This window comes from Rhizobium sp. CIAT894, from assembly GCF_000172795.2.
Lineage (GTDB): Bacteria > Pseudomonadota > Alphaproteobacteria > Rhizobiales > Rhizobiaceae > Rhizobium.
Window position 1 is genome coordinate 4,380,508 of sequence record NZ_CP020947.1, and the last position, 45,652, is coordinate 4,426,159.

General features: G+C 61.0%; 34 protein-coding genes and 1 pseudogene (1 of these 35 cut by a window edge). 11 read left to right on the top strand and 24 right to left on the bottom strand.

Annotation, left to right across the window (positions count from 1 at the left end):
• Positions 1-24, top strand: partial view of a phosphatase PAP2 family protein gene (gene lpxE, locus RHEC894_RS21490; RefSeq protein WP_206427885.1) — the 3' end only. 726 nt of this gene lie to the left of the window's left edge; the window shows 24 of its 750 coding nt (coding positions 727-750); the start codon falls outside the window, past its left edge; it ends in the stop codon at positions 22-24.
• Positions 25-137: 113 nt separating this feature from the next.
• On the opposite strand, the gene RHEC894_RS21495 is transcribed toward lpxE, so the two are convergent.
• The 5 genes from RHEC894_RS21495 to RHEC894_RS21515 form a co-directional block, all read right to left on the bottom strand.
• Positions 138-2,024, bottom strand: a complete 1,887-nt coding sequence (locus RHEC894_RS21495) for an MFS transporter (RefSeq protein ID WP_085738772.1) — start codon at positions 2,022-2,024, stop codon at positions 138-140.
• Positions 2,025-2,214: 190 nt separating this feature from the next.
• Positions 2,215-3,483, bottom strand: coding sequence for an ABC transporter permease (locus tag RHEC894_RS21500; protein WP_085738773.1), 1,269 nt, complete (start codon positions 3,481-3,483; stop codon positions 2,215-2,217).
• Entirely contained in the window at positions 3,480-4,172 is a 693-nt protein-coding gene (locus RHEC894_RS21505) for an ABC transporter ATP-binding protein (protein ID WP_085738774.1), read from the bottom strand. The genes RHEC894_RS21500 and RHEC894_RS21505 overlap by 4 nt, the downstream gene beginning before the upstream one ends.
• A gap of 6 nt (positions 4,173-4,178) precedes the next feature.
• A complete protein-coding gene (locus RHEC894_RS21510; RefSeq protein ID WP_085738775.1) occupies positions 4,179-4,640 on the bottom strand; it encodes a hypothetical protein in 462 nt (153 codons plus the stop codon).
• 99 nt (positions 4,641-4,739) lie between these two features.
• Positions 4,740-6,494 (bottom strand): alkaline phosphatase, encoded by a 1,755-nt coding sequence (locus RHEC894_RS21515; protein ID WP_085738776.1) that lies wholly within the window; start codon positions 6,492-6,494, stop codon positions 4,740-4,742.
• 90 nt (positions 6,495-6,584) lie between these two features.
• Here RHEC894_RS21515 and RHEC894_RS33915 point away from each other — a divergent pair.
• From RHEC894_RS33915 to RHEC894_RS21525, 3 genes and pseudogenes are all read left to right on the top strand, one after another.
• Positions 6,585-6,794, top strand: a pseudogene (locus RHEC894_RS33915) (hypothetical protein); the annotation flags it as partial.
• Positions 6,795-6,906: 112 nt separating this feature from the next.
• Entirely contained in the window at positions 6,907-7,941 is a 1,035-nt protein-coding gene (locus tag RHEC894_RS21520; RefSeq protein WP_085738777.1) for an aspartate-semialdehyde dehydrogenase, read from the top strand.
• A gap of 168 nt (positions 7,942-8,109) precedes the next feature.
• The gene (locus RHEC894_RS21525) at positions 8,110-8,931 is read left to right on the top strand and encodes a lytic murein transglycosylase (protein WP_085738778.1); all 822 of its coding nucleotides are present in this window, start codon (positions 8,110-8,112) and stop codon (positions 8,929-8,931) included.
• Between the two features lie 51 nt (positions 8,932-8,982).
• On the opposite strand, the gene RHEC894_RS21530 is transcribed toward RHEC894_RS21525, so the two are convergent.
• The 3 genes from RHEC894_RS21530 to pdxY form a co-directional block, all read right to left on the bottom strand.
• Positions 8,983-10,596 carry a GGDEF domain-containing protein gene (locus RHEC894_RS21530; RefSeq protein ID WP_085738779.1) on the bottom strand — a complete coding sequence of 538 codons (1,614 nt, stop codon included), beginning with the start codon at positions 10,594-10,596 and terminating at the stop codon, positions 8,983-8,985.
• A 96-nt stretch (positions 10,597-10,692) separates the two neighbouring features.
• Complete coding sequence (locus RHEC894_RS21535; protein ID WP_085738780.1) at positions 10,693-11,334, bottom strand: carbonic anhydrase; 642 nt, start codon at positions 11,332-11,334, stop codon at positions 10,693-10,695.
• A gap of 72 nt (positions 11,335-11,406) precedes the next feature.
• The gene (gene pdxY / locus RHEC894_RS21540; protein ID WP_085738781.1) at positions 11,407-12,282 is read right to left on the bottom strand and encodes a pyridoxal kinase PdxY; all 876 of its coding nucleotides are present in this window, start codon (positions 12,280-12,282) and stop codon (positions 11,407-11,409) included.
• Positions 12,283-12,558: 276 nt separating this feature from the next.
• Here pdxY and RHEC894_RS21550 point away from each other — a divergent pair, with 276 nt between their 5' ends.
• Together RHEC894_RS21550 and RHEC894_RS21555 are read left to right on the top strand one after the other, a co-directional pair.
• Positions 12,559-17,334: an NAD-glutamate dehydrogenase gene (locus RHEC894_RS21550; protein WP_085738782.1), complete on the top strand. Its 4,776-nt coding sequence runs from the start codon at positions 12,559-12,561 to the stop codon at positions 17,332-17,334.
• Between the two features lie 25 nt (positions 17,335-17,359).
• Positions 17,360-18,748, top strand: coding sequence for an MFS transporter (locus RHEC894_RS21555; RefSeq protein ID WP_085738783.1), 1,389 nt, complete (start codon positions 17,360-17,362; stop codon positions 18,746-18,748).
• Between the two features lie 49 nt (positions 18,749-18,797).
• Here the strand turns inward: RHEC894_RS21555 and purH are convergent, their stop codons facing one another.
• The 4 genes from purH to htpX form a co-directional block, all read right to left on the bottom strand.
• Positions 18,798-20,414 (bottom strand): bifunctional phosphoribosylaminoimidazolecarboxamide formyltransferase/IMP cyclohydrolase, encoded by a 1,617-nt coding sequence (gene purH, locus RHEC894_RS21560; RefSeq protein ID WP_085738784.1) that lies wholly within the window; start codon positions 20,412-20,414, stop codon positions 18,798-18,800.
• 151 nt (positions 20,415-20,565) lie between these two features.
• Positions 20,566-22,239, bottom strand: coding sequence for a heparinase II/III family protein (locus tag RHEC894_RS21565; RefSeq protein WP_085738785.1), 1,674 nt, complete (start codon positions 22,237-22,239; stop codon positions 20,566-20,568).
• A gap of 217 nt (positions 22,240-22,456) precedes the next feature.
• On the bottom strand, positions 22,457-23,845 hold the full coding sequence (locus tag RHEC894_RS21570; RefSeq protein WP_085738786.1) for an RsmB/NOP family class I SAM-dependent RNA methyltransferase: 1,389 nt from the start codon (positions 23,843-23,845) through the stop codon (positions 22,457-22,459).
• Positions 23,836-24,798 carry a zinc metalloprotease HtpX gene (htpX, locus tag RHEC894_RS21575; RefSeq protein WP_085738787.1) on the bottom strand — a complete coding sequence of 321 codons (963 nt, stop codon included), beginning with the start codon at positions 24,796-24,798 and terminating at the stop codon, positions 23,836-23,838. The genes RHEC894_RS21570 and htpX overlap by 10 nt, the downstream gene beginning before the upstream one ends.
• Before the next feature lie 110 nt (positions 24,799-24,908).
• On the opposite strand from htpX, the gene RHEC894_RS21580 reads away from it, so the two are divergent.
• A complete protein-coding gene (locus RHEC894_RS21580) occupies positions 24,909-25,130 on the top strand; it encodes a DUF1674 domain-containing protein (RefSeq protein WP_010069384.1) in 222 nt (73 codons plus the stop codon).
• Between the two features lie 308 nt (positions 25,131-25,438).
• On the opposite strand, the gene acs is transcribed toward RHEC894_RS21580, so the two are convergent.
• Complete coding sequence (gene acs / locus RHEC894_RS21585) at positions 25,439-27,394, bottom strand: acetate--CoA ligase (protein ID WP_085738788.1); 1,956 nt, start codon at positions 27,392-27,394, stop codon at positions 25,439-25,441.
• Between the two features lie 229 nt (positions 27,395-27,623).
• Here acs and RHEC894_RS21590 point away from each other — a divergent pair, with 229 nt between their 5' ends.
• Positions 27,624-28,325 (top strand): DUF1013 domain-containing protein, encoded by a 702-nt coding sequence (locus tag RHEC894_RS21590; RefSeq protein WP_085738789.1) that lies wholly within the window; start codon positions 27,624-27,626, stop codon positions 28,323-28,325.
• Positions 28,326-28,394: 69 nt separating this feature from the next.
• Here the strand turns inward: RHEC894_RS21590 and RHEC894_RS21595 are convergent, their stop codons facing one another.
• From RHEC894_RS21595 to RHEC894_RS21605, 3 genes are all read right to left on the bottom strand, one after another.
• A complete protein-coding gene (locus RHEC894_RS21595; RefSeq protein WP_085738790.1) occupies positions 28,395-29,330 on the bottom strand; it encodes a flagellin in 936 nt (311 codons plus the stop codon).
• Positions 29,331-29,585: 255 nt separating this feature from the next.
• Positions 29,586-31,496: a propionyl-CoA synthetase gene (locus tag RHEC894_RS21600; RefSeq protein ID WP_085738791.1), complete on the bottom strand. Its 1,911-nt coding sequence runs from the start codon at positions 31,494-31,496 to the stop codon at positions 29,586-29,588.
• Positions 31,497-31,578: 82 nt separating this feature from the next.
• Positions 31,579-32,238, bottom strand: coding sequence for a YggS family pyridoxal phosphate-dependent enzyme (locus RHEC894_RS21605; protein ID WP_085739083.1), 660 nt, complete (start codon positions 32,236-32,238; stop codon positions 31,579-31,581).
• 203 nt (positions 32,239-32,441) lie between these two features.
• Between RHEC894_RS21605 and leuS the strand changes: the two genes are divergently transcribed.
• Genes leuS through holA form a run of 3 tightly spaced genes read left to right on the top strand, consistent with a single transcriptional unit; the run spans position 32,442 to position 36,634 of the window.
• Complete coding sequence (leuS, locus tag RHEC894_RS21610; protein ID WP_085738792.1) at positions 32,442-35,072, top strand: leucine--tRNA ligase; 2,631 nt, start codon at positions 32,442-32,444, stop codon at positions 35,070-35,072.
• Positions 35,062-35,583, top strand: coding sequence for an LPS assembly lipoprotein LptE (gene lptE / locus RHEC894_RS21615; RefSeq protein ID WP_085738793.1), 522 nt, complete (start codon positions 35,062-35,064; stop codon positions 35,581-35,583). Before leuS ends, lptE begins: the two co-directional genes overlap by 11 nt.
• A gap of 10 nt (positions 35,584-35,593) precedes the next feature.
• Positions 35,594-36,634, top strand: a complete 1,041-nt coding sequence (gene holA, locus RHEC894_RS21620; RefSeq protein WP_085738794.1) for a DNA polymerase III subunit delta — start codon at positions 35,594-35,596, stop codon at positions 36,632-36,634.
• 149 nt (positions 36,635-36,783) lie between these two features.
• Here the strand turns inward: holA and RHEC894_RS21625 are convergent, their stop codons facing one another.
• The 8 genes from RHEC894_RS21625 to hemE all read right to left on the bottom strand — a co-directional run bounded on the left by RHEC894_RS21625 (position 36,784) and on the right by hemE (position 45,652).
• Positions 36,784-37,665 (bottom strand): ParB/RepB/Spo0J family partition protein, encoded by an 882-nt coding sequence (locus RHEC894_RS21625; protein ID WP_010069407.1) that lies wholly within the window; start codon positions 37,663-37,665, stop codon positions 36,784-36,786.
• A 32-nt stretch (positions 37,666-37,697) separates the two neighbouring features.
• Positions 37,698-38,492, bottom strand: coding sequence for a ParA family protein (locus tag RHEC894_RS21630; RefSeq protein WP_010069408.1), 795 nt, complete (start codon positions 38,490-38,492; stop codon positions 37,698-37,700).
• A gap of 19 nt (positions 38,493-38,511) precedes the next feature.
• Entirely contained in the window at positions 38,512-39,129 is a 618-nt protein-coding gene (rsmG, locus tag RHEC894_RS21635; RefSeq protein WP_010069409.1) for a 16S rRNA (guanine(527)-N(7))-methyltransferase RsmG, read from the bottom strand.
• Between the two features lie 25 nt (positions 39,130-39,154).
• Positions 39,155-41,032, bottom strand: a complete 1,878-nt coding sequence (gene mnmG, locus RHEC894_RS21640; protein ID WP_085738795.1) for a tRNA uridine-5-carboxymethylaminomethyl(34) synthesis enzyme MnmG — start codon at positions 41,030-41,032, stop codon at positions 39,155-39,157.
• A gap of 61 nt (positions 41,033-41,093) precedes the next feature.
• On the bottom strand, positions 41,094-42,413 hold the full coding sequence (mnmE, locus tag RHEC894_RS21645) for a tRNA uridine-5-carboxymethylaminomethyl(34) synthesis GTPase MnmE (RefSeq protein WP_085738796.1): 1,320 nt from the start codon (positions 42,411-42,413) through the stop codon (positions 41,094-41,096).
• Between the two features lie 190 nt (positions 42,414-42,603).
• Entirely contained in the window at positions 42,604-43,869 is a 1,266-nt protein-coding gene (gene rho, locus RHEC894_RS21650) for a transcription termination factor Rho (RefSeq protein WP_089152723.1), read from the bottom strand.
• Between the two features lie 197 nt (positions 43,870-44,066).
• Entirely contained in the window at positions 44,067-44,603 is a 537-nt protein-coding gene (gene hemJ / locus RHEC894_RS21655) for a protoporphyrinogen oxidase HemJ (RefSeq protein ID WP_085738797.1), read from the bottom strand.
• 2 nt (positions 44,604-44,605) lie between these two features.
• Positions 44,606-45,652 (bottom strand): uroporphyrinogen decarboxylase, encoded by a 1,047-nt coding sequence (gene hemE, locus RHEC894_RS21660; RefSeq protein WP_085738798.1) that lies wholly within the window; start codon positions 45,650-45,652, stop codon positions 44,606-44,608.

A 45,652-nucleotide genomic window follows, 5' to 3' on the forward strand; every position in this document is an offset into this window, starting at 1 on the left:
GACACGAAAAAACCCGGCGCCTAGCGCATCGTGCGTAGATTCAAAAATGTAGAGCGTCCTTTGCGCGTCCGAAAGGACGCCCGGCGCTCTATTGAGCGCCGGGCCTTTTTTCAAGCGGAACGCGGCTTAACCACCGCTCAATCCATGACGTGGATATCCCTGTTCTTCGTTTCCGGCAGGAAGATCAGGCCGATCACCAGCGTGATCGCTGCAAAGACGATCGGATACCAGAGACCGTAATAGATATCGCCGGCGGCGGCGCTCATCGCGAAGGCAGTTGCCGGCAGCAGGCCGCCGAACCAGCCGTTGCCGATGTGATAGGGCAGCGACATGCCGGTATAGCGGATCCGGGTCGGGAAGAGCTCGACCAGAAGTGCGGCGATCGGGCCATAGACCATCGTCACATAGAGGACGAGGACGAACAGGATCGCGATCGTGCCGACCCAGTTGACGCGAGCGGGATCGGCCACCATGGCGAAGCTGCCACCATTGGCGATGTTGTAAACCGCCATATCGGTGACGCCATTGGCCTCATCCGCCGTCAGCAGCTTGCCTTCGACCAGCTTGGCGGCCGGCATGGTTTCCTTCTCGCCGGCGCGCACGGCTTCGGCATTGAGCGCCAGTTCCGGGTTGGCGGCGATGAAGGCATCGAGTTTGGCATCCGGAACCTTGGCGGCGCCGCGCTTCAGCGGATAGCCGGCATCATGGAGAGCGATGTTGACGCCCTTTTCGAAGGCGGCGGTCATGCCCTTGGCCTTGTCGCCGGCGGCGACGACGTCGAAGCTCGGGATCGTCTCGTTTCCGACCTTCACCGTTGCCGGCTGTCCGGCGGTGCCGGGCACGACGTCGTAAGGCACCGAGTTCTTGGTCAGGAAGGCGGTCGCCACGTCGCAGGAGCTGGTAAATTTCGACGTGCCCGTCGGGTTGAACTGGAATTTGCAATCCGAGGGATCCGCCGTCACCGTCGCGCGGATCGAGGCCTGAGCTTCGGCGAGCGCCGGGTTCGCCGTCCAGGTCATCGCCTTGAACAGCGGATTATAAGTCACCGCCGCGATGAGAAGGCCCGCCATGATGATCGGCTTGCGGCCGATCTTGTCGGAAAGACCACCGAAGATGACGAAGAATGGCGTGCCGAGGAAGAGCGCGATAGCGACCATGACATTGGCCGAGAAAAGATCCACCTTCAGCACGTTCTGCAGGAAGAACAGCGCATAGAACTGGCCGCCGTACCAGACGACCGCCTGGCCCATGGTGGCGCCGAGAAGCGCAATGAGCGCGATCTTGGCGTTCTTCCATTGCCCGAAGGCTTCGGTCAGCGGCGCCTTGGAGCCCTTGCCTTCCGCCTTCATGCGCTGGAACGCAGGCGATTCGTTCATCTTCAGACGGATCCAGACGGAAATACCGAGCAGGACGACCGAGACCAGGAACGGAATGCGCCAGCCCCACGCGGCGAATTGAACCGGACCCATAAGAGACTGAACCACGATGATGACGATCAACGACAGGAACAGGCCGAGCGTCGCCGTCGTCTGGATCCATGAGGTGAAATAGCCGCGGCGCCCGTTCGGCGCATGTTCGGCGACATAGGTTGCCGCACCGCCATATTCGCCGCCGAGCGCCAGGCCCTGGAGCAGGCGAAGACCGATCAGGATGATCGGCGCTGCAATGCCGATGGTGGCGGCACCCGGCAGGATACCGACCAGGAAGGTCGAGAAACCCATGATCAGGATCGTTATCAGGAAGGTGTATTTGCGGCCGACGAGATCGCCGAGACGGCCGAACACCAAGGCGCCGAAGGGGCGCACCAGGAAGCCGGCGGCAAAGGCGAGCAGCGTGAAGATGTTGCGCGTCGCCTCAGGATATTGGGTGAAATAGGTCGCGCCGATATAGGTGGCGAGCGAACCGTAAAGATAGAAATCGTACCATTCGAAAACGGTGCCGAGCGAAGAGGCGAAGATGACCTTCTTCTCTTCGCCCGTCATCGGACGGGCCTTCGCGCCGTCGATGCTTGCGACATTTGCCATTGTCTGTCCTCCACAGAGTGATGAGCAACGCGCGCGACCTACTCTCTCCTCAAAGCAAATCCCCGGCCGCGACACGCCTGACGAGAGTGTGCCAGAAAACATGGCCCGCAAAGAGAGAGGCTTTGGGATTATGACTTTAGTCTAATGGCAGCCCGCTTTGGCGGGCAGCGAAGTCGTCTGCAGGCTCGATTCACGCCCTCAGCGCCTGCGCCGGCGATTGCCGGTAGGCGAGCACCGCCGGCAGCGCGGCGAGCAGTGCGGCAAAGGCGAGCAGCACCCCTGCAAGTCCGCCATCTTCGCGAGCAAAGCCGACGGGCATGGCGATGCCGCTCGTTTGCGAGAACATGCCGGACAAGCCCAGCGCCGCGGCAAATCCAAGCCCGAATCCGAGCGCGATCCCAACTGACACGAGCGCGAAGAATTCCAACCAGACGATGCTGAAGATCGCACGTCGTGGGGCGCCGAAGGCCCTCAATGCCCCGATCTGGCGGCGGCGCTGACCGATATGGATGACCGTGACCAACACCAGCGAGGCTGCGACGAGAGCCTGCGCGCCGGAAGCGACCGCGACGAGGATCTGCTTGGCGTCGCCGAGCGTGGCGTAGAGATTGGTCAGCACCTCGCCGGGGAAGACGGCGACGGTATTGCCGCTGCGATAGTCCTGCCGCAGCTTGTAGGCATCGGCAATCGTCTTCGGCTTGACGAGGATGGCGGGAAGGCCGGGCACGTCCGCGCTCCAGGTCTCGTTGATCGCAGCACCGGGGTCGATTTCGCCGTGATGCTCGTGATGCTCATGCGCATCGTGATCGGCGCCCGCCGGTTCATGATCGTGGCCAGCCTCCTCATGCTCCTCCTCCCCAAGACCATGAATATGCCAGACGGCCTGAATCGGCACGAGAATGGCCCGGTCCCAAGCCGTCCCGGTCGGCCGCAGGCGGCCGGCGACATGATAGACCAGTTCGGTATGGGTCTCGCCGCCTTCTTCCGGCAGACCGTGCATCGGCTTGATCTCGCTGCCAAGCGGCAGCTTGACGGCCGAGCCGATCACCGCCTCTCCCTCGCGGGCGAAAACCTTGCCCTCGGCAAAGCCGCCGGACAGCTTCTCCGCCAACCTTACCGTCGTGCCGACGATCGGATAGCCGGAGAAAGAGTCGCCGAAGCCGATCGGCGCAGCCCAGTCGACGCGGGAATCGGCAGCAAGCCTGGCCAGCACCTCGCCCGGTATCAGCGGTAAAGGCGAGGGCTGCAGGAAGACGGAGGAGAGCACGAGCTGCGTCTCGCTGCCACCGGCGCCGATAACGAGATCGAACTTGTCGGCGGCGCGGGCGCTGCCGAGACGAAGCGCCCGCTCCTGCAGCACGACGGACACACCGAGCGCCGTCGCAAGCGCCACCAGCAGCACCACCACCAGCGACCCCGCCCAGAGGCGGCGAAGATCGGAAAGGATGAAGCGGATCATGCAGCTTCTCCCGCCCTTGCCACGGAATCGTCGCTGATCCGGCCCGAGCCAAAGGTGATGCGCCGATCGAGCCGGCTTGCCAGGCGCTGATCGTGTGAAACGACGATCAGCGTACTGCCTTCGGCAATGGCAAGATCGAGGATAAGATCGCCGACAGCCTCGCCGCTTTCGGCATCGAGGCTCGCCGTCGGTTCGTCGGCGATGATGACGCCGGGCTTGCGCAGCAGCGCCCGGCCGATCGCCACGCGCTGCATCTCGCCGCGCGACATGGTTTCGATCTTCTGACCGGGACGGGAAAGACCGACGGTGCTCAAAAGCGCATGCGCCCGCTCGATGACGTCAGCCGTGGCGGCCCTGGAAAGCCGCGCCGGCAGAAGCACGTTTTCCAGTGCCGATAGGCCCGGGAAGAGGTGGAACTCCTGCATGACCAGGCCGATATTGGCGGCGCGGAACCGGTCGCGCCGGCTTTCGGAAAAACTGGCGATATCATCGCCGTTCCAGCGGATGCGGCCCTGGCGTGTCCGCTCCAAGCCGGCAATGATGTTGACGAAGGTGCTCTTGCCGGAGCCGGACGCGCCGGTGATGGCGACCCTGCTGCCGGCCTCGATCGACAGGCTAGTGATTGCCAGCGCCGGCGAGGAAAGGCCCGGGAAGGTGACGGCAAGGTTTTCGATATCGAGCGCGAGCATATCGGTTCAGACGGCGGAATATTCGGCCTGGCGGATGCGCAGCAGGCTGACGAAGCCGGTTTCCGGATCCGTCCAGGAACCATATTCCAGCGTGCCGCGCACTTCGATCGTCTGGCGCGGCTGCACGAAGGTCTGCTTTTCCCCGAGATAGACGACGACGATATTATCCGGCCAATCCGCATCCGAGGAGCAGAAGGGGCAGAGCGACATCGGCACTTCTGTGAGCACGAAAAACTGCGCTTCGGCCTTCAGCGGTGGCGCCATGAAGCCCTTCATGCTGATGTCCTGGCCGGCGAGCTGCTTCACTTTGTCGGAGAATTCGAGGCCGAGCACGCCGAACTTGCCGTAGAGTTCGTCGAAGGAAAGCGATGGATCGGCGGCGCGAACGAGGGAAGCCGAGAAGGGAAGCGCGATGGCGGCGCCGATCAGCCGGCGGCGGCTGAAATGCAACGAAGAAACTGTTTCCATGGCGACCTCCAAGAAGTAGATCCCGGCCGCCGAACAGCCGGGATCATGATCGATGAAAGAGGCAAGGCCGGCAAGCGGCCCTGCAGGATCGGCTTCCGATCAGTTGGTCTGCTTGGCGCCGAGAGCGAAGGCGTCGGCGAGCACGCGGTAGACATCGCTCTGCTCGAGGTAGCCATGGAAGCCCTCAGCGCCCGGGCCGGCCGACTGCAGGACGACATCGTCGACCGCATGGACGCCGCTCTCGCTGCTCTTCGGAAGATTGCCCTGAACGAAGACGGCGCCGGGAACATCCTTATACTGCTCGTTGGCGACATATTCCTTCTTTTCGTTCTGGACGGCCGGAACGAACGGACCATCGAGCTTCGGACGGAAGGTCTCGTAGTGATCGGGGCCGTTGTTGGCGCTCAGGAACAGGCGGCGGCTGACGTCGATCTTATCGGGATAACCGTCGCCGTTTTCGTCCTTGTAGTTCGGGAAGCCGGCTTCGGCATAGGTGCCGACCTTTTCGCGCATTTCCGTGCCCGGCTTCTCGTCATCGACGGTGCCGATGATCGATACGCCATGCGTATGGTCGCCGGTGACGACGATCAGCGTATCGGGATGGGCCTTCTGGAATTCGCGGGCGACGCCGATCGCCTGGTCGAATTCGATGGTCTCGACGACGGCGCGATCCCAATCGAGCGGATGCGACATCTTGTCTATCGAGGAACCTTCGACCATCAGGAAGAAACCTTCCGGATTCTTGGAGAGGCGGTCGAGCGCAACCTTGGTCATGTCGACGAGACCCGGCTGGTTCGGGAACTTGTCAACCGTGCCCTTTTTCAGGAATTCGCGGTCGAGCGTCACGTCCATATTGCCGGTGTGAAACAGGCCGAGGAGATTGCCTTCAGCCGATGCATTGGCGGCGAGCTCGTTCTTGTCGGTCGCAAGCTTGTAGCCGGCATCCTGGAACAGCTTGATGTAATCCTGATTGTCCTTGCGCTTGGAACCGGCGACTTCCTTGCCGAGGAAATAGGCCGAGCCACCGCCGAGCAGCACTTCCGGCTTGACGTCAAGCAGCATGCCGACGACTTCGGCCTTGTCGCCGCGGTTGCGGGTATGGGCAACGACCGCAGCCGGCGTTGCGTCCTCGACTTCAGCCGTCACAACGATGCCGATCGACTTCTTGGTCGTGCGGCGAACGGCTTCCGCGAAAGTTTCGACGCGCGGATCGTCGAGCGAGGCCGGCGTGCGGTCCGCGTAAACGCCGATCGCGTTGACGGCCGTCTTGTGGCCCGTCATGTAGGCCGACATGGTGTTGGCCGAGTCCGTGGCAACGGCATTCGTTGCCGACGTGCCGATGAAAGCCATGCGGTCGAGGTCGTCCATGTTCAGACGGCCGTTCGCCTTGCCCTCGATCATGCCCTTGGACATGATGCGGGCGGCGGTGCGATGGGCGACGGAAAGACCGTCACCAAGCAGGAAGATGATGTTCTTGGCCTTCGGCTGCGCAGCGGTTTCGTAAACGTTCCAGGTGACGGACTTCGTTTCGTCGCCGGCGGCGACTTCGATCTTGTAGTCGCCCGGAGCGGAGATCTTCAGGCCGCGCAGCAGCAGAGCGGAGCCGAGAGCCTTGTCATCCTTGCCTTTTTCGAGCTCGATGAACTGCGCCTCGCCACCGAGGACGGTCTTGTAGTCCTGGCCGTTGACGGTGATCTTCACGTCTTCGGGCTTGACCTGCTTGTTGAGCTCAACCTTGAAATCGAACGGCGAACCGGCAAGAATCGTCGCGCGATCGAGCGGATAGACCGTCGTCGCCTGAGCGGCGCCCGCAAGGATGGTGGTGGCCGCAAAGGCGGCGAGAAGCGTACGCATGGAAAACCTCCGTTTTCGTTGCAGACATTGACAACCGGGCCGGGATACCTTCCTGGGATGACAGCGGCATGACAAAATGTCGCAGCATGGCGGCCGCCGCTTTCGCCTTCCGGCTCCGAGCGCAAAAACCTTGACTCCTGTGGAAAACCTTCTAAGAGCAACAGCGGAAAAGGAATATCCATGGTTCGCGACGAACACGCCATTGCTGCATGCAATGACCGGGCACAGGTTGCCGGGGTGGACATTGCCGTTCCGGTTTCTGCCAAAACCAAGGCCAAAACGACGACGAAAACCGTCTGACGTCTCTGGCCTGCCGCTCTCTCCCCGGCTCGGCTGGGGACAGGAAGACGCGATCCGTCGCGCCTTTCCCCCTCACCGGACAAGAGGAGAGAAGAGAAAGAGAGCTTGAGAAATGGGTTTCAAAGTAGCAATTGCAGGAGCCACCGGAAATGTCGGCCGGGAGATGCTCAACATCCTCTCCGAACGCGGCTTCCCCGCCGATGAGGTCGTGGCGCTCGCCTCCTCGCGTTCGCAGGGCACCGAGGTTTCCTTTGGTGACCGGACGCTGAAGGTCTCCAATCTGGAGAATTACGATTTCTCCGATACCGATATTTGCCTGATGTCGGCCGGCGGCGAGGTTTCCAAGAAGTTCTCGCCGAAGATCGGCCAGCAGGGCTGCGTCGTCATCGACAATTCCTCGGCCTGGCGTTACGACGCCGACGTGCCGCTGATCGTACCGGAAGTGAACCCGGATGCCATCAGCCAGTTCACCAAGCGCAACATCATCGCCAATCCGAATTGCTCGACCGCCCAGCTGGTGGTGGCGCTGAAGCCGCTGCACGACTTCGCCAAGATCAAGCGTGTCGTCGTTTCGACCTATCAGTCGGTCTCCGGCGCCGGCAAGGACGGCATGGACGAACTCTTCAACCAGACGCGCGCCGTTTTTGTCGCCGATCCGATCGAGAACAAGAAGTTCACCAAGCGTATCGCCTTCAACGTCATCCCGCACATCGATAGCTTCATGGAAGACGGCTACACCAAGGAAGAATGGAAGGTGCTGGCCGAGACGAAGAAGATGCTCGATCCGAAGATCAAGGTGACCTGCACGGCGGTGCGTGTGCCCGTCTTCATCGGCCATTCGGAATCGGTCAACATCGAGTTCGAAAACGAGATCACCGCCGACCAGGCTCGCGATATCCTGCGCGACGCTCCCGGCTGCCTCGTCATCGACAAGCGCGAGAATGGCGGCTACATCACGCCCTATGAATCCGCCGGCGAGGACGCGACCTATATCTCGCGCATCCGCGAGGACGCGACTGTCGAGAACGGTCTCAACATGTGGGTGGTCTCCGATAACCTGCGCAAGGGCGCGGCACTGAACGCCATCCAGATCGCCGAGCTGCTCGTCAATCGCGGCCTGGTCAAGCCGCGCAAGCAGGCCGCCTGATACCATTTGTAAACCATAAGCTGTTAAAGCCCTGCTCGGTGAGCAGGGCTTTTCAGAGTGAATACAACTGTATAAGCGCTCGCTAAAAGGTGATCGTGACAAAATCGCAAGTGGCTGGCATTCTCTTGCCCGCCTAAAAACTATGCAGATCGAGAGCGGGGTTTCTCAATGCGCATGACAAAGTTGTTTCTGGCGGCCGCTGCGGCAATGGGCGTCCTCCATGCGGTACCGGCGTTCGCGCAAGGACCGCAATGTGGCAATACCAGCGCCGGCTTCGACGCCTGGGTTGCCGATTTCAAGCAGACGGCAGCGGCCAATGGCGTCAGCCAATCGGTGCTGAGCCGCGCTTTCGCCAATGTCAACTACAATAAGCCGACGATCGCTGCCGACCGTGGCCAGAAGAGCTTCAAGCTCTCTTTCGACGCCTTCATGCAGAAGCGCGGTGGTGCCGCCGTCATTTCCCGGGGCCGTTCGATGAAGGCCGCCAACCAGGCGCTTTTTGCCTCGATCGAACGCCGGTTCGGCGTTCCGGCCGGCCCGCTGATCGCCATCTGGGGCATGGAGACCGGTTTTGGCAGCTATATGGGCAATCAGCATACGCTGTCGGCTGTTTCGACCCTTGCCTATGACTGCCGTCGTTCGGAATATTTCACCGACCAGCTCTATGCCGCCCTCCAGCTGGTCTCCGAGGGTTATCTGAGCCCGCAGGCCAAGGGTGCCGCCCATGGTGAAATCGGCCAGACGCAGTTCCTGCCGCGCAACGTGGTTCGCTTCGGCGCCGACGGCGACGGCGACGGCCGCGTCGACATGGTCGGCTCCCGCGCCGATGCGCTCGCCTCGACCGCGAATTTCCTCAAGGGCCATGGCTGGCGCGCCGGCGCCGGTTATCAGCCGGGAGAACCGAATTTCGTCGCCATCCAGGGCTGGAACGCTGCCAGTGTCTATCAGCAGGCGATCGCCTATATCGGCCAGCAGATCGACGGCAAATAGGCCTTCATCGACAGCGATACCCGAAAACGCCGCTGCGACATGCGGCGTTTTTCATATGCGGGAATCAAAACCGCTGCCGGATGCCGACTTGCGTCGCTCCTCCTGCGCCGGCACGGTCGCCCCCGAAACGACGCAGTTGCGGCCGGAGGCCTTGGCAGCGTAGAGCGCCAGATCGGCGCGTTTGACCAGATCCTCGAAGTTCCGGTTGGCGGCTTCATTGGCCCGGCCGGCACATCCGAAACTCGCCGTCACCTTGAGCACCTCGCCGCTCGGCAAGGGGATTTCCGCCGCCTCGATCGCTATTCGCACGCGCTCGGCAACGCTTGCCGCATCGTCGGGCGTCGAATCCGGCAAAAGCGCCAGAAATTCCTCGCCGCCATGGCGCACCAGGAGATCGAAGGACCGGAAATTCTCACGCGCGACGCCCGCGACCTGCCGGAGCACGGCATCGCCGGCATCATGGCCGTTGACATCGTTGATCTTCTTGAAATGATCGAGGTCGAAGAGCACGACGGAGATCCAGCGCGACCCGTGCTCGGCCTGCGTCAGAAGCGCCGATGCGGCGACCTCGAAGCCGCGCCGGTTGTAAAGGCCGGTCAGAAGATCGGTCTGGGCGGCGTTGCGCAATTCGCCGACCAGCGCCTCCCGATCTCGCGTCAGCCGGTCGATCAGACGCAGGCCCCTTGCCGCCAGCACCATCACCAGGGTGGCGAGAATAAGCAGGCCGGCGCACAGCGCCAGGATCCGCGTCAGGTGCAAATGCGAGCGTGTCGAAAAGTTTTCACCGGTCTCGTGAATATCTCGCGCGGCCTCGATCATTTTCTGCTGGAGGAAACTCATGCGCTCGCTCTGCGCGGCGGCCCAGACGTCGCGCACGGCGCGCGTCGGCCGCGATCCGGCGAGGATGGCATCGGTGATCGCATTCGCCTTCACCTGCTCGCTGCGACCGAGATAGGCGACTATGTCGCGCACGATCGGCGCCGCAGAATGGAAGACCATGTGGTCCATGCCCTCGCCGATCATGACTTTGCCCTGCACGAACAGTTCCACCGGAAACCGGGCGGAAACGCCATGGTCGAGGTAGCGGGTGCCGATGCCGGTGATCAACCTTTCACCGTAGTAGGTCAGCATGATGCCCATCAGCTGGTTGGATTTCTCCAGCAACACCGGATCGTTGATCAGCGGTGAAAGCGCATCGACGACAGCAAGCTGCTTGAGAGCCGAATACCAGTAGATCGAACCGGGATCGCTGCCGAAATAGCGGCCTTGGTCGACGGCGCTCCGCGCAGCAACGATGCGGCTATAGGCTAGGCTGAGAACCGACAATTCTTCCACGAGGCCTTCATCGAGCGTGTCGCGAGGGGGCAGGCTGGCATAGAAAGCCCGGCGTTCGCGATCGAGCGTCACCCGGCTTCGTTGCATCTCGATGGCCGTGCTGCTGTTGGGACGCGCGAGATAGTGGCGGGTGGCGCCGATTTCACTGAGGATCTCCGTCGCGGCGATCGACCCGCCGCGGGCAAGCACGTCGGCGAACTGCCGGTCTTTCTCGAGATGCCGGTATTGCAGGACCGAAGCCCGTATGACGATGAGGCCTTCAATGAGCATGAAGACGAAAGGCAGCATGATCGCGGCCAGGATAACCCTTTTGATGGTCTCGAACTTCATCGCCAATCGCCACGGTGATCAAAACGTCGGTCGTGCGCGACCAATTCACGGGCAGCTTAACAACAATTCTTAAAAAACTGATAAAGCGGTTCGTCCTTAGATTTCGGGACGAATGAAGTCACGTGTCTCAGCATCCATCACCCAGAGTTCGCCTGTGGAAATATCGAACCATGCGCCGTGGAGATGCATTTTTCCCGCTTCCTCGAGCGCCTTGATGTCGGGAAAGCTTCTGAGATTGTTGATCGAATTGCGGATCGACACACGCTCCAGCGCCGTTTGCCGCTCGGCGGCCGTCATCACGTCGTTGCTCTGGATCTGCTCAGCGGCGGGCTTGACCAGCGACATCCAGCGGCCGATGAAATCGCCTGGCGACAGCGGCTCGGCATTCGGATCGAGTGCTGCGCGGATACCGCCGCAACGGCCATGACCCATGACGACGATATCGGAGACCTTCAGGGCCTGCACCGCAAATTCGAGCGCCGCCGAGGTCGAATGGAAATGGCCGTCCGGCTCGTAGGGCGGCACCATGTTGGCGACGTTGCGGATGACGAAGAGCTCGCCCGGGCCGGCATCGAAGATCAGCTCGGGTGCCGCACGCGAGTCCGAACAGGCGATAACCAAAGTGCTCGGACTCTGACCGTTTTCGGCAAGCAACCGATACCTGTCGCGGGCGTCGGCATAACGCCCGTTCATGAAGTTGCGATAACCGTCCAGAAGTGGTGTAGGAAAACGCTGCATGCTTTCTGGATTAGCGCGCGCGGAGAATAAGATCAACTGCTGCACTGCAAAATGCGTGCATCGGCCGATGCGTTATTTTTTCCGCCGCTGTACCGGATGCACGAGCCGGCGCATCTGCACCATGGCCATCGGCGTCGAAAGGCTGGACGCATCGCTTGCCAGCATCAACTCATTGCTGCCGCGCTTGACGGCGCGCGCCAGCACCTCGAAAACGCTGGCCGTGGCAAGCTGCAGCGCCTTTTCATCCTCCAGGCCGGAAAGCAGGCGCGACAGGAAGACCGCGGCAAGCAGGTCGCCGAGACCGTTCGGCGGATTTTCAACGACCCGGTGCTCGGCAAGCAGCGCATGCCGGCCGGAAAGATAGAGATTGCCGGTACCGCCGGCCATCATCGGCACGGCCGAAGTGACGAGCATGCGCGATGGCCCGAGTGCCAGCGCCGCCTCCATGATCGCACTGTTATCGTCAAGCGCCGCCCCCGAAAGCCATGCGAGTTCGTAGCGGTTCGGCGTCGCCAGCGAAGCAAGCGGGATAAGATGATCGCGAATGGCCTCGGCTGTCGCTTCCGGCACATAGAGGCCACCGAGATCGCCCATGACGGGATCGCAGACATAAAGCAGCTCGGGATTGTTCTGCCTGAGCGCGGCGATCAGCCGGGCAACGGAGCGAGCCTGGGCGGCATTGCCGAAATAACCCGAAAGCACCGCCTTGACTTCGCCGATCCAGGGCGCGCGGATCAGATCGTCGATCGCCGCGTCGAAATCGGCTTCCGCGAAGGTCAGCCGGGTCGAGCGGCCGTGGCCGGGATGCCAGGGCAGCACGATGGTCGGCAGGGCCCAGACCGGATGGCCGAGCGTCTCCAGCGCAAAGACTGCCGCCCGGTTTCCGACCGAACCGCGCACCACATGGCTGGAGATGACGATGACTGCGCCCGCTGCATTTTCCGACATGATACCAGGATCCGAATGATGATCGCGTTGATGATCTTTTTGACGTCGCGCTGTCAACCATTCTTCACGTGGGCATGGAAATGTGGGGCGAAATGAAAAACCGAAAAAGGGGCGCTTTCATCCGATTTGGCCAGGAAAGCGGAAAAATCTCCAAGAATTTCCCATTTTCGGCGTCAAAAAAGCATCAAAATGGTCCTTCAGGCCTCCATTTTAGAGATTTTTTCGAGGAATCTTCTGCTAGCTTGCAGAAAATCAGTCCATTGCAGGAGGCGATCCATGGCTGCCAGAAACAATCCGAAACGGGAAAAGCAGATCGAAAATGCGCGTAAGATCGCCAAGGCGACAAACGAGCCGCATCTCGATCCGGAAATCCTCTTCGGCCGGGCCAGCAATGACGATCTCGAACTCTATACGGCTGATATGCTGGCGCTCTCCGCAGTGCATTCCGCCAAGGAACTCGCTGCCTGGAACGGCAAGGCGCCGCGCGTCAGCATCGACACCATTGCCGATGTCACGCCTGACGGCACCGCCGTCTCGGTGCTTTCGGTCACCGATCGGAACATGCCCTTTCTCTATGAATCGGTCATGGGAGAAGTGACGAGCACGCACCGCGACCTGTTCATGGCCGTGCATCCCATCCTGGTGATCGAAAAAGGCAAGGCACCCACGCTTTATTCCGCCGACCAACCGAGCGATCCGGCGGCGCGGGTCAGCCACATCCAGCTTCATATCGCCCCGCTCAATTCCGCCCAGGCCGCCGATCTCGTCAAGCGCATCGAAACGGTGCTGGAACAGGTCCGCCTGTCGGTTTCCGACTGGAAGCCGATGCTCTCCAAGCTCGATGGCGTCATCGCCGAGCTTGCCGCCAACGGCGCCGGCCGCAGGAAGGCCGAACATGCCGAGGCGATCGCCTTTTTGAGCTGGCTGCGCGACGAGAATTTCACCTTCCTCGGCATGCGCGAATATGTCTATTCCGGCAAGGGTTCCGATGCCAAGGTGGAACGTGACAAGGGCGCCGGCCTCGGCATTCTCTCCAATCCTGACGTTCTCGTGCTGCGCACCGGCAAGGACGCCGTGACAACGACACCGGAGATTCTTGCCTTCCTCGACGGTCCCGACTTCCTGATCGTCACCAAGGCGAACGTGAAATCGATCGTCCATCGTCGCGCCTATATGGATTATGTCGGCGTCAAGCGTTTCGACGCCAAGGGCAACGTCACCGGCGAACTGCGCATCGTCGGTCTTTTCACCTCGACGGCCTATACCTCGCTCGCCGCCGAAATCCCGCTGCTGCGTTCCAAGATCGAGAAAGTGAAGGAGCATTTCGGCTTCGACCCAATGAGCCATTCCGGCCGCATGCTCGACAACACGCTGGAATCCTATCCGCGCGACGATCTTTTCCAGATCGACACGACACTGCTTGCCAGTTTTGCCGAACAGATCAACGATCTGGCCGACCGGCCGCGCGTGCGCGCCCTGCCGCGCATCGACCATTTCGACCGCTTCGTCTCGGTGATCGTCTACGTGCCGCGCGAGGAATATGATTCGATCGTCCGCGAACGCATCGGCACCTATCTGAAGACGGTCTATGACGGCCGCGTCTCCGCCTATTACCCGGCTTTCCCGGAAGGCGGCGTGGCACGCGTGCATTTCATCATCGGCCGTTCCGGCGGCAAGACCCCGCGCATTCCGCAGGCCAAGCTCGAGCAGGTGATCCGCGAGATTACCGCCCGCTGGGACGATCGTTTCGAGGCGCTGGCCGGACCCAAGGCGCCGAAAATATCGGTCGACCAGGCCTTCCAGGATTCCTTCACTCCGGAGGAAACGGTGGCCGACCTCGCCGATATCGGTGCCTGCGCCGCCGGCGAGCCGCTTCGTATCCAGTTCTACCATCGCCAGGAAGATGAGGGCCGGACCCTCTCGCTGAAGATCTTCCACGCCGGCGGCCAGCTGGCGCTGTCGCGCCGCGTGCCGCTTCTGGAAAATCTCGGCTTCAATGTCGTCAGCGAACGCACCTTCGACATCGGCGTGCCGGCTGCCGCTGGAGAAACGAAGCTCGTGGTGCTGCACGATATGGAGCTCGAGACCCGCACCGGCGGCGAAATCGATCTGCAGCGTTATGGCGCCGCTCTCGAGGAGGCTTTCGTCGCCGCCTTCGCCGGCACGATCGACAATGACAGCTTCAACCGGCTGATCCTGTCGGCCGGGCTTTCGGCACGCGAGGCCAACGTGCTGCGCGCCTATGCGCGTTATCTCCGCCAGGCCGGCATCGCCTATTCGCAGGATTATATCGCAACGACGCTCGACAAATATCCCAGGATTGCCGCCGCGATCTTCCGGCTGTTCCACGATACGCTCGACACCAGGCTTTCGGAAAAGGCCCGCGTCAAGAAGCTTGCCGAGCTGCATCAGGCGATCGAGGCCGAACTCGCCAACGTGCCGAGCCTGGACGACGACCGCATTCTGCGCCGCTACGTCAATATCGTCGATGCGACGCTGCGTACCAATTATTTCCAGAAGAACCCGGACGGGTCGCCGAAGCCGATGCTGGCCTTCAAGCTCGATCCGCACCTCGTCGACGGGTTGCCGGAACCGAAACCCTTCCGCGAAATGTTCGTCTACGGCGTCGAGGTCGAAGGCGTGCACCTGCGCTTCGGCAAGGTGGCGCGCGGCGGTCTGCGCTGGTCTGATCGCGCCGAAGATTACCGCACCGAAGTGCTCGGCCTCGTCAAGGCGCAGCAGGTGAAGAACGCGGTCATCGTGCCGGTCGGCGCCAAGGGTGGCTTCTATCCGAAGAAACTCCCCGTTGGCGGCAACCGCGATGAGATTTTCAATGCCGGCCGCGAGGCTTACAAGACCTATATCCGCACGCTGCTGTCGATCACCGACAACATCTCGGGTGCCGAGATCGTGCCGCCGAAGGATACGGTGAGGCTCGATGGCGACGATCCCTATTTCGTCGTCGCCGCCGACAAGGGCACGGCAACCTTCTCCGACACCGCCAATGCGCTGGCGCAGGAAGCCGGCTTCTGGCTGGACGACGCCTTCGCCTCCGGCGGCTCGGCCGGTTATGACCATAAGAAGATGGGCATTACCGCCCGCGGCGCCTGGGAAACCGTCAAACGCCATTTCCGCGAAATGGACATCGACATCCAGACGACCCCCTTCACCGTCGCCGGCGTCGGCGATATGTCGGGCGACGTCTTCGGCAACGGCATGCTGCTCTCTCCCAAGATCAGGCTGATCGCCGCCTTCGATCACCGCGACATCGTCATCGATCCCGATCCAGACATGGAAAAGACGCTGGCCGAGCGCCAGCGGCTTTTCAACCTGCCGCGCTCGAGCTGGCAGGATTTCGACAAAAGCGTTCTCTCGAAAGGCGCGATGATCATTTCCCGCGCCGCCAAGTCGGTAACGCTGACGCCGGAGGCGGTTGCCGCGATCGGCATCGACAAGGCGGTGGCGACCCCCTTCGAGATCATGACCGCGATCCTGAAAAGCCCGGTCGACCTGCTCTGGTTCGGCGGCATCGGCACCTATGTGAAGGCTCCTTCCGAAACCGACACCGAAGTCGGCGACCGCGCCAACGACCCGATCCGCATCACCGCGACGGAGGTCCGCGCCAAGGTGATCGGCGAGGGTGCAAACCTCGGCGTCACCCAGAAGGGCCGCATCGCCTACGGCCTCAAGGGCGGACGCTGCAACTCCGACGCCATCGACAACTCGGCCGGCGTCAACACCTCGGACGTCGAGGTCAACATCAAGATCGCGCTGGCCGCCGCCATGCATGACGGGCGCCTGACGCGCGCGAAACGCGACCAGCTTCTGTCGTCGATGACCGACGAGGTGGCGGTACTCGTGCTGCGCAACAACTATCTGCAGTCACTGGCGATCTCGCTGACGGAGCGCAAGGGCACGGCGAACGGCCTGGAACTTGCGCGTTTCATGACCGTTCTCGAAGGCGCCAAGCAGTTGAACCGCAAGGTCGAGACATTGCCGGACGAAGCGACGCTGGCCGAGAGATACGCCGCCGGCAAGCCGCTGACCCGGCCGGAAATCGGCGTGCTGGTGTCCTATGCCAAGATCGTGCTCTTCGATGCGCTTGCTGCCAGCGACCTGCCTGACGATCCCTATTTCACCGCGACGCTTTCCAATTACTTCCCGGTGAAGATGCAGAAGTCGAATGCCGGCGATATATCAGGCCACCGGCTGAAGCGCGAAATCATCGCGACGGTGCTTGCCAACGAGGCGATCAACCGCGGCGGGCCGAGCTTCACCGTCGCCATGATGGACGCAACGGCGGCTTCGGCTCCGGAAGTCGTGCGTGCAGCGATCGTCGCCCGCGACGGTTTCGACCTGACCAGGCTCTGGTCCGAGACGGATGCGCTCGACGGCAAGGTGTCCGGTCAGTTGCAGAACCGCATCTACGAGGAGATCAGCCACAGCTTCATCGTGCTGACACGCCTGCTCCTGAAGACCGGCATGGCCAAGGCCGACATGGCCGAAGTGATTAGCCGGCTGCAGGCTGCCCTGAAGAAGCTGAAACCTGCCTTCGCCGAACAGTCGGCCAGCGATGCTGCCGCACGCCAGGCGGAATATGCGCAGGCCGGCGTGCCCGAAAAACTCGCCGCCGAGATCGCCAATCTCCACAGCTTCGCACTGGTGCCCGAGATCATGCAGATTGCCGAACGCACCGGTGAGCCGCTGGTGCGCGCCGCAGAGAATTACTTCGCGGTGTCGCAGACCTTCCGCATCGCCCGGCTGCTGGCGGCAGGCGGACGCATCCTTACCTCCGATCATTACGAGAATCTGGCGTTGGCCCGCAGCATCGACCAGATCGCCAGCGCGAGGCGCGATATCGTCATCTCCGCGCTCTCCGATCACGGCAAGGAGAAGCTTCCCGTCCAGGCCTGGCATGCGCAGGATCGCATCCGGATCAACCGCATCGTCGAGGAGCTTTCGAGCCTCAGCGACGGCGGCGATCCCAATCTTGCGCGTATTACCGTTGCTGCAGGTATCCTGACCGATCTTGCGCGCGACCGGGTGAGGTGAGACAGTCCGCTGCAAAAAGGAGCGGATGGTGAATCGCATCGACTGGACAGGAACGCAGCCGCCGAAAGCCACGGAGAAGGGCATCTGGGGGTGGATGTTCTTCGATTGGGCAGCGCAGCCCTTCTTCACCGTGGTCACCACCTTTATCTTCGGGCCTTATTTCGTTTCCCGGCTGACCAATGACCCGGTGTCCGCGCAGACGACGTGGAGCAACATGGCGACGATCTCCTCAGTGATCATCGCCCTGCTTTCACCCGTGCTCGGCTCGATTGCCGATCAGTCCGGCGCCCGCAAACCCTGGATCGGCTTCTTCGCGATCATCAAAATCATAAGCCTCTTCGGCCTGTGGTTCGCAGCCCCCGGCTCGCCTGTCCTCTATCCCGTCATTTTCATGATCCTCGCCTCGATCTCGGCCGAGTTCTCGATCGTCTTCAACGATTCGATGATGCCGCGCCTGGTCGCCAAACACGAGGTCGGCAAGCTCTCCAACACCGCCTGGGGGCTTGGTTACCTCGGCGGCATGATCGTGCTCATCGCCGTCGTGACGCTTTTGGCGGCGAGCCCTGAGAGCGGCAAGACCATCCTAGGCCTCGACCCGCTGTTCGGCCTCGATCCGAAGACCGGCCAGGATGCCCGCATTACCGGGCCGATTTCAGCCGTCTGGTATCTGATTTTCATCCTGCCGATGTTCTTATTCACGCCGGATGTCGGCAGGGGCCTGCCTTTCGGCACGGCCGTCCGCTCCGGTCTGCGGGAACTCAAAAACACGCTTGGCGAACTCAGGGAACGCCGCGGCATCCTGAGATTTCTCATCGCCCGGATGATCTACCAGGATGGCGTCAACGGGCTGCTGATCCTCGGCGGCATCTTCGCGGCTGGCATGTTCGGCTGGGCGACGATCGAGATCGGCATTTACGGCATCATCCTCAATGTCGTCGCCATCTTCGGCTGCCTGATCGCTGGCCGCATCGACAGGGGTGTCGGTTCCAAGGTGACCGTCGTCATCAGCCTCACCATGCTGCTTCTCGCCACCATCGGCATCATCTCGACGGGACCGGGTTATACGCTCTTCGGATTGATGCCGCTGCCGACGGCCGATTCCGGCGGCCTCTTCGGCACTGCGGCGGAGAAGGCCTATATCCTCTACGGTCTGCTGATCGGCTTCGCCTTCGGCCCGATGCAGGCCTCGTCGCGCTCCTATCTCGCCCGCAGCGTCAACCCGGAGGAAGCTGGCCGCTACTTCGGCATCTACGCGCTTTCGGGGCGCGCCACGAGTTTCATGGCGACGCTGCTCTTCTCGCTGGTGACCTATATGAGCGGATCACCGCGGCTCGGAATGGCAACGCTGATCCTGTTCCTCGCCGGTGGCTTGGCGCTGTTGGTCCGTACGCCCTATCCGGCCGACCGCGCGTAGGAAACGCTACGCACGCCCGGACGGCACGGAAACATGCGGCAGGCCCGATTCAGTGACGGAAATGGCGCATGCCGGTGAAGACCATGGCGACGCCGTGTTCGTTGGCGGCATCGATGACTTCCTGGTCGCGCATCGAGCCGCCCGGCTGGATAACCGCCGTCGCCCCTGCGGCGATCATCGACAGAAGACCATCGGCGAAAGGCAGGAAAGCTTCGGAGGCGACTGCCGAGCCATGCGTCATCGGCACTGGAAGGCCGAGCGCCTTGGCCGCTTCTTCGGCCTTCAGCGCAGCGATACGGGCGGAATCGACCCGGCTCATTTGACCGGCGCCGATGCCGGCCGTCTGGCCGTCCTTGGCATAGACCACGGCATTCGATTTCACATGTTTGCCGACCTTGAAGGCGAACTTCATATCCTCAAGCTCCTGCGCCGTCGGCGCGCGCCTGGTGACGACCTTGAGTTCCAGATCCTCGACCATGCCGTTGTCGCGGCTCTGGACCAGCAGGCCGCCGGAAACGGTCTTCGCCGTCAGGCCCGCAGCCCGCGGATCGGGCAGGCCGCCGGCAGACAGCAGCCGCAGGTTCGGCTTCCGGGCGACGATTGCCTTCGCCTCGTCGGTGACATCGGGCGCGATGATCACCTCGGTGAAGAGCTTGACGATTTCCTCGGCCGTTTCGGCATCAAGCGTCCGGTTAAGCGCGATAATGCCGCCGAAGGCGGACACGCTGTCGCAGGCAAGCGCGCGGCGATAGGCCTCGACCAGGCTTGATCCGGTGGCAACACCGCAGGGATTGGCATGTTTGATGATGGCGCAGGCCGGCGCCTTCTCGGGCAGGAATTCGGCGACCAGCTCGTAGGCGGCATCGGTATCGTTGATGTTGTTGTAGGAGAGCTGCTTGCCCTGGAGAAGGGCAGCCGTCGACACACCCGGGCGCTTCTCGCCGGTGACGTAGAAGGCGGCCTTCTGGTGCGGATTTTCGCCGTAGCGCATCTCCTCCTTCAGCGCGCCGCCGATAACCCGGTGGCGCGGCGTGTCGATCGACAGCGCTTCGGCGAACCAGTTGGAAATCATAGCGTCATAGGCGGCGGTGCGGGCATAGGCCTTGGCGGCCATGCGCTGGCGGAAGGCATAGGCGGTCTTGCCGTCATCCGCGGAAAGCTGCTCCAGGAATTCAGCATAGTCGGCCGGATCGGTCAGCGTCGTCACATAGGCATGGTTCTTGGCGGATGCGCGGATCATCGCCGGTCCGCCGATATCGATATTCTCGACGGTCGTCGGATAATCGCCGCCGGCCGCCCGCACCTCCTCGAAGGGGTAGAGATTGATGACGGCGAGGTCGATGCCCTCGATGCCGTGCTTCTTCATCGCCTCCTGATGCTCGCTATCGTCGCGGATCGCCAGCAAGCCGCCATGCACTGTGGGATGCAGCGTCTTGACCCGCCCGTCCATGATCTCGGGAAAGCCGGTGATTTCGGAGACATCGGTGACGGCAAGGCCGGCGGCGGCGATCGCCTTGTAAGTGCCGCCGGTCGACAGCAGCCGCACGCCTCGGTCCGACAATGAGCGCGCAAGCTCGACAATCCCGGTCTTGTCGAAGACCGAAAGCAGCGCGGTCTTGATTTCGACCTTGTCGGGGGCGGGGATCTTCTTGGAAATGACGGCCATGAAACCTTCTCCGTTCGGGCTCCGGGAGACATCCGATTGGGTTAGAGCAGGATTCGGATTTCAGGCCGGCTTGGGCCTAAGATCATCCTGCCCCAGGACGCTCGCATTGTGAGGCCGCGTTAGCACAGCTTCGCCGCCGCGCAAACAGGTGCTATCCCTTGCGGGACAAAAACCAGCGGATTTCCGTCTTCTCGGCAAGATCGAAGTCGATCTCGATCTGGTCCGAACCGCAAATGCCGGAGCTGTCGGCAAAGAAGATATCCTCGGTGATCAGCACTTCATTGCCGGGCGCGGAAAACTGCCAGCTTTCGCCATCCGGCGCCGTCAACAGCACGGACTCGCCGTCGCTCTGATGCAGGACGATCGAGGGATGGATATGAAAACGGGCGACAGCCTTCAGCGGCTCCTCACTCTGACGGCCATCCCGGACGACGAGCCGGTCGCGGCCGGTCACGATCGAGCCCGCGGCATTGAGTGTCAGTTCACGCTCGTGCAGCACCCCGAACGCCCTGATATAACCGTCATGGCTGAGTTTGATGCTGTCGCGTCCGTCCTCCGTTTCGGCACGTTCGACGGTGACCGTCTTGACCGGTTCGGTGATCGCGTGATTGAGGAAGGGCGAGGGCGAAAAACGGCTGGACGAGGTGTCGTTCAGGATGACGGTCGAATGCGCCGCCGTCGTGCGGGCCATCTGGACATAGCGGTGCCCGGCAAATTTCGGCGAGCCGGAATTGACGATGAAGCGGTGGCGGCCGGACGACATTTCGAAGGAGAGGCTGCCGGCATGCACGGTCCGCAGCGCGCCTCCCGAAGGCGGCGTGCCGGCATCGGCAATGATCACCGTTTTTCCTCCGGAAAGCCGCTGATAGCGCGAATGCGGCAAAGCCTTGAACGGCTGGCCGGCGGTCTCGTCATAGCGCAGCACCGAGATCAACTCGTTTGCCAGCGTCGAGGTCGCCCCGTTGAACAGCGCCAGATCTCCGTCCTGATGGCGAAAGAATCGCAATGCCGGATACATCCGGTCGATGCCGGAGATCAGTTTCTGCGGCAGGTCGTGACCGAGATTGACATAGGTCTGCCTGAGCGGCAGCAGATCGAGCAGCAATTCCAGGCCGATACGCGGATTGCGGGAGATATGGCCGCCATCCGGCAGAATCTGGCTATCGAATTCGCGGTCGAGCGCCTGCGCCGCCCGCCTGAGGGTGGAGGCGCGGGTCGGCATGGCGACGGAGGCCATGGCGAGCGCGATGCGCAGCCGAAACAACTCCAGGCCGCCAAGCGTATAGGGCGCCATGCGATGCAGGAACCTCACCTGGAACGCCAGCGACTTCATGAAGCGGCGATAGAAGCTGCGGTCGGCATTCTGCAGCACGACAGGCGAATGCGACAGCCAGGCGATGACACGCTGGGCGGTGATGTCGATCTCCCAGGCAATGCCTTCCATGCGGCCGGCATGGATGGAAAGCCAGCTGTCGACGATCGCACGGGCGGCGGCCGAACTGCGCTCCGACTTGTTCGCCCGCATGTGCCGCAGCCAGCCGAAGCTGTGCAGGCGAGTGGCGAAGGGGCGCGAGGGCAGGGTGAAGGTGAAGGGTGACTTTCCACCCGTTTCCAGCATGCGCCCGGCCAGCAGAAACCGGCCGTTGAGAATTTCGTCGGCCACATGCGAATCGATGCTGCGGAGATCGGTCGGCGCGACGATCAGACGCTCGGGCACGTTGATCGAATGGCGGAAGAGCTTCAGGCGCAGCAACGCGACGCGGCGCAAGGCGCGCCGCCAAGCCTCCCGAACATACATGCTCGCAAAACGCCGACCGGACTGCATATTCTATTGTCTATTGACCCTCGTGGTTAAGAATAGGTGAAAAGCGGCCGATTTCATCGCCCGCAATGCATTAATTCGTGACAAGGTTCGAATATACGCAAATTAAAACGCTTCACCGGAGATCATGGGGCGATTTTAGAAGAACGATGTGCATGACGCGAGACATGTGAAATGCCTCGTGGACTTGCAGATTCGCCGCGAGCGCTGAAATTTGCAATCAGGCCACTCGCCGCAGCACCGCGGCATAGAAGCCGTCGAGGCCGGAGGCGATGCCGTCGGGCATTTTCAACATGGTGGGAAGCGTGCGGAATTCGCCGAGCGGCGTGATCGCTGCTTCGAGGCCGGGCCAGTCGCCGGCGCCGATCGGAACGCGCTCGACGCCTTGCGTCTGCGCAAGAACACGGGCCACGACCTCTTCGCCTTCGGCGGGATCGAGCGAGCAATTCGAAAAAACCAGCATTCCATCAGGCTTCAGCAATGTCAGCGCGTGACGCAGCAGCCGTTCCTGCAGCGCCGCCAGCCGGGCGATATCCTCGGGTCCCTTGGTCCAGAGCACGTCGGGGTGCCGACGCGTCGTGCCGGTGGAAGAGCAGGGGGCATCGAGCAGGATCGCATCGAAACGCTCTGCCGGCTCGAATGTCGTCAGATCGGCCGCGATCGTCTCCGCTTTCAGACCGAGCCGATCGAGATTCGACCGCAGCCGTCTCAGCCGGCTTTCCGACTGGTCGAGGGCGGTGACCGTGCCGCCGGCAAGAATGAGCTGCGCCGTCTTGCCGCCCGGGGCAGCACAGAGATCGGCGGTGCGTTTGCCCGAGAGATCGCCGAAAAGCTTGGCCGGGATGCTTGCTGCCGCATCCTGCACCCACCACGCGCCCTCGTCGAAACCTTCGAGCGAAGGGATGCCGCCATCGAAAGCGGCAAGCCGCACGCCGCCCGTGGGCAGGGCAGTTCCGTTCAGCCGTTTTGCCCAGCCTTCGGGGTCGGACTTGACGGTCAGATCGATTGCCGCCGGCTCGAGCTGGGATTCCGAAATCGCCAGCGCCGCATCGCGGCCATAGGCCTTTTCCAGCCTGGCGATGAACCAGGCCGGCATCGGCGCGACCTTATCGATCTCTTCGAGCACCTGCTGCTTCTCGCGGCCAAGCCGGCGAAGAATGGCATTGACCAGCTTGGCGAAACGCCGGTTACGCGGATCCAGATTGGCCTGCTCGACGGCAAGATCGACCGCCGAATGATCCGGCACGTCGAGATAGAGGATCTGCGCCGCCCCGATCGCGAGCACATGATGCAGCGCCCTTGCCCCTTCCGGCAGCGGCGATTCCAGCAGCGCTGCAATCGCGGCATCGATACGCGGCAGATGGCGCAGCGTCGTGTTCAGAATGGCGCGGACCAGCGCCCGATCGTTTTCGCCGAGTGCCTTATAGGCCGGATTGCCATGTTCATGGTCGAGAGCGCCGTCGAGCGGCAGTTTGCGATCGACGACGGCGGCAAGAATTTTGGCTGCCGCAGCCCGCGCCTGCAGGCCGGGTTTTTCGGGCGCAGAACGCTCGGCGGAGGGCTTATGCTTGCGGAATGGTTTCTTCGTGCCGTCTGAATTCAAGACCATGGACCTTTTGGCGGTTGTGAACCACCGCGACCAAGACCCGTATCCGGAACAGAGCGCGATTTGCGCGACGGATTAGCAGCCCGAACCGGCGGCGTCGAGATATTCATGCCGCCCTGCGCCATATCGTGCAGCGCCGCGATGCGGTTTTCCGTGTTCGGATGCGTGGAAAACAGATTGTCCATGCGCTCGCCGGAGAGCGGGTTGATGATGAACATATGCGCCGTCGCCGGGTTGCGCTCGGCATCCTGGTTCGGCATGTGGGCAGCACCCCGCGCAATCTTGCCGAGCGCCGAAGCCAGCCAGAGCGGATTGCCGCAGATTTCGGCACCGCGGCGGTCGGCCGAATATTCGCGCGTGCGGCTGATCGCCATCTGCACCAGCATGGCGGCAAGCGGCGCCACGATCATCGCCACGAGGACGCCGACGAAGCCGAGCGGATTGTTGTTGTTTTCGCGATTGCCGCCGAAGAGGAAGGCGAAATTGCCGAGCATCGAGATCGCGCCGGCAAGCGTTGCCGTGATCGTCATCGTCAGCGTGTCGCGGTTCTGAATATGGGCGAGCTCATGCGCCATCACGCCGGCAACCTCCTCCGGAGACAATGCCTGGAGAAGGCCGGTCGAAGCGGCGACGGCTGCATTGTCAGGGTTGCGGCCGGTGGCGAAGGCATTCGGCTGCGGGCTGTCGTAGAGATAAACCTTCGGCATCGGCAGGCCGGCATTGCGAGCAAGATCGCGCACGATCGCAAAGAATTCCGGCGCGTTGCGCTCATCGACCTCCTGGGCGCGATAGGCCGAAAGCACCATGCGGTCGGAATTCCAGTAGGAGAAGAAATTCATCCCGGCGGCAATGACGAAGGCGATCATCATGCCGGCCCGACCGCCGATCAGAAAGCCGACAACCATGAAAAGCGCCGTCATGAAGGCAAGCAACATGGCAGTGCGAACGAGGTTCATTGTGAATCTCCATCTCCGATTTCACGGTCGCAAGCTTTCAATCGCAGCATCGGCGCATTATGATTTGGTTATTCACCAGCCATTTTCAATATTTCCGGCAGGAGAAGCCAATGCAGGAAGCCGATAACGACAACAGCGAAACGCCGACGGCCGAGGCATCGCAGCCGCGCAAAGTCCTGTCTCCGGCTGCGAAGCGCGCCCTTGCCGAAGCCGAGGAGCGGCGAAAAAACCAGAAGCCGCTGGAGCTGCCGCCGGAAACCGGCGGTCGCGGCGGCGCCGAGCCGGCCCGCTTCGGCGATTACGAGATCAATGGCCGGGCGATCGATTTTTGATTCGGCGCGGGAGCAAAGCGCCGCTCAAAAGCAACGGCATTTCCCGCGCGGAAAAATAAGACCGCTCCAATATAAGACCGCTCCAACAAAGGAGCGGCTTCAGACTGCTGACAAACCCCTGCAAAACCCGCGACGGCATCCTCGGCCTCGTGCCGAGGATCTACAAACGTCCAATTAAGTATCTGAAAATAAATGATTTCCTGTCAAACAATTGCAGTGGTCAGATGCTCGGCGCAAGGCCGAGCATGACGGAGGAGACTTTGTCAACAAACTGAGGCCGCTCCAACAAGAGGGAGCGGCCTTGTTGTTTAAGCAGTCGCCTTGTTCTGCCGGTTGGCGACCAGATCGTCGACGACGGCCGGATCGGCGAGCGTCGAGGTATCGCCAAGCGCACCGAAATCGTCTTCGGCGATCTTGCGCAGGATGCGGCGCATGATCTTGCCGGAGCGGGTCTTCGGCAGGCCGGGCGCGAACTGGATCTTGTCGGGCGCGGCGATCGGGCCGATTTCTGCCCGCACATGTTTCACCAGTTCCTGGCGAAGCGTGTCCGAACCCTCGTGGCCGGCCATCAGCGTCACGTAGCAATAGATGCCCTGGCCCTTGATCGCATGGGGATAACCGACGACCGCGGCCTCCGACACCAGATTATGCGAGACGAGTGCGGATTCCACCTCCGCCGTTCCGAGCCGGTGGCCGGAGACGTTGAGCACGTCGTCGACGCGCCCGGTGATCCAGTAATAGCCGTCCGCATCGCGCCGGCAGCCGTCGCCGGTGAAATATTTCCCCTTGTAGGTGGAGAAATAGGTCTGGATGAAACGTTCGTGGTCGCCGTAAACCGTGCGCATCTGGCCGGGCCAGCTGTCGGTGATGCAGAGATTGCCATCGGCCGGACCTTCCAGCACCTTGCCCTCATTGTCGACCAGCTGCGGTTTGATGCCGAAGAACGGGGTCGTCGCCGAGCCGGGTTTCAGATCGGTGGCGCCGGGCAGCGGCGTGATCATGTGGCCGCCGGTTTCCGTCTGCCACCAGGTATCGATCACAGGGCAGCGCTTGTCGCCGACGACATTGTAATACCATTCCCAGGCTTCCGGATTGATCGGTTCGCCCACAGTGCCGAGCAGGCGCAGTGATGAGCGTGAGGAGCGGGTGACGAAGTCGTCGCCGGCGCCCATCAGCGAGCGGATCGCCGTCGGCGCCGTATAGAAGATGTTGACCTTGTGCTTGTCGATCACTTCCCAGAAACGGCCCTGATCGGGGAAATTCGGCACACCCTCGAACATCAGCGTCGTCGCGCAATTGGCGAGCGGTCCATAGACGATATAGGAATGGCCGGTGACCCAGCCGACATCGGCGGTGCACCAATAGATATCGCCGTGATGATAGTCGAAGACATATTCATGCGTCATCGCCGCATAGACGAGATAACCGCCCGTCGTGTGCAGAACGCCCTTCGGCTTGCCTGTTGAACCTGACGTATAGAGAATGAAGAGCGGATCTTCCGCCTTCATCTTCACCGGCGGGCATTCCGCCTTCACCGTGGCGATTTCCTGGTGATGCCAGAGATCGCGGCCCGGCGCCCAGCCGGTCTTGCCGCCGGTGCGGCGCACGACCAGAACCTTCTCCACGATCACGTGCTGGCGTGCTGCAATGTGAATTGCAGTATCGGTGTTGTCCTTCAGCGGCACCGGCTTGCCGCCGCGCACGCCTTCGTCGCAGGTGATGACGAAGGTGGATTCACAGTCGACGATGCGCCCCGCCAGGGCCTCCGGCGAGAAGCCGCCGAAGACGATCGAATGCACCGCGCCGATGCGGGCGCAGGCAAGCATCGCGTAAGCCGCTTCCGGGATCATCGGCATGTAGATCGTGACACGATCGCCCTTCTTGACGCCGTGTTTCTTCAAGACGTTCGCCATCCGGCAGACGTGCTCGTAGAGCTCGTTATAGGTGACCTTCTTGTCGATATAGGGATTGTCGCCTTCCCAGATGATCGCCACCTGGTCGCCATTGGTCTTCAGATGACGGTCGATGCAATTGTAGGAGACATTGGTCTGACCGTCCTCGAACCATTTGATCGACACCTTGCCGTTAAAGGAGGTGTTCTTGACCTTTGTATAGGGCTTGAACCAGTCGATCCGCTTGCCGTGTTTGCCCCAGAACTTGTCCGGGTTTTCAATGCTCTCCTCGTACCATTTCAGGTACTTATCCTTATCGATCAGGGCGCGCGCCTTTACCGGCTTCGTGACCGGATAGATCTTCTCCGACATGGAACTCCTCCTCATGGGACATGCAACAGGCCACCGGCAAAACGGGCCCAGATTTCAAATCAGGGCAATTCATAGCAGTTCGCATCGTGGCGGCAATTAGACAAAGGTCATTTCATTTCGGAAGAATTGCAATTCTGCGACAGTGCGGTTATATAGCGGCATATTTCCCGGACATTGTGGTGACAATCCACGGACCGCGACCGGCGCGGACGATAGAAGGACTATATCCATGGCTCAAACACTGCTCATGCCGAAGGCGACAGCCATCTGGCTCGTCGATAACACGGCACTGTCTTTCGATCAGATCGCGCAGTTCTGCAAACTGCATCCGCTCGAAGTCAAGGCGATCGCCGACGGCGAAGCCGCGCAGGGCATCAAGGGCCTCGACCCGATCTCGACGGGACAGCTTTCCCGCGATGAGATCGCCCGCGCCGAAGCCAATCCGAACCACAAGCTGAAGCTTTCCGAACCGAAGGTTCGCGTACCGGAATCCAAGCGCCGCGGCCCGCGTTATACGCCGGTTTCCAAGCGTCAGGACCGCCCGAACGCCATTCTCTGGCTCGTTCGCAACCATCCGGAGCTGAAGGACGCACAGATTTCCCGCCTCGTCGGCACGACGAAATCGACCATCGAGCAGATCCGCGAGCGCACCCACTGGAACTCGGCCAACCTGGCGCCGATGGATCCGGTGACGCTCGGCCTCTGCAGCCAGATCGATCTCGACATGGAAGTGGAAAAGGCTTCCAAGGGCCGTCCGCTGCCGACCGCCGCCGAGCTTGGCGCGACGCTGCAATCGGCTCAGGAAACCGAGCGCCTGACCCCGAGCTACGAGCGCGAGGAAGAAAAGGAAATCGACGCCGATGCCGTCTTCCGCAAGCTGAGCTCGCTGCGCTCCGCACCGAAGGACGAGGACGACGACGACCAGTACTGAGATATCCACCGTCTCATAGAAAACCCCGCCGGACCGGCGGGGTTTTTTATTGGGGTTGTCTTGTTTGGATTAGCTGCGGAACAGGGTGAGAATGTTCTGCGCCGAGCTGTTGGCGATCGACAGCGACTGGACGGCGAGCTGCTGCTGTGTCTGCAACGCCGAGAGCTTGCTCGATTCCTCTTCCATATCGGCATCGACGAGGCGGCCGACGCCGGAGTCGATCGAGTCGTGAAGACCGCTGACGAAATTTTCCTGCAGCTGGATCCGCGTCGAGATCGAACCGAGCGCCGAGCCGGCGGCGGTCATGGCGCCGAGAACCAGTTCGACACCCGTCAAGGCGCCATCGAGCTGGCCCTGGGTAAAACCGGTAATGTCGAGATCATAAATCGACGCCATGACGATGACGGTTCCGCCATAGGTTCCGTTGAAGGCCGTGCCGATGATGCCGCTGGTCGTCTCGATCGCACCGGTGCTCGTCATGCCGAAGAGCACGTTTCCAAGCGTGCCGGAATCGAGCACGTAGTCCGTCATCTTGACCGAGACGGCATTGCTGCCATCGCGCACGAAGGACGAGACGACGCTCTTCGTACCGGAAGCGCCGGCGACCCAGTTTTCACCGGAGAAGGACGCCGATTGGGCGATGCTGAGCAGCTGCTCCTGCAGCTGATCGAGTTCCTGCTGAATCTTCGTCTTGTCGACGCCCTTTTCCGTGGCGGCGACGATCTTGGCTTTGATGTCGCTGACCACATCAATCGCGCTGTCCATGGCCGAATAGGCCGTGTCGACCTTGGCGGCGCCGAGGCCGAGGGCATCGGAGACGGCCGAAAGCGCCTGGTTGTCAGAACGCATGGTCGTCGCGATCGACCAGTAGGCCGCATTGTCGGCCGCCTTTTCGACACGATAACCCGAGGAAACCCGACCCTGGGTATCCTTGAGACCGTCATTTACGCCGCGCAAAGTCTGCAGCGCTGCCATGGCAGCGTTGTTGGTAAGGATGCTTGTCATGATCCGTTCCACAATCTTCGAGAAAGGGCATTCCGGACTACAGCCCCGCGCCTCTTTCAGACGCGCAAAGGACGCCGTAGCACTTCAACTGCCGCCTAATTTTGCCCTTAAATCGATTCCGATTTAAGGAATTAAGCAGCAGGCCGGTAACGGCGACCGCGTCATGCAAAGCCTGCCATGCAAGCCATTGCCGTTAACAAACCCTTGCGCAACATAGTTAACAATTTCTCAATTAGGCTTATCGAAAGTTTAATTTCACATCGGCAGAGAGCCGAAACCGCGCTTGCGCAGCGCCTCGGCGATCTCTTCCAAAATCGCCGGATCATCAATGGTTGCAGGCATTTTCCAGGGTATGCCGTCGGCGATTTTCTGCATCGTGCCGCGCAGGATTTTACCCGAGCGTGTTTTCGGCAATCGGTTAACGGTGATGGCCGTTTTGAAGGCGGCGACAGGGCCGATCGATTCGCGAATCATCGCCACGACCTCTGATTCGATCACCGCCGTTTCACGGGAAACATGTCGTTTCAGCACCAGGAAACCGCAGGGCGCCTGTCCTTTCAGCATATCGTTCACACCGATGACCGCGCATTCGGCAACATCGGGATGGCGCGCGCAGACCTCCTCCATCGCTCCGGTCGAGAGCCGATGACCGGCGCAATTGATGATGTCGTCGGTGCGCGACATGATGAAGAGGTAGCCGTCCTCGTCGACATAGCCGGCGTCGGCCGTTTTGTAATAACCGGGAAACTCGTCGAGATAAGCAGAGCGGAAACGATCGTCCGCGTTCCACAGCGTCGGCAGACAGCCCGGCGGCAGCGGCAGCTTCACGACGATATTGCCGAGCGTTCCTGCCTCGATCGGATGGCCGGCATCGTCAAGCACCGTGATGTCGTAACCGGGCATCGGCAGCGCCGGCGAACCGTGCTTGACAGGAAGGGCGCCGAGGCCGAGCGGATTGGCGGCGATCGGCCAGCCGGTCTCCGTCTGCCACCAGTGATCGATGACGGGTATGGCGAGCATGCGCTCCGCCCATTTCAACGTCTCCGGATCCGCCCTTTCGCCGGCGAGAAACAGCGCTCGGAAATCCGGCATCGGATATTTGCGAAGCAGTTCACCGTCGCCATCCTCGCGGCGAATGGCGCGGAATGCCGTCGGCGCCGTGAAGAGTACCCGCACCCGATATTCCGAAACGATCCGCCAGAACGCGCCGGCATCCGGAGTGCCGACCGGTTTTCCCTCGAAGATCAGGGTGGTCACACCTGCGATCAGCGGGGCATAAACGATATAGGAATGGCCGACGACCCAGCCGATATCCGATGCCGTCCAGAACACCTCACCCGGCTTCAAGCCGTAAATATTCCGCATCGACCAGTTGAGCGCGACCATATGGCCGCCATTGTCGCGCACGACGCCCTTCGGCTGGCCCGTGGTGCCGGAGGTGTAGAGAATGTAGAGCGGATCGGTCGCCTCGACCGAGACGCAGGCGATCTCGGCGCCGCGATGCTGCGCCACCGCGGCGTCGAAATCCTGATCGCGGCCGCTGACGAGATCGGCCCGGAGCTCCGGCCGCTGCAGCACCAGACAGCGTTCCGGCTTCGAACGCGCCATCTCGATCGCCTGGTCGACCAGAGGCTTGTAGGCGACGATGCGGCCGGGTTCGAGCCCGCAGCTGGCGGTGATCACCAGCTTCGCGGCACAATCGTCGATGCGGGCAGCCAGTTCGCTGGCGGCAAAGCCACCGAAGACGACGGAGTGAACCGCACCGATGCGGGCGCAGGCAAGCATCGAGAACACCGCCTGTGGCACCATCGGCATATAGAGGATGACGCGATCGCCTCTGCCGATGCCGAGATCAACAAGCGTCGCGGCGATGGCCTTCACCTCGTCGAGCACCTCGCCATAGGTGAAACGGCGCTTCTCGCCGGTCATTGCGCTGTCGAAGAGGATCGCCGTCTCGCCGCCGCGCCCGGCGATGACATGCCGGTCCAGACAATTGTGACAACTATTGGTTTCCGCCCCCTCGAACCACCGACCGTAGACGCCGGCATCCGGCGAAAAAATCCGCTCCGGCGGTTTGAACCAGTCGATATCGGCGGCTGCGTCGCGCCAGAAGGCCTCGGGATCGCGCTCCCAGGCCGCATAGACCTGATGATAGCCGTACTGCATCTGCTCCTCCCCAGGATATGCAAACCTCGATCTTAACCTAGGCGGAGGAGAGGAGAACAGGAAGCCCGACCAAAGCAGCGTATCAGCGCGCCCCGAAAATCGCCGATCCGACCCGCACACTGGTGGCGCCGAAGGCGATCGCCGTCTCGTAATCGCCCGACATGCCCATAGACAGTTTTTCGACACCGCATTTCAGCGCAAGCTTCGCCAACAGCGCGAAGTGCGGCCCGGGATTTTCTTCCGCCGGCGGAATGCACATCAAACCCTCGATGGAAAGACCGAGCTCGTCGCGGCAGAGCGCGACGAAAGCCGGCGTGTCGTCGGGAGCGATGCCGGCCTTCTGCGGCTCGAGCCCGGTATTGACCTGGATGTACAGCCGCGTCGTCCTGCCTTGCCGCTTCATCTCCTCGGCAAGCGCGCGGGCGATTTTTTCCCGGTCCACGGTCTCGATGACGTCGAAAAGCGCCACCGCATCCGCCGCCTTGTTCGATTGCAGCGGTCCGATCAGATGCAATTCGATATCCGGCTGCTCGGCTTTCAGCCCCGGCCACTTGCCCTGGCTTTCCTGCACCCGGTTCTCGCCGAAGACACGCTGGCCGGCGTCGATGGCCGGACGGATCGCCTCCGCCTCGAAGGTCTTCGACACCGCGACGAGCCGAACGGAACCGGCCGGACGACCCGCCTGGCGTTCCCCGGCGGCAATCCGCGACCGCACGTCATCCAAGCGCTCTTGAAGTTCCATCATTCTGCCTCGACATTTCCGCATGAGAGTAATGGCAATGAACTAGCCAGCCATTCTGTGCTTGCCAAGACCCGCCGCCGCGAAATCGCCCGGCCGGAATGAAGATCGGGCGCTTGCGGCGGCTCGCAAAACTTGACGCTACCGTGGTTTCATGGTGAAGGTCTCGACCAACCTCCCCATTGATTTTCCGGAATTCGAATACCATGGCCACCGAACGTTATAATCCGCGCGACGCCGAGCCCCGCTGGCAGCAGAAATGGAATGAAGACAAGGTCTTCGAGACCGACAATTCAGATCCGCGCGAAAAATATTACGTCCTGGAAATGTTCCCCTATCCGTCAGGGCGCATCCATATGGGCCATGTCCGCAATTACGCCATGGGCGATGTCGTCGCCCGCTACAAGCGCGCCCGCGGCTACAACGTGCTGCATCCGATGGGCTGGGACGCCTTCGGCATGCCGGCGGAGAACGCCGCCATGGAGCGCGGCGTGCATCCCGCCTCCTGGACCTACCAGAACATCGGCTCGATGAAGGCGCAGCTGAAGGCCATGGGGCTTTCGCTGGACTGGAGCCGCGAGTTCGCCACCTGCGACGTCGAATATTACCAGCACCAGCAGCACCTCTTCCTGGATTTCCTGGAGAAGGGACTGGTCTACCGCAAGCAGTCGAAGGTCAACTGGGACCCCGTCGACAATACCGTGCTCGCCAACGAGCAGGTAATCGACGGCCGCGGCTGGCGTTCCGGCGCGCTGGTCGAACAGCGCGAACTGACGCAATGGTTCTTCAAGATCACCGATTTCAGCCAGGATCTGCTGGACGCACTGGATACGCTCGACCAGTGGCCGGAAAAAGTGCGGCTGATGCAGAAGAACTGGATCGGCCGCTCCGAAGGCCTGACGGTCCGCTGGGAGATCGTGCCGGAAACGGCGCCTGCCGGCGAGACAGAAATCACGGTTTACACGACCCGGCCGGACACGCTCTTCGGCGCCTCCTTCCTGGCGATATCAGCCGATCACCCGCTGGCAAGGGATGCTGCCGCAAAGAACGCAGATATCGAAGCCTTCTGCGAAGAGTGCCGCCGTGCCGGCACCTCCCTGGCGGCACTCGAGACCGCCGAAAAGAAGGGCATGGATACCGGCATCCGCGTCAGGCATCCGCTTGATCCCTCCTGGGAACTGCCCGTCTATATCGCCAATTTCGTGCTGATGGATTACGGCACGGGCGCAATCTTCGGCTGCCCCTCCGGCGATCAGCGCGACCTTGATTTCGCCCGGAAATACGGTCTGCCGGTTGTAACAGTCGTCATGCCGAGAGACGGCGATGCGGAAAGCTTTGCCGTCGGCGACACCGCCTATGACGGCGAGGGCGTGATGATCAATTCGCGCTTCCTCGACGGCAAGACGACGCAGGAGGCCTTCAACATCGTTGCCGACCGGCTGTCGGCGGCTTCGCTCGGCAATGCGCCGCAGGGCGAACGCAAGGTCAATTTCCGTCTGCGCGACTGGGGTATTTCCCGGCAGCGTTATTGGGGCTGCCCAATCCCCGTCATCCATTGCGACGATTGCGGCGTCGTGCCGGTGCCGAAGAAAGACCTGCCGGTCAAACTGCCCGACGACGTCACCTTCGACCAGCCCGGCAATCCGCTCGACCGTCATCCGACCTGGCGGCACGTCTCCTGCCCGACCTGCGGCAAGGATGCGCGTCGCGAGACGGATACGATGGACACCTTCGTCGATTCGAGCTGGTATTTCACTCGATTCACTGCCCCCTGGGAAGGGAAGCCGACTGATCCTGAGGCGGCTAACCATTGGCTGCCGGTCGATCAGTATATCGGCGGGATCGAGCATGCGATCCTGCATCTGCTCTATTCCCGTTTCTTCACCCGCGCCATGCGCGAGACCGGCCATGTCGCCGCCACCGAGCCTTTCAAGGGTCTCTTCACCCAGGGCATGGTGGTTCATGAGACCTATAGCCGCGGCGCCGGCGCGAGCCGCGAGTGGGTGGCCCCAGCCGATATCCGCATCGAGGAGCTCGACGGCAAACGCCGCGCCTTCCTGCTGACCTCAGGCGAGGAGATCGCCATCGGCTCGATCGAAAAAATGTCGAAATCGAAAAAGAACGTCGTCGATCCCGATGACATCATTGCCTCCTACGGCGCCGATACCGCCCGGTTCTTCGTTCTGTCCGACTCCCCGCCGGAGCGCGATGTTATCTGGTCCGAGGCCGGCGTTGAAGGTGCCCATCGGTTCACCCAGCGTCTGTGGCGGTTGATTTCCGAAGCCGCAGAGGCGCTCTCCGCCGTCGCCCCGGCGCCGGCGACCGAGGGGGAAGCGCTGTCGATCTCGCAGGCTGCCCACAAGACCCTGAAGGCCGTCCAGAACGACTATGACAAGCTCTGGTTCAACAAGGCGGTCGCCCGAATCTATGAGCTGGTGAACGCGCTGGCCGCGCCGATGACGAGGGTTGCGGCGGGCGAGGGGGATGTCACCTATCGCGCGGCCGTGCGCGATGCCGCCGAGATCCTGATCCAGTTGGTCGCCCCGATGACGCCGCATCTGGCTGAGGAATGCTGGACGGCGCTCGGCAATAAGGGGCTGCTTGCCCGGACCGGCTGGCCGCGATACGACGAGACGCTCGTCATCGAGAATGATGTCGTCCTGCCCGTCCAGATCAACGGCAAGAAACGCGCTGAATTGACAATTTCTCGCGATGCGGATCAGAATGCCGTCACCGACGCCGTGCTGGATCTGGATGCGGTGAAGAACGCGCTGAACGGACAGGCACCGAAGAAGATCATCGTGGTTCCCCAAAGGATTGTGAACATTGTCGTCTGATATCGCTTGCAAGCTGGCCCGCAATGCCGGCGTCGCCATGATCCTTGCCGCTGCGGCGTTCCTCTCTGCCTGCCAGGTCCGGCCGCTCTACTCCGAGAGCTCGGGTGTCGTTGAGAAGCTTTCCTCGGTCGGCTTTTCCGAGGCGGGCAGCCGGGTCGAACAGCAAGTGCGCAATCGCCTGATCTTCCTTGCCTCCCGCGGTGCGGGCGAAGCGGAAAATCCCCAATATCGGGTCGAGATGCACGCCACCTCGAGCGTTGCCAGTACGCTGCTCCAGGAATCCGACGATACATCGAAGGCCGGCCGTGTCACCGTCAACGTCTCATACACGCTGAGCGCCACGGCCGACGGCCATGTCATCAAGGCAGGCAGCCGCCAGGTCACGGCACTGGTGGATTTCTCCGAACAGGAATTCGCCAAGCAAAGGGCGATCCGCGATGCGGAAAACCGTGCGGCGGATCAGGTGGCGGAATTCGTAGGAGCCGATATCGCCGCCGCCCTCAGCCGCTGAGGGCGGTGATGTGGCAGAGATAAAGTCCCACGAATTCGAGACCTTCCTGCAGAAATCGGCTGGAAACTATCGGATCTTCGTCATTTACGGGCCGGACCGCGGCCTGGTGTCCGAACGTGCGGCTCAGCTTGCCGGCAAAACCGGCGTTGCTCTCGATGATCCTTTCTCGCTGACCAAACTCGATATCGGCGACCTGCAGAAGGATCCGGGACGATTGGTCGACGAAGTTCAGTCGATCGGCCTGTTCGGTGGCGAGAAGCTGATCTGGATCCGCGGCGCCTCCAATGAAAAATATCTTGTCGATCCCTTGGCACTGCTTGCCGAAAAGCCGCTTGAAGCTGCCCATCTGATCGTCGAGGCTGGCGACTTGAAGAAGGGTTCGCTGCTTCGCAAGACCGCCGAGACGGCGCGATCTATCATGACGATCCCGTCTTACGCCGATGACAGCCGCGCCCTGAACGCCTTGATCGACACGGAGCTTGGCACAGAGAAGCTCGGCATCACGCCGGCTGCGCGCCAGGCGCTGATCGCATTGATCGGCGGCGACCGCATCGCGTCACGCAATGAGGTGCGTAAACTTGCCCTCTATTGCCGCGGTTACCCGACCGTCGAGGAACATCACGTTACCGAAATAATCGGCGACGCCAGCGCGATCTCTGTTGACGATGCCGTCGACGCCATCCTGAGCGGCGATCTCAATGCCTTTTTGCATGCCATGCAGAAGATCAGCAGCTCCAAAACCGCGATTTTTCTCGTGCTGCAGGCATGCCTGAAACAGTTTCAGCTTCTCGATACAATGCGCGCCGAAATGGAAGAAAAACGCCTGCAGGCGCCTCAGATCATGCAGACCATGGGTCGTCATCTGCATTTCCGCCGCAAGCCGATCATCGAACAGGCCCTGCGGCATTGGACCGCGGAAAGCATTGCCCGTGAATCCAATCGTCTGCAGGCAGCGATCCTGCAAAGCCGGCGGCGGCAGGTGCTGGAAGACAGCGTTGCCATGCAGACGCTGCTCTCCACCACCCTTCAATCCGGTCGTAAATCCACCTGACCATCCTAAGGCGGGGCGGGTGTGAATCAGTTCGATAGCGACCGCTCTTCTGCATGTCGCCCGGAAGGATGCACGCTTCCGGGCTAATGACATGCGGAAACAAAGAGCAAAGCCTGTCGCGGAAGCAGGTTTGATGCGAGGCGCTGAAGCTAGCGCCTCTCAAGCAAGCGGCAAATTTCCTCGAGCTGCTCTAGCGACTTGTAGGAAATTTTGATCTGGCCGCCGCTGGTCTTATGATTGATCGAGACATCGAGCCCGAGCGCATCGGAAAGCGTCCGTTCCAAAGCCAGTGTATCGGAATCCTTCTGATCTTGCCGTAACGCCGGCTGCTGTGGCTCCGATTGCGCCTTGATATTGTTTTGCGCCAGCTTTTCCGCATCGCGAACCGACATGCCCTTGGCAACGATCGTGCGGGCAAGACTGGCCGGGTCGGAGGTGGAAACAAGTGCGCGGGCGTGACCAGCCGAGAGGCTGCCGGCGGCAAGCAGGTCGCGCACCGGATCGGGCAGTTTCAGCAGCCGCAGGGAGTTGGCGACATGGCTGCGGCTTTTGCCGATGATTTCGCCGAGGTCATTCTGCGTATAGCCATATTCGGCAATAAGCTGCTCATACCCCAGAGCTTCTTCAAGAGCATTGAGATCCGCCCGCTGGACGTTTTCGACAATGGCGATTTCCAGCGCCGTCTTGTCATCGACGTCACGGATAATGACCGGAATCTCGATCAGCCCAGCCAGCTGGGCTGCCCGCCAGCGACGTTCGCCGGCAATGATCTCGTAGCGATCCCGGTCCATCGTCCGCACGACAATCGGCTGCACGATGCCGTGCTGACGAATAGAACTTGCAAGATCGTGCAGCTCGGCGTCATCAAAAAAACGACGGGGGTTGCGGGGATTGCGGCTGACGAACTCGATCGGGATCATTCTGTCGGCGCTGACAGTGCGCTCGGCCTCAACCGGCACAGGCTGATCCATTTCCCCAATCAGCGCCGCAAGGCCGCGACCCAATCGCCTCTTCGATACATCGTCATTCATGATCTACACTCACCTACGCCCCTGATATGATATTACGCGGCCAGTCTTTGGCGTTCCCTTTGGATAACCTCAGAGGCGAGCTGCAGATAGGCCTGGCTGCCCGCGCATTTCAAATCATAAAGAATAGCCGGCTTGCCGTAGGAGGGCGCCTCGGAAACCCGGACGTTGCGCGGAATTAACGTATGATAAACCTTCTCGCCGAGATGCGTGCGCACATCATTGACCACCTGCTGGGCAAGATTGTTGCGCGCATCGAACATCGTCAAGACGATGCCCTGAATGTCCAGGCGCGGATTGACCGTGCGGCGAACCTGACTGACGGTTTCAAGCAGCTGGCTTAGACCTTCCAAAGCAAAAAATTCACATTGCAGCGGCACCAACACCGAATGCGCCGCCGCCATGGCATTCATCGTCAGCAGATTGAACGACGGCGGGCAATCCAGAAGAATATAGGAAAATGTCATTGCTTCTGGCGACGACAACGCTTTGCGCAGTTTGAACACCCGGTCGCTCTGCTGCGAAATTTCCATCTCGATGCCAAGCAGATCCATCGTCGAAGGAACGATGAAGAGATTGGGCACCGCTGCCTCGAGCGTCACGTCCCTGATGCTGCGCTCCCCCACCATGAGATCATAGGAGGAGAGTTTCCGATCGCGGCGATCGATGCCGAGGCCGGTGCTGGCATTGCCCTGCGGGTCGAGATCGACAATCAAGACACGCTCACCGATAGCGGCAAGGGCTGTTGCCAAATTGATTGCGGTGGTGGTTTTCCCTACGCCACCCTTCTGATTTGCGATGGTAATTATTCGGTGTTTTTCGCCAGCCATTGCAGCAATATCCGATCTGTTAAGCCAAGCGCCGGAGATTCGATATTTCCAAAATAACAGATTCCTGCTCGACGGCGCTCTTATGTTCTAACAGATCGAACCTCCACCGACCACGTGCTTTGTCGATTTCCCTCTGGTAATCCCGGCCTTTATGAAAGAGGCAACGACAATTTTCATTGCCAAGCATCCAGGCAGCGGAATATCCGATCAGCCCATCGAGCTCGGCCAGGGCTCGGGCGGAGATCGCGTCGCATTCGCCGATCTCAGTAGGCGCATCTTCAATTCGAATAGCATGCACGCTCGCGCGCGCATTGGTCTCGCGCAGCGCCGTGCGCAGAAACGCTGCTTTTTTATGATTGCTCTCGACCAGATGCACCCATCCGTCTTGCAATTCGGCCAGATAGATTGCCGTGATCACCCCAGGGAATCCACCTCCGCTTCCAAGGTCGACCCAGGTGATCGGCTGCGGCTGGATTTGAAAAATCTGGCTACTATCGGCGATATGCCGGTGCCACAGATCGTCGAGCGTTGAGGCCGCCACCAGGTTGATCGTTTTGGCCCACTTCTGAAAGAGCGCCGCAAAGTGTTGGAGCCGTTCCTGTGTTTCACGTGAAACACGTAAGCCGTTTAATTCCATTCTGAAAGACTCTCAATTCTCGTAATCAGGCGCTGTGACGTTCGGAAGAATTTATTCGACGCAGATGCACAAGCAGCAGCGCGATGGCTGCCGGCGTCATCCCCTCGACGATAGCCGCTTGGGCGATATTAAAGGGCCGCACCGCATTCAGCTTCGTCTTGAGCTCGTTCGACAGACCGGAGAGGGCGTCGTAGTTGAAATCTGCCGGAATCTGCCGCTCCTCGTCACGCTGCTGATCGGCGATGGCGGATGCCTGCCTCTCCAGGTAGACCGAATATCCCGCTTCGATTTCCAATGCTTCCGCAACTTTGGGTGCAATCGCGGCAAAGGTTTCCGGCCAAACTTCCCGAAGTGCGGCAAAATCGTAATTTGGATAGGACAGGAGATCATAAGCCGTTCGGCGCTGACCATCGAGATTGATGTTCAAGCCGGCGCGACGCGCCTCGTTCGGCGTCACCGCCAGCGACGTTAGCAGCGCGCGACCGGCGTCGATCTCTGCCTGATAGGCGGTGAAGCGCCGGACCCGGTCGTGACTGATGCAGCCCAACCGCATCGCCAGCGGCGTCAGGCGCATATCGGCATTATCGGCCCGAAGCGTCAGTCTATATTCGGCGCGTGACGTAAACATTCGGTACGGCTCCGTAACGCCGCGTGATGTCAGATCGTCGATCATGACTCCGATATAGGAAGTGGTTCGGCTGAAATGGAACGGTTCCGAATCGCTGCTTCGCAACGCAGCATTAAGCCCCGCCGCCAAGCCCTGCGCCGCCGCCTCTTCATAGCCGGTGGTCCCGTTGATCTGGCCGGCGAGGAACAGACCTTTCAGTCGCTTCACTTCCAAAGACGGTGTTAGCTCACGCGGATCGACATGGTCATATTCGATCGCGTAACCCGGTTGAAGGATTCTCGCCTGTTCGAGCCCGGGGATCGTCTTGATAAATGCACCCTGGACCTCGGCGGGAAGGGAGGTGGAGATCCCGTTCGGATAGACGGTGTCGTCGTCGAGCCCCTCCGGTTCCAGGAAGACCTGGTGTCCGTCGCGCTCCCCAAACTTGACCAGCTTGTCCTCGATCGATGGGCAATAACGCGGCCCGACCCCTTCGATCTGACCGGAATACATGGCCGATCGCATGATGTTGTCGACGATAATCCGGTGCGTTGCTTCGGTCGTCCTGGTGACGCCACACTCAATCTGGGGGGTTGTGATTGCGTCGGTCATAAACGAGAAGGGGACAAGCTCTGCATCGGCTCCCTGCCGACCAACAGCCTGCCAATCAATGGTCTTGCCATCCAGCCGCGCCGGCGTTCCGGTTTTCAGACGCCCGAGCTGCAAGCCGAGCCGGGCCAAGGTGGCAGACAAGCCAACCGAAGGGGCTTCGCCCACGCGGCCGGCAGGTGTCTTTTCCAAACCGATATGGATGAGCCCACGCAGGAAGGTGCCGGTGGTCAAGACCACCGCCGGCGCTCTCAAGGTCCGGCCGTCTTTCATAACAACGCCGGTCACCCGTCCGTCGGCAATATCCAGATCAAAGGCATCGCCCTCGACAATATCCAGGCCGGCCGTCGCTTCCATCTCCGCCAGCATGGCCAGGCGATAGAGCTTTCGATCGGCTTGCGTCCGCGGACCACGGACTGCGGCGCCCTTTTTCTTGTTCAACATCCGGAACTGAATGCCCGCGGCGTCCGCAACACGACCCATCAGCCCATCCATGGCATCGATCTCACGAACCAGATGACCTTTGCCGAGCCCGCCGATCGCCGGATTGCAGGACATGACGCCAATCGTATCTCGTCTATGCGTCACCAGAGCGGTTTTCGCACCGAGGCGCGTAGCCGCATTGGCAGCCTCCGAACCCGCATGGCCACCGCCGATGACAATCACATCGTAGAGATTATCCGTCATATCCAACTCCATTGAAGCAGACGTTTCACGTGAAACCGGAGGGCCCATGGTTTCACGTGAATCATTTGCCGATACAAAACTCCGAGAAGATCACACCGAGTAACTGCTCGACATCAACCCGCCCGGTGATCTTGCCCAGGAACTCAGCGGCCACACGCAACTGCTCGGTTCGCAATTCGAGGTTCACATCTATTTGCGAAATCGCCGCGTCCAGCGCCAATAAACATTTCGCTAGCGAATCTTTATGCCGAGTGCGGCTCGGGATCGCCATGGACAGAGCCCCGAAACGTTCGGCGACAATGGCGCCGATCAACCGGCGTAATTCGGACAATCCGTCACCGGTCACCGTCGAAATCTGGAGGTCATATTGACCCGAGTTGATCTCAACGAGATCCTTCTTCGTGCCGACAGTAACATGCGGAGAACGTTGATCCAAGTCGTCGGGGACTACGGGATTTGCCATATCGACCAGCAGCAGAACAAGGTCGGCATCTCGCAGCGCCACACGCGCGCGCCGCACGCCCTCTATCTCGACCCGGTCATCTGCCTCGCGGAGCCCGGCGGTGTCATAAAGTTTGATGAGATAACCGTCAATATCGAGATCGACCTGCAAAACATCGCGGGTGGTCCCAGCGATTTCGGTGACGATCGCCACGTCGCGACGGGTCAGAGCATTCAACAGGCTCGATTTCCCCGCATTCGGTGCGCCGGCGATGACCACCTTGAAACCATCCCTGATGATCTCGCCTGCCGAAGCCGCAGCCAGATGTTCTTCGATCTCGCTGCGAAGCTTCTCCATATCGGTCCAGACCATGTCCGATACCGAACCGGGAACATCGTCCTCATCGGGAAAATCAAGTTCAGCCTCGATCATCGCCCGCGCCCGCGTCAATCGTTCCGCCCACGAATCGTAAATGGCGGAAAGCCCGCCGGCGCTCTGCTCGATCGCAAGACGTCGCTGCATCTCGGTTTCGGCGCCGATGAGATCCGCCAGGCCTTCGATCTCGACGAGATCCAGCTTGCCGTTTTCAAAAGCCCTGCGCGAGAACTCGCCCTCGACCGCCATCCGAACACCCGGAACATCGCCAAGCGCGTGAAACAGTGCGGCCAGCACCGCGCGACTGCCGTGGATCTGCAACTCGGCGACATCCTCGCCGGTAAATGAATTCGGAGCCGGAAAGAATAACACCAAGCCATTGTCGATCGGCTGGTTGTTACGACTCCGAATCGTTCGGTAGGAGGCGAGGCGATCTGCCGGTACTGACCCGACCAGCCTAACCAACAGATCCCGGGTCAATGGGCCGCTGATGCGAACGATCGAAACGCCCGAGGGCGGCGCGCCGCTCGAGAGCGCAAATATAGTATCAGTCAACATGGCCATATCGCTGGTCCGTGGTCGGAATCCGAATCGATCCCTCTCAAATAGAAAAAGCTGGCGACATCGTGACGATGTTGCCAGCTCTCATCAAAGTGTGCTCGCCCCAAGGTGAGCGCGGTTCAGCTTCGCGTTCAAAGCTGAGGCGCATCGCGTCGACTTACCGCAATACACCTAAGTTGAATCCGGCTAAGGATTATGTGTTCATCGAGTCGAAGAAGTCGGGATTGTTCTTCGTTTGCTTGAGCTTGTCGATCAGGAATTCGATCGCATCGGTCGTGCCCATCGGCGCCAGAATTCGGCGAAGCACGAAGATCTTCTGAAGATCCTGGCGTGGAACAAGGAGGTCTTCCTTGCGGGTGCCGGACTTGAGGATGTCCATCGCCGGGAAGATGCGCTTGTCGGCGACCTTGCGGTCGAGAACGATTTCCGAGTTGCCGGTGCCCTTGAACTCTTCGAAGATGACTTCATCCATACGGCTGCCGGTATCGATCAGCGCCGTGGCGATGATGGTCAGCGAGCCGCCTTCCTCGATATTGCGCGCAGCGCCGAAGAAGCGCTTCGGCCGCTGAAGAGCGTTGGCATCGACGCCGCCGGTCAGAACCTTGCCGGAAGAGGGAACAACAGTGTTGTAGGCGCGGCCGAGGCGGGTGATCGAATCGAGCAGGATGACGACATCGCGCCCGTGTTCGACAAGGCGTTTCGCCTTTTCGATAACCATTTCGGCCACCTGGACGTGGCGCACGGCCGGCTCGTCGAAGGTCGAGGAGATGACTTCGCCCCGAACGGAGCGCTGCATGTCGGTCACTTCTTCGGGGCGTTCGTCGATCAGCAGGACGATCAGATAGCATTCCGGATGGTTTGCCGTGATCGAATGCGCGATGTTCTGTAGCAGCACGGTTTTACCGGTGCGCGGCGGTGCGACGATCAAACCGCGCTGGCCCTTGCCGAGCGGCGCCACCAGATCGATCACACGCGGCGATAGATCCTTGGAGGTGGGAATATCGAGTTCCATCTTGAAGCGCTCATTCGGATAGAGCGGCGTCAGATTGTCGAAGTGAACCTTGTGACGGATCTTTTCCGGATCGTCGAAATTGATGGTGTTGACCTTGAGCAGCGCAAAATAACGCTCGCCTTCCTTCGGTCCGCGGATCGGTCCCTCGACCGTATCGCCTGTCTTCAATGAGAAACGGCGAATCTGCGACGGGGAGATATAAATATCATCAGGACCCGGCAGGTAGTTTGCATTGGCGGAGCGCAGGAAGCCAAATCCGTCCTGCAGCACCTCGACGACGCCTTCGCCGATAATCTCGACATCCTGGCTGGCGAGCATCTTGAGGATGGCAAACATCAGCTCCTGCTTGCGCATCGTGCTGGCATTCTCGACCTCGAGCGATTCGGCGAAAGCCAGAAGATCCGTCGGGGATTTGCTCTTAAGTTCCTGAAGCTTCATTTCAGCCATGAAGTGACCAATACTCTTTTCAATTTCGAAGGGGAAAGGCGATGTTGGGTCGTATTCGGTACTGCGAAGGGCTCGCAGACGACTGAACTCTACACACATGCCACGTAGATGAGATGCGCGGAAAATAGCGACTCGTGATCGCGCCCGCAAGAGGGCTGCTTAAAATGAAGCAAATTTAACCTGAGGGCGATTTTGCCTCAGAACGGCTTCACCACGACGAGGATCACGATGAGGATCATCAGCAATGTCGGCGCCTCGTTCATGAACCGCCAATAACGCGCGGAACGGCGATTTTCATCCCGTTCGAAGGCCCTGACGGCGCGGCTGAAAAACATGTGAACGCCGGTCAGCAGTACGACGAGACCGATCTTCGCATGCAGCCAGCCGCCCTGGAAGCCATAGACCGACCAGGCGAGATAGAGACCGAACATCCAGGTCAGCATCATTGCCGGCGTCATGATGATTCGAAGCAGCCGACGCTCCATCACCTTGAAGGTTTCCGATTGCACCGATCCCGGCTCGGCATCGGTATGATAGATGAACAGCCGCGGCATGTAGAACAACCCGGCCATCCAGGAAATGACGGCAATGATGTGCAGCGCCTTGATCCAGAGATAGAGATTGTCGGGGTTCCAGGCAAAAAGCCCGACTGCCATCAGCGCGAAGAAGGCGAGGGCAAAATGGGCTCGGCGCCGGGCGTAGGCGCCGGGTCTCCGGTCCGTCTGCCGTTCCATCGTCACGCCCCGTCTCGCATCTGCCCGCCCCGCACCCGCTCGACGAGCAGGCGCACATGCTCGGGATCGGCCTGCGGCGTAATGCCGTGACCGAGATTGAAGATCAGCGGTCCATTGCCGAGATGCTGAAGAATGTCGTCGATACCCTCTTCCAGCGCCAGGCCGCCGGCAACGACGCGCATCGGATCGAGGTTGCCTTGGACCGGCCCATCCTTCTGAAGCTCCGCGGCGAAAGCCAGCGGGACCGACCAATCGAGGCCGATCGCATCCGCCCCCGTCCTCTGGCGATAATTTTTCAACTGGTAACCGGCACCCTTGGCAAAGGCTATGATGCGCGCATGCGGTCGTTGCGACTTGACCGAAGCGATCATTCGCGCGACCGGCCGGATTGCGAAGGACTCGAACTCTTTCTCGCCGAGAACCCCCGCCCAGGAATCGAAGATCTGCACGGCATCGGCGCCGGCATCGATCTGAGCGACGAGATAATCGGCCGAGACGTCGGCGAGCAGCATCAGGAGATGTTCGAAGGCGCGGGGATACCGGTAGGCGAAGAGGCGGGCAGGCGCCTGATCCGGCGTGCCGTGACCGGCAATCATATAGGTCGCAACCGTCCAGGGCGCGCCGCAGAAGCCGAGCAGCGTCGTTTCATCAGGCAACGCTGCACGCAACCGCTGCACCGTCTCCATAACCGGCCTGAGATAATCGATAACCTCTTCGCCATTCAACCTGCCAATGCCGGCTTCGTCGATCGGATCCATCTCGGGGCCATGGCCCTCGGTAAACCGGACATTGCGTTTCAACGCGTCGGGAATGACCAGGATATCGGAAAACAGAATGGCTGCATCGAAGCCGTAGCGGCGGATCGGCTGCAATGTGACTTCGACGGCGTGATCGGGCGTGTAGCAGAGATCGAGGAAACTTCCGGCCTTTGCCCGCGTTTCTCTATATTCCGGGAGATAACGTCCCGCCTGTCTCATCAGCCAGAGAGGAGGAGGGGAGAGGCTTTCGCCATCCAGAACTCTCATGATCTTTCGGCGCGTGTCGTTCAA

What these genes read in the sequence shown, in the direction of transcription:
- RHEC894_RS21495 (WP_085738772.1), bottom strand. Translation starts at nt 2,024, where the DNA reads ATGGCAAATGTCGCAAGCATCGACGGCGCGAAGGCCCGTCCGATGACG.
- RHEC894_RS21500 (WP_085738773.1), bottom strand. Translation starts at nt 3,483, where the DNA reads ATGATCCGCTTCATCCTTTCCGATCTTCGCCGCCTCTGGGCGGGGTCG.
- RHEC894_RS21505 (WP_085738774.1), bottom strand. Translation starts at nt 4,172, where the DNA reads ATGCTCGCGCTCGATATCGAAAACCTTGCCGTCACCTTCCCGGGCCTT.
- RHEC894_RS21510 (WP_085738775.1), bottom strand. Translation starts at nt 4,640, where the DNA reads ATGGAAACAGTTTCTTCGTTGCATTTCAGCCGCCGCCGGCTGATCGGC.
- RHEC894_RS21515 (WP_085738776.1), bottom strand. Translation starts at nt 6,494, where the DNA reads ATGCGTACGCTTCTCGCCGCCTTTGCGGCCACCACCATCCTTGCGGGC.
- RHEC894_RS21520 (WP_085738777.1), top strand. Translation starts at nt 6,907, where the DNA reads ATGGGTTTCAAAGTAGCAATTGCAGGAGCCACCGGAAATGTCGGCCGG.
- RHEC894_RS21525 (WP_085738778.1), top strand. Translation starts at nt 8,110, where the DNA reads ATGCGCATGACAAAGTTGTTTCTGGCGGCCGCTGCGGCAATGGGCGTC.
- RHEC894_RS21530 (WP_085738779.1), bottom strand. Translation starts at nt 10,596, where the DNA reads ATGAAGTTCGAGACCATCAAAAGGGTTATCCTGGCCGCGATCATGCTG.
- RHEC894_RS21535 (WP_085738780.1), bottom strand. Translation starts at nt 11,334, where the DNA reads ATGCAGCGTTTTCCTACACCACTTCTGGACGGTTATCGCAACTTCATG.
- pdxY (WP_085738781.1), bottom strand. Translation starts at nt 12,282, where the DNA reads ATGTCGGAAAATGCAGCGGGCGCAGTCATCGTCATCTCCAGCCATGTG.
- RHEC894_RS21550 (WP_085738782.1), top strand. Translation starts at nt 12,559, where the DNA reads ATGGCTGCCAGAAACAATCCGAAACGGGAAAAGCAGATCGAAAATGCG.
- RHEC894_RS21555 (WP_085738783.1), top strand. Translation starts at nt 17,360, where the DNA reads ATGGTGAATCGCATCGACTGGACAGGAACGCAGCCGCCGAAAGCCACG.
- purH (WP_085738784.1), bottom strand. Translation starts at nt 20,414, where the DNA reads ATGGCCGTCATTTCCAAGAAGATCCCCGCCCCCGACAAGGTCGAAATC.
- RHEC894_RS21565 (WP_085738785.1), bottom strand. Translation starts at nt 22,239, where the DNA reads ATGCAGTCCGGTCGGCGTTTTGCGAGCATGTATGTTCGGGAGGCTTGG.
- RHEC894_RS21570 (WP_085738786.1), bottom strand. Translation starts at nt 23,845, where the DNA reads ATGGTCTTGAATTCAGACGGCACGAAGAAACCATTCCGCAAGCATAAG.
- htpX (WP_085738787.1), bottom strand. Translation starts at nt 24,798, where the DNA reads ATGAACCTCGTTCGCACTGCCATGTTGCTTGCCTTCATGACGGCGCTT.
- RHEC894_RS21580 (WP_010069384.1), top strand. Translation starts at nt 24,909, where the DNA reads ATGCAGGAAGCCGATAACGACAACAGCGAAACGCCGACGGCCGAGGCA.
- acs (WP_085738788.1), bottom strand. Translation starts at nt 27,394, where the DNA reads ATGTCGGAGAAGATCTATCCGGTCACGAAGCCGGTAAAGGCGCGCGCC.
- RHEC894_RS21590 (WP_085738789.1), top strand. Translation starts at nt 27,624, where the DNA reads ATGGCTCAAACACTGCTCATGCCGAAGGCGACAGCCATCTGGCTCGTC.
- RHEC894_RS21595 (WP_085738790.1), bottom strand. Translation starts at nt 29,330, where the DNA reads ATGACAAGCATCCTTACCAACAACGCTGCCATGGCAGCGCTGCAGACT.
- RHEC894_RS21600 (WP_085738791.1), bottom strand. Translation starts at nt 31,496, where the DNA reads ATGCAGTACGGCTATCATCAGGTCTATGCGGCCTGGGAGCGCGATCCC.
- RHEC894_RS21605 (WP_085739083.1), bottom strand. Translation starts at nt 32,238, where the DNA reads ATGGAACTTCAAGAGCGCTTGGATGACGTGCGGTCGCGGATTGCCGCC.
- leuS (WP_085738792.1), top strand. Translation starts at nt 32,442, where the DNA reads ATGGCCACCGAACGTTATAATCCGCGCGACGCCGAGCCCCGCTGGCAG.
- RHEC894_RS21625 (WP_010069407.1), bottom strand. Translation starts at nt 37,665, where the DNA reads ATGAATGACGATGTATCGAAGAGGCGATTGGGTCGCGGCCTTGCGGCG.
- RHEC894_RS21630 (WP_010069408.1), bottom strand. Translation starts at nt 38,492, where the DNA reads ATGGCTGGCGAAAAACACCGAATAATTACCATCGCAAATCAGAAGGGT.
- rsmG (WP_010069409.1), bottom strand. Translation starts at nt 39,129, where the DNA reads ATGGAATTAAACGGCTTACGTGTTTCACGTGAAACACAGGAACGGCTC.
- mnmG (WP_085738795.1), bottom strand. Translation starts at nt 41,032, where the DNA reads ATGACGGATAATCTCTACGATGTGATTGTCATCGGCGGTGGCCATGCG.
- mnmE (WP_085738796.1), bottom strand. Translation starts at nt 42,413, where the DNA reads ATGGCCATGTTGACTGATACTATATTTGCGCTCTCGAGCGGCGCGCCG.
- rho (WP_089152723.1), bottom strand. Translation starts at nt 43,869, where the DNA reads ATGGCTGAAATGAAGCTTCAGGAACTTAAGAGCAAATCCCCGACGGAT.
- hemJ (WP_085738797.1), bottom strand. Translation starts at nt 44,603, where the DNA reads ATGGAACGGCAGACGGACCGGAGACCCGGCGCCTACGCCCGGCGCCGA.